The following is a 54,032-nucleotide window of genomic DNA, read 5'->3' on the forward strand; positions in this document are numbered from 1 at the left end:
GCCAGATGTGGAGTGATCATGCCATCTGGCGTATAGCCTCTGCCTGCTGCAATGTAGATGCTTCCGTCACGATGCTGGTAGGCAGTTGCCGTAATGCTGTTCCTGGCGTCTCCCGGCGCTGTCACCGTGGTATAGGGGGATGGTTCCAGAAAATAGGTATCCTGGGAGATCAGCCCTTCCACAGGAAGCCATATATGGAACTGTACGTTCTGTTGATTTCTTGCCTGGGTAAAAATTTTCCAGATACCGGACGCCGGATGGAAAAATCGGATATACACCAGGGAATATCCGGTCTGACGCTCGATCAAGATATAATTCACATACACCTTTGTTTCCACAAAAACAAATGACAGCTCCTGGGTTCTGGAACCTATGGAACTGCTGACTTCCAGTATCTCACCGGTTGGTGACTGGATGGAAAGCTCATAGATTTCCGGCGGTTCTCCCCAGAATTCTATGGTAAAGCCCTGCTCTCTTTCCGCTACACGGAGTTCTGTCACGATCTGTTCCCTTCCCTGAGAAAAAATCCCCGTACTGTGGTTTCTTGTATTTCCTTCGTTTCCTGCTGCCACAGATACGGATACCTGAGAAAAATTTGCCACATAGTCCACATACTGGCTTAACGCATTGGTCCCCAGATGCGCGCCCTGGCTGCTTCCGATCCCCAGGCAGATAGAAAGTGGCATCTTCAGCTTTTTGGCCTGGGAAATCGCAAAAGCAATGGCCATCATCACATCATTTTCCTGAAAAGCTTCTGCCTCCGGAGGATAAAGATAAAAATTCCGGAGATATTGCTTTGCCGGCTTTACCTTGATGATGATCAGGGTTGCCTCCGGCGCTGCTCCGGTAAAATTTTCTCCGGGTACCATATTTCCGGCAGCAATACCCGCCAGTGCCGTGCCATGGCCGTTGGTATCTCTGGATGGCACGATGGCAAACGGCTCCTCGGAAGCCAGTGCCCGGTCGATATCCTTTTTCCGAAATAATTTGCCATATGGAACTTCTGTATCTGCTATATCATCCCCCGGCAAATTATCTGCATCTCCATTTTCAGCTTCCAACTCCCGTCCAGACTGATTTTGTTCTTCCTCTTCTATGGACTGATCCCATAAATAAGCGATTCTGGAGCCGCCTGCATTTCGAAACACTTCATTCTGATAATCAATCCCCGAATCGATCACCGCCACCGCAGTACCTTTTCCACGCAGCTTCAGATAAGGGTGATCGTGCAACCTGTTGATCCCTGATTCCCCTGCTGCCTCCATATCCATGTAGGTATAGCATTTCGGGATCGAATTATAGGAGGTTCCCGTGACCTCAATTTCTCCCATACTTTCCAGCGGAACATAAAGAACCCCGAAAATTTCATTGATCGCCCTAAAAGATGCCCCCGGAAAAAGTTCCATAGTATCCTGGACATTCTGCATATATTTCACGATAAAATCCCCGAAGCGCTGACTCTGTGCCGGATTTTCCGTCTGCGCTCCGGGGATCTTATCCTCTGTTTTCATATTTGGTTCAAAATCTTCTTTTCTGAGCATGACAGGCCTGCTTTCGCCTTTTTCATAGATGTATGCAGCGAAAACCTGTCCTTATACCACTATTGTCCAACTTTTTCCTGATACATGGGACTTCCCTGATCCATTTAAACACTGCTCTTGCTATCTCTTTTTTTCCTGATCCGTATCAGCAGCACGATCCCCGCAATCCCTGTAAAAATACTGATAAACTGGGAAGTCGACAAAATTCCCACACTTCCACGGATAATATCCCCACGGAAAAACTCGATCACAAACCGTCCAATGCTATAAAAGATCAGATAACAGGCAGTAACCTGACCATCTTCTTTTTTGTTCCGTGCGATCAGCAACAACAAAAGAAAATGCAGAAAATCCAGTCCGCTGGAATACAACTGCGTCGGGATCAGCGCCACGTGATTGGGCGCATATTCGGAATTCTGAAATATCACAGAAAAAACACTCTCTGTCTCTTTTCCATAACAGCAGCCCGCCAGGAAACATCCGATCCGTCCAAATCCCTGGGCCAGTGCCACAGATGGCAGGATCACATCCGCGTATTTAAAAAATACAAGCTTTCTGATCCTGCAATACAGAAGCCCCGTCAGTATCCCGCCGATGATACCGCCAAACACCACAAAACCGGAGCTTAAAGTTTCCATTATAAATCCCGGATCCTGAACAATTGATTTCCACTCTGTGATCCAGAAGAGAAGCTTTGCACAGAAAAATCCACCCACCAGGCACCACAGGATCATTGGAAAGATCTGTTCACTGTCAAGCTTCTGTTTTCCGGCTCTGTATTCTGCAGTCAGGCAGCCTGCCACAATTCCAATGGCGATCATCAGACCATAACCGTATACCGTAAATGGCCCGATGGTAAGAAGTTCATTTTTCATCGGTTTCCTCCTGTTATCTCATTCTTATTTCCGTCATGATCTTCGCTCCCGTATGCGGACAGAAAACACTCCAGCAATGTAGCATTGGCCCGGTCATTCAAGGCGCTGTTTCCAGATTCTGCTACATCACATTCACCACAGATATCCACGCCCAGGATTCCCTCTGCACATATTTCTCTGACTCTCTTCAGACATTCCAGCATCGTATCCAGGCGCATATCCCCCTGGCTCCAGTTCGTGTCCGCATCATCCTTGCAGAGAACATCTTTATCCACAGAAATGTACAGCGGCAGCTTTCCCACATGCTTGCTTACAAACGCACACACCTGCGCCTCTTCCATTTCCAGAAGCTTCTCTCTGCTCAAGAATTCCACCTTTTCCTGAATCTCCGATTCCACTCTGGAAAAAGCTTCCTCATCCGGGCCGATCAGGATCACCCTTTTAAGCAATGGAAGTTCCATAACAGAATCGTAGATCCATCCTCCGCAGGAAAGCAGACCTCCGAATGCCGGCGGCTGCATATCCGTGTGATTGTCAAATACAAGAAGCGAGAAAGGCTCCGATATCTTTTCCAGCCAGATCCTTGTCATATAGTGATAGTTTCCGGAATCAATAAAATGGATCCCTCCGGAAGAATAAGGGGCAATACGGCTGCGAATGGCATTCATCGCATCCTCATCACAGTAGCAGTTGGTTCCGGGAATGTCCCTGGCCTCCACCCGGGATACTTCTTTTCCCCTCCAGAACTGCTGATCCTCATATATTCCGGAAAAATCCATCATCAGTATCTTTATATTTTTATCTGTATTTTTCATGTGCACATCTTACCACGGAATGGCAGATGATGCAAGAGAAGGGTCAGTCCTTCCACTCTTCCAGTTCTTCATCGGAACCGTCCAGAAGATCCTTCAGGCTGCCGGTTTCCGCCTGGTCTTTGCCTACAGCCCAGAGCTTCATTTCCACATTCTCCGGTTCTTTTTCCCAGCGGGAATTCTTCTGCTTTTGCTCTTCTTCCGGTTCTGTGGATTCTTCTGTCTCTTTTCTGTCCGCAGAATATCCGTCTGCATCCTGCGCCGGCATAGCCGCTGTAGTCTCTGCTGTAGTTTCTGTTGGATATTCTGTTTCCTTCCCACTCTGCTGCTCACTCGGCGCGTTTTCATCCTGGGTTCTTGTATCATTTGGCACATCCATATCTGCCGTTTCATTTACAGCATCTGAACTGTCTGCACCAGAATCTTCCTTCTCTGTCTCCGCTTTTTTTGCGATCTTTCGAAGCCCCAGCTTCATAATAATATAGAATACGATATCCGCAGCTCCGTCACACACCAGCACCCAGCCGGAAAAGATCAGCAGAGTCATGATCTTCGGAAATCTTCCAAACAGCATCACGATTCCAAGTGCAATGAAAACAAGACTTCCGATCAGAAGCACGCTCCATGCGCCGTTTCCTCCTTTTTTCAGAAGGAAGGCTCCTTTAAACTTCCACAGACTGTCAACCAGTACAAATGCGCTGAGCATCCATGGAAGCAGTTTGATCACAATGGACGGTGTCATAAAAAGAAACACCCCCAGCACAAAAACAACCACACCACTTAGAAGATCCATGATCGTAGCTTTCGCTTTTCCACGTATGTAAATATAGATATGATAAATGCCAGCTCCGATGAGGATCAGCCCGAATACTACTTTGCAGATCACGTCCACCGTCTGCGTGGGGATCAGGATCAGGCAAAGTCCCAGCAGTATATAAAATACTGAGGAGATGATCTCACCCTTTAGAATGTTGTTGATTTTTTCACCCATGTTCCTTCATACCTCCTCTGTTATTTCAACAGTATAGCTCTTTTCCACTGGTCAGTCCACCCTGAACCGTCAAAAAAATTTCTTTTTTCCAGAAAAATATTCTTATAATTCAATACAGCCCGAAGGACTTTTCCGGCGTCATTTCGCCTTGTTCCTTCAGGCTGTATTTTACTTTTTATGTTTCTTCTTTTTTGTCATAAGACCACCGATCCGTCCGGTTTCTTTTGCAGAAAGGCTTTTCCACCCGTCTTTGATCACTTTATCCAGAACTCCCATCTCATCGGCAATCTCGTATTTCAATTTTTCCGCCTGGGAAAGCTTTCCCTCAAGATATGCTTTTACTTCTTTCTCCCTGTTCATCTTCCACACTCCTCATCTTTTTTATGGAGTATGGACAATTTCCGGATAAATTATGCATTCTGAAAAATATGTCCGTCCTTTATGGGTACTGTCATTTTTAATCCGGGATAATGATCGCCGCAATGATATACGCCAGGATTCCAGCTCCGCCCATCAGCGTGATGATTACCCATACCAGCCGGACAAGAGTCGGATCGATATTAAAGTATTCCGCAATTCCGCCGCAGACACCACATAACATACGGTTTACTGATGATTTGTATAGTTTTTTGTTACTCATAATGCTTCCTCCTTTAGTCTTCTTCAAATTCAACCTGAACGTTTCCCATTCCGCAATCCAGTTTTATATTTTTCGTGGCACCTTCATTTGTGATCTGTTTATTTCCGGAAGTAATGGATGTTTCCAGAGAATCATCCACCTCCAGATTTCCAAGACCACATTTCAGCTCATAATTATACTCAGCAGCTTTTCCTGTAAGTGTAAGCTCCATATCTCCCATACCACAGCTTCCTTTTAAATTCTCCACCTGAAGTTCACTGATGTCAGCAGTTCCCACTCCGACTGTAAAATCTGCTTCCTTTATATCCAGGCTGCCGGAATTTTCAATGGTTCCGGCCCCCACATTTACTTCCATCTGCTCCGCTTTAAAATCACCATCCAGTTCGATGGTTCCGGCTCCCATCTGAAGTTTTATCTTATGAAAGCTTAAGTTTTCCGGGCAAAAAATTTCTATGGAACGGTTTCTCACTTTTTGATTGCTTGCAATTCTCAGACTACCGTTGTCATTGCTGATCTGAATGCGATTGTGATCCTTCCCTGAAACTTTCACCTGAACTTTATCCTCATTCCATGTTTTCAAAACCAGTTCTTCGTATCTCAGATCACAGAAAAGATCTGACACAGCCGAGGCCTCATATACTTTCGTATATGCGGAACTGTCTGCACTGTCTGCCAGAACGCCCTTCTCAGTTACCGCGCTCTCTGCAGCTGCCTGAAAATCGTCCTCCTGCTCATCCATATCTTCCTCGGAATCTTCCACTTCCCAGCTGTCTTCATGATCCAGAACACGAAGCACCTGCGTGATTCCATGATCCAGAACACTCACATCTCCCATAGTCGCTCCCATGGCAGCTCCGCCGGCAGTAAGTCCCAGGCCTGCTACACCGAATACTGCTGCAAGGATCAGAATTACCTTCAGAAAACGTTTCATACTTTTTCCGCCTTTCTTCCATTCAGGAGATTGCTGCAGAATCCCGTAAATTTCCGCAGGATCGCAGGCAATATCTTACCTGTAAACCACACCGTCAGTAACAGTAACAAAAGTCCAAGTGCCATCATCAGGCATCCGATACCGATAGTCAGGATTCCGGCCGGCGGAAGAGACACCGTCATGGCAATCCCAACAACAATGCACGCAACTGCACCGATCACAAGGATGATCGATCCCGCTCCTGCAAAAAATGTCAGCAGGAAAGGCAGCAATGCCAGTGTCACCAAAATCCCCAGTACTCCGCCAAATAATCCTTTTATCAGAGGAGCCGCAAAAACAAGAACGATCAGCGCAAGAATGATTCCTGCCTTATTCTGCTTTTTCTCTGCGTGATAGCCGCGCTGGGCACGTCTTTTCCTGCGGTCTTCGAAATTTTCTGTATTTCCCGTATCACGATGGGCCTCTCCCTGTCCATTTCCGTATACGGTTACTTCTGTATAATGGTCCGGCATTTCCCCGTTCTCTTTCACACGGGTATCCTGATATCCGTTCTCTGTGTATTCCCCGTAATCTTCACTGTTCTCCTGAAGATCTGCCTTAATGATCGCAGCAACCTTCCCCGGATTTCCCAGTTCCCGGATCACTTCTCCTTCATTCTCAGGACCTGCATCATCAAAATATCCTTCATAATATTCCAGTGCTTCCTGTCTCTCTGCCTCTGAAATATCGGAAAGCAGCCGTTCAAGCTGTTCCATAAACTGCTTTCTGTTCATAATCAAACTCCCTCCTCAAACATCCTGGTGATCTTGGATGAATAGATCTCCCATTCACTTCTGTAAAGATTCAGCTGCGCTGCGCCCTTATCTGTCAGCTTATAATATTTCCGGTTTCTGCCTGCATATTCCATATTGTAGGCTTCCAGACATTCATCCTTCTGAAGCCTGCGAAGGACCGGATACAGCGTAGATTCTGAAACCTCCAGAACACTTCGCACATCCTGGGTGATCTTGTACCCGTAGGTACCGTCCTTCTCTCTGGAAATAACAGCCAGGACGATCGCATCCAGGAGGGCTGCTCCTGTATTAAATACCATCTGCTCACCTCTCTATGACCTGTAAAACGGACATTCACATTCCGTCTTACTACATGCTGATGAACGCGATCACTTCACGATCCAACGCTCACATGATAAGTCATGTAATATTGTTCTGTGAATAATACTATATATCGTATAATATAGTTTTGTCAATAGTATTTAGAAAAATCCCTCTATACTTTATAATATTTTTCGGAAACCACTCTTTTCACACAATATCCGAGAGAGTCAAGTTTATATTATGGAGGAAATTATGACAGATTCAGATAAAATACAGACATTACCGCTTCCTTTTCTGGAGCGTATGAAAGAAATGCTGGGAGATGATTATGATGCTTTCCTGAAAAGCTACAAAAATCCCCGCACCTACGGTCTACGTGTAAACACCGCCAAGCTCTCCTGCCAGGATTTTCAGGCGCTTTCCCCTTTCCCTATCCGGCCGATCCCGTGGATCAATACCGGATACTTCTACGAGGAGGAAAGCCGCCCTGCACGATGTCCTTACTACCAGGCGGGCCTTTATTATCTTCAGGAACCAAGTGCCATGACACCAGCTTCCAGGCTTCCTATCGAACCTGGAGATTTTGTCCTGGATCTCTGTGCAGCTCCCGGAGGAAAAGCCACTGCCCTGGGTGCAGCCTTAAATGACACCGGATTTCTCCTTGCCAACGATATCAGTACTTCCAGAGCCAGAGCCCTTCTTAGGAATCTGGAGCTTTTTGGCATGAAAAATATGCTCGTCACCGACGAAAAGCCCGCCAAACTTGCCCAGCGTTTTCCTGCTTTCTTCAATAAGATCCTTCTGGACGCTCCATGCTCCGGGGAAGGCATGTTCCGAAAAGAGGAAGCCCTTGCCCGCGACTGGACACCGGAAAAATCTGCTGAGCTTTCTGATATCCAGAAAGACCTGGTCTTAAAAGCTGCCGATATGCTCCGTCCGGGCGGAATGCTGCTTTATTCCACCTGCACTTTTTCCCCATGTGAAGACGAAGAAGTGGTAGCCTATCTTCTCAGACAACGCCCGGATATGGAACTTATGGAAATGCCAGGATATGAAGGCTTCTCCAGCGGCCGCCCGGAATATGCCGGCACAGCAGACACTTCCGATTCCGAAATCGCGTTAAGCTTAAATGCATTTAATCCGGAAGAACTTCAAAAATGCGTCCGAATCTTTCCACACAAAATGGATGGCGAAGGTCATTTTCTCGCCCTGTTCCGCAAAAAAGGTGACTCTCTTCCACCTGTTTTCCGCTTTTCCGCAAAAGGACCGGACAAAAATACCCGGAAATGGCTGGAGGAATTTTTCTCTGAGATCGGCCTGAAAACCATTGGCGGTCAGGAATTTGACTGGAACCGTGTGGAAGTCCGCAAAGATAAAGTATACTATCAGCTGCCCTTCCCTCTGGATCTCCGCGGAATCTCCTTTCTTCGAAACGGCCTCTACCTGGGTGATCTGAAGAAAAACCGTTTTGAGCCGTCTCAGCCTCTGGCGCTGGCGCTTCACAAAGGAGATGTGGAAGCAGTTATCTCCCTGCCGGTTTCTGATGAACGGCTTACCCGTTATCTGAAAGGCGAAACTCTTATGATCGAGCCGGAAGAGGCCGCTCACAAAAAAGGCTGGCACCTTCTCTGTGTGGACGGTTATCCTCTCGGCTTCGGAAAGCTTGTAAACGGAATCCTGAAAAACAAATATCCTGCTGGCTGGAGAGTGTAATCTCTCCGCCGCAGGATATCTGCCCACATTAACATATCATTTCATTTTCAGATCAGAGACTGAACGCTTCTCCAAGAGTAAACGAATAAATATACCGTTCCTTCACCTTCCGGCCTGTCATCCGTTCCAGCGCCTGGGCGTAATCCTCCAGCTGTACATGATAACGGTCGATCAGCTTCTGTTCTTCTCCACGTCTCACAAAGTCCGTTTTATAATCCACCAGAACGATTTCTTCATCCTCTATAAAATACGCATCAATGATTCCCTGTACCAGAACATTTTCCTCACACTGCCACTGCGGATCGAGCTCCGAAGCTTTTCTTGCGATCACAAAAGGCTGCTCCCGGAACAGAAGTCTCTTCTCTGAAGCTGCTTTCATCCGCTGTCCGAGAGGTGCTTCCACAAAATTCCAGATATCCTTTACCCGGACCGACTCAGCCTCTTTTCTTTCCATCTTCCTGGCGTCAACCCATTCTCTCAGCTGTCTGCGAATCTCATCCCTGTTTGCTGTCTTCTGATAGTCCAGGCATTCCATTACACGATGATAAGCCGTTCCACGAAGTGCTCCTGTATATCCTTCCTCTTTCTTCTCCTCGATAAATCGGGGAACCAGCGGCTGGATCTCTTCTTCCGTCTCATAATCCACCGTTTCTTCCAGATCCTGCTCACTGTGGTAGCTTCGCTTTTTCAGTTCTGATACACTCACCTTCACAGGAAGATCTTCCAGATATTGATAGGGATATACAAAGGAAAAACGTCTCTGGATCTCCTCCCGAATCTCACTGTCAAAAACTCTGCCCGGATTCCAGTTCTCCAGTGTTTCCTTCTTCATTTCCCGCTCTGCCTGTTCCATAACCTCACTTTCTGTCAGTTCCTGTGCTGTGACCCGTGTAACTTTGAATTCTGCCGGATCTTTGTACAGAGGATTTGCGGTATTCATAAAGATGCCATATTCATGAAATAATGGTGCCATGCAGCGATGCCTTGCCAGTGCCGGAAGCACATAATCCCAGTAAGTCTTCCCGCCAAGCCTCCTGCCCAGAGAAAGCAATGGTTCCTCACTGTCCCTTAATGCGGACAATTCCCCCAATTCCGGATGCAGGGCTCCAATAGTTCCACTGAGGATCAGTTTTTCCTTTGCACGTGTAAGCGCTACATAAAGTACCCTCAGCTCCTCTCCGAGGCTTTCCATCAGGAGCGCTCTCCGTATGATCTGCCTGCAAAGGGATGGAGCGATGATCCTCTTCTCCGGCAGGATCGCATCCGCACCGATCCCCAGCTCCGGATGGATCAGGATACTTGCGTTCATATCCCGGAAATTAAAGCGTTTTCCCATTCCTGCTGCAAACACTACCGGAAACTCCAGTCCCTTGCTCTTATGGATCGTCATGATCTGTACTGCACTTTCCCCGGTTCCGGAAAGATTTACCTCCCCGTAATCCACCTGATACTGCTGAAGCTTCTGGATATATCTTACAAAATTAAAAAGGCCTCGATAGCTTGTCTTCTCATATTCCATTGCCTTTTCCACAAGCATGTTCAGGTTTGCATTCCTCTGTTCACCATTTGGCATTGCCTTTGCATGGTCTCCATATCCGGTGCGTGCAAGTACCTCCAGGATCAGCTGATGGACCGGCGTGTAAGCCGCCTTATCACGAAGTGTATTCATGGTGTCCATAAAACAGGACAGCTTCTCTCCGAGGATTTTTTTGTTTTCCTCAGAGCTCCCATGCTTTCTGTAGTCCTCCACAAACCTGCACACACATTCATAGATCATTCCTTCCGGATATGCGATCCGAAGCTCAGCCAGCTCTTCTGTGGTACATCCAACGATCGGTGAACGCAGTACGCCGGTCATGGGAATATCCTGCAGCGGATTATCCAGGATCCGGAGATAATTCAGCAGTGTCACAACCTCTGTTGCAGAAAAATATCCGGTTCTGGAGGCCGTATATACCGGTATCCCTCTTGCACTCAAAACCTCCCCGAAGGTTTCAGCCCAGCCTGAAGCAGATCGGAGCAGGATCACGATATCTCCATATTGAAGAGGTCGATACTCTCCCGTTTCCTTATCCAGCACCCGTTCATGCCCTACCATAGATCGGATCCTTCCTGCAATGGCAAGGGCCTCCAGCTCTCTCTCATTCTCCGTTACTTCTTCATCCTCCTCTTCCAGCAGCGGACTGTATTTATCCACAAGAAGGATCTCTGTTTTTACAAATTCCGGATCCTGGCCTTCCGGAAAAGAAGCTCCGGGATACAGAGCTGCCGCCTCGTCGTAAGCAATTCCTCCCAGATCTTCCCCCATGATTTGCCGGAAAATAAAGTTGACACTTTCAAGGACTTCCGGTCTGCTTCGGAAATTTTTGTGCAGGTCGATCCGCTGTTCCGGACTGTCTTCCAGTGAATAGCTCTTATATTTTTCCATGAACAGTTCCGGACGGGCCAGACGAAAACGGTAGATGCTCTGCTTTACATCTCCTACCATAAAGATATTTTTGCGTTCATTGACCCAGCCGGAAACTGTCTGCATCAGGATTTCCTGAACCAGATTACTGTCCTGATACTCATCCAGCAGGACCTCATCATATTTTTCAGAAAGCTCTCTTGCCGCCTGGCTGGGCACATAGGTTTCTCCTTCCTTTTTCAGAAGGATGTCCAGGGCAAAATGTTCCATATCTGAAAAATCCAGAACATTTTTTTCACGCTTCTTTGCCTGGAAACGTTCTGCAAAATCCTTTGTCAGCTTTACCAGCATCTCCAGCGGTGGTGCAGATGCTTCTGTCAGTTCCGTCAGCTCAGCCAGATTTCCGTAAAAATATCGGATCCCCAGTTCCTTCAGATTATCTTTTGCATCTTCGCGAAGAGTTTTTACCAGATTTTTCAGCTGCTCCGATACTCCCTCCATTTTTTTTGAGGAAAGTCTTGCAAACTTCAGATTCCGGAGATTCTGCGCTATCTCATCATAATCCCTTTTAACGGACAGTTGTTTTAACTGCCGGATCAGTATCATATCCTTTTCCAGAGCCTCCAGATAAAGCTCCGGTCCATCCTGGAGCTGACAGGTCTTCATTGCGGTTTCTGTAAGCTCTTCCGCTTCTTTCAGTGCGCAGTCTGCAGCCTCCCACAGATATCGGAACCATCGCGTTCCCTCAAGACCTTTTTCCGGATCCAGATGATAATTCTCCACACAGCTGTCCAGCCATTTTTCGGGCCATGGATTACTCATCGCAGCATTATAAAGCTCCAGCACATGTTCCTTCAGTCCTTCATCCGTTTTTCCTGGCGCATAGCATTCCACAAATGCAGTAAAATCTGCCTTTCTTTCTGCATAATGATCTTCAAAAAGCTCCTTCAGCACATCTTCCTGCAAAAGCTTCAGTTCACCCTCATCTGCAGTCCGGTAACCCGGATCCAGTCCGATCAGATGAAAATAATTTCGGATCACATAGGCGCAAAAGCCGTCAATGGTAGTGATCTGTGCCGTATGGATCAACGTCATCTGTCTCTGCAGATGCTCATTATCCGGATCTTCAGCCAGTGCCTGATCCAGTCCTCGTTCGATACGTTCCCGCATCTCTCCCGCTGCCGCCCTTGTAAATGTCATGATCAGAAGACGGTCAATGTCCACCGGTTTCAAAGGATCCATGATCTTACTTAAGATCCTCTGCACCAGCACTGCAGTTTTACCGGAACCGGCTGCTGCGCTGACCAGAATATTCCGGTCCCGGAGCGTGATGACCTTTTTCTGCTCTTCAGTCCATTTCACTGCCATTCTCTTCCTCTCCCTTCATGATCTTTTTCCACAGTGCATCTTCTTCTATGGACGACAGCCTGTGAAACTCATATCCCGGTATCTTCCTGTCGAAGCCGCACACAGTAAGATACGGACAATATGTGCAGGCATTCTTTTTTCCAAGTTCATAGGGTTCCACTGCCGCATTTCCATCCAGGATCGATTCCCTGATGTCACAGATCTTTCTCCGCACATACGCTCCCAGAGCATCAAACTGCTTCCTTGAGGCAACAGAAGATCTTTTGCTGAAGCTTCCGTCCCGGTTCAGGGATACCGGTATGGAGGCCATAGTGCTGTCGATTTTGGTACTCATATTATCATCTGCCTGCACAAGCCCGTTCATTTTCATTTTCTTCAGCATCTGCTCATTGATGCTTTCCATATCCGCATGGATCTTCTCCTGTATCATAGGATCCTTCACATTATAATAAAACACACCGGCCGGAACGATCTCGCGATCCGGATACTTCCGTTTTTCCACCTGTAATGCTCCATCCAGATAGACCATCAGCTGAAGCTGAAGGCCATGATACAACGCCAGCAGATCAAACGAAGTATTTCCGGTTTTATAATCGATCACCTTCACATAGACCCGGTTGTTCTCCGGTTCTTCCATGATATCCACACGGTCGATCCTTCCGCCCTGAAACCTCACCTCAAATCCTTCCGGCCGGAATGCTCCATGCTTCAGCTGTTCCTGCAAAGCCCACACGGTACGCCGCAAAATACGTCTGGTCCGTTCGATCATATATTCATTTCTCGCACTGCTTTTAAGGATCGTATTTCCGTAATCTGCGGAAACCTGATCCAGACAGCTGTCTATGATACGGTTTCGCTCTTCCTCCGTAAGCTCTGCCCAGTCCAGTCCCTCTTTTCGGACTTCCGCCGCAAATTTTTCCAGTGCCATATGCATGACATTTCCCATATCCATAGCCCGGAACTCATACTCTGCACGTTCTGTAACCTTCAGTCCATACTGCAGAAAATGTGCAAATGCACAGGCCGCAAAACGCTCCAGCCGGGTAGCACTGTACGGGGAAATTTCTCCATAGAGGATCTTTGCCACTGTTTTTCCGATCTTGTCTGACGGTCGTTCTGAAAAAGATGCCTCTGTAAGTTTTTTTACAAGGATCCTGTATTCCGGGCTCTGAAGATACCAGCTGTACAGTTCCTGGAAGACCGCATTATCCTGGTAAGCCTCTCCTGCAAGCCCTCTCAGGAAATAATCCAGGCTGATTCCCGGAAGCTCCAGTAATTCCATAGGTTCCTGCATATCTCCGCACTGCCGGATCTCCATTTCCGGAAACATCTCCCGGATATTACTGACAAGAAAGGCCGGACTCAGGGCTTTTCCCTGGCTGTCGGACTGACAGAAGGACAGACAGAGCAGTTCTCTTGGCTTGGTCATGTTCAGATACAGATAAAATCGCTGCATGTTCATCAGTTCCTTTGGCCCCGGTGCAAGCTGGATCCCCTGATCTTTAAAAAATTCTCTGTCAATCTCCGTAAGCATTCCTCCACCGGATGTATTCTTCGGAATATTCCCTTCATTTACTCCCACAAAAAACAGTGCACGGATATCCTTCAGCCTGGTTCTCTCCATATCTCCCACAAGTACCTGGTCCATACTTGGCGGGATCAGAGCCACCTTGGCCTGGTTCAGTCCTGTTTCCAGAAGCTGACGGAAATCCTGGCGGTTCACGGTTTCCTCTCCAAGGATCTCCACCATATTATCCAGAAGTTCCATAACAATTCCGTAGATCTGGGCATATTCCTTTTCCATGGCCTTGTCGCCCTGTTCCTTGAATTTCAGTTCCTGATGCTTCAGTTTCTGCTGCACCTGGCTCCGCACTGCAAACTCGTAGAGAAAAGTACAGTATTCCCGCACCGTCTTTTTCCCACCTTTAAAGCTTAGCGCAAGCTCTCTGGTCTCATCTGCGAACCGCTGCCGGATCTCATTAAGCCTCTGAATGCTTTCCGGCGGCATTCCCCGGTAAATACGCACCCACACTTCATCCCATTTCTTAAATCCACGGATACCAAGAGCCAGCACATAATTCTCCAGAAGGTCTGCTTCCTCCCTGGTCACACAGGACATTCCGCAGCGGAGATACCGGAATACACTCTCATAGGAAAAATCCTGTACTGCCATCTCAAGTGCTGCCCGGAAATATTCTACAAACGGATTCATCAGGACCGTATGCTTCTCATCAATGAAATATGGGATCCCTGCTGCTGTAAATACCTGCTTTGCAAGATTGCCATACTCCTCCAGGTTACCTGTGATCACGGCGATCTCACCGTAACGGCAGTCCTTTTCCCTTACAAGTCTGGCGATCCGGCGGGCAGCTTCTTCCATTTCCTTCTGCGGGTTCACTGCCGAAAACATGCAGATCTCATCCTGCGCTTTTTTATATATATTTTTTCGGTAACGGAAGATATTTTTTTCAAGGAAATGAAGGGCAGGTGCCTGGGAAAAGCGGGATTTTCCCACATCCTTCAAAAGAACCGGTGTCTCGATCTCCCTGGTCAGCTCCGAAAGCCCGTGGATCATCTGACGGCTCATATAAAAAAGCTGATAAGGTTTTCCTCTCATGCTCAGATTCTCATCCGCATCCATGGTCACCGTTACCATCACCTTCTCACAGACAGCAAGAAGTTCTCCCACAACACGCATCTGAATAGGCGTAAAACCGGTGTAACCATCCAGAAGGAGTACACTGTTTTTCATTTTTTTAGAAAACGGAAGAGCTTTTTCCAGCGCATCCATTACTTCTTCTCCTGTCATATAATGATTCTTCAGATATCCGGTAAATGCCTGGTAAAGAACAGCTACGTCTTTCAGCTTCATCTGAAGTAACGCTCTGTCACCGGAATCCTCGATCATCTCCTGGATCTCACTGTCCCGGATATCGTACTGCATAAACTCCGACAGGATAGACTTCACTTCATCCAGATATCCCGCTTTACGCATCTGACCTCCCAGATAGGAAAGCTCCTTTCCATGCTGCTGTACCATCTTCTGCAGCACCATACTCTTACCGGTTTCTTCCAGAAGGATGCGGCTGTCTCCTCCAACTTCCTCCAGAACACGGTATGCAAGACGCTCAAAGCTCAGGATATCAATATTCAGGATTCCCCTGCCCGGACTCATCTCCACCAGTGTCTTCTGGGTCTGCATGGTAAACTGCTCCGGCACGATCACATAAAAAAGCTTCTCAGGATGCAGCCCTGCCTGTTTTATGATATTCTGATAAGCATAACAGGATTTTCCGCTTCCGGAACTTCCTATGATAAACTGTAATGACATCTTCATCCTCCCGATCACTTGCAGATTTTCAGTCATTCCGACGCCATCCTGCGCCTGAAGTATTCCTATCATACCACAAATTCTGCTCCTATAGAACGGTCGTTCTCTATATTCTGAAATATCTGCCTGCTCTTTTCCTTATTTTTCCAGGCACAGTATCGAATAACCTGCGCACAGCTGTGGCATAAATCCTCCCTCCCGATAATAAACTATATAAAAAGCTTTGGGAGGCGTGCGCCATGAGTTCCAAAACCAGGATCATCGTCCTACATATGAAAGAGATCATTTACACAGCTGTCTTTCTGGCTCTGGCTGTCGTTCTGGCTGTCGTTCTTTTCTTCATGTTCGGTCCCGGAAAAAATGCCAGTCATACAGCCAGCGAAAAATCCCGCTACAAGCCGGGCGTCTATACCTCTTCCATCACCCTGAACGAGAATACCTTCGATGTGGAAGTTACTGTAAATGCTGACAGGATCAAGGCCATCCGTCTGGTGAATTTAAATGAAACCACAAAAGCTTCCTATCCTCTTATGGAACCGGTTCTGGATTCTTTGGCAAGTCAGATCTATTCCAGTCAGTCCCTGGAAGACATTCAGTATGCAGGAGACCGGAAATATACCTCCCAGGTACTCCTTTCAGCTATCACGGATGCAGTAAAAAAAGCGGAGAACACTTAAGCTCTCCGCTTTGCGATCTACGTTCAGATTTTAATCTTCTCCAGCACATCCTGCCAGATCCTTGCACTTGCATCACTTGGCATTCTGAGATCTCCTCTGGGAGAAAGTGCCACACTACCTACCTTCGGGCCATCCGGCAGACAGGAACGCTTGAACTGCTGGGCAAAAAATCTCCGATAGAAGATTTTCAGCCATTTCAGGATCGTCTCTTTATCATAAATCCCCTCAAAGGTCAGGCAGGCAAGCCTGTAGATCTTATCCGGTGTAAATCCTGCACGCAGCATGTAATACAGATAAAAATCATGAAGCTCATAAGGTCCTACCAGATCCTCCGTCTTCTGGGCGATCTTGCCATCCTTAGGAGGAAGAAGCTCCGGGCTTACCGGAGTATCCAGGATATCCAGAAGAACCTCCTTCAGTTCCTCATCTCCGCAGGTATCCGCATAATAACGTACCAGATGACGTACCAGTGTCTTCGGGACAGAAGCATTTACACCATACATGGACATGTGATCGCCATTATAGGTTGCCCAGCCAAGAGCCAGCTCGGAAAGGTCTCCGGTTCCCACAAGAACACCGCCTTCCTTGTTTGCCGTATCCATCAGAATCTGAGTACGCTCACGTGCCTGGCTGTTCTCATACGTCACATCGTGGATCTCCGGATCATGTCCGATATCCCGGAAATGGATATTTACCGCCTCTTTGATATTTACCTCGGTAAGCCTTGCACCAAGGCAACGGCTTAACTTGCAGGCATTCTGATAGGTTCTGTCTGTGGTTCCAAAGCATGGCATAGTCACACAGTGGATCTGTTCTCTCGGCATTTCCATCCGGTCAAAGGCACGTGCCATTACAAGAAGCGCCAGGGTAGAATCCAGTCCTCCGGAAAGTCCTACTACCGCACTCCTGCTGTGGATATGCTCCATACGTTTCTTAAGTCCCATAGCCTGGATGTTCAGGATCTCCTCGCAGCGCTCATCACGCTCTTCCTTCACAGACGGAACGAAGGGATACTGTGGATATTTTCTGGTAAGTCTTGTTTCCTCCTCTGCTACGGAAAAATCAACTCTTGTATGACTGCAGGTAGAAACTGCCGGATACGTGGACATTCTTCTTCTCTCATCAGCCAGTCTCTGCACATCGATCTCACTGTAAATGATGCCGTTCTCAAAGCGTCTGCTTTCCGCAAGCATGGAACCGTTCTCTGCGATCATATTCTGTCCGCCAAACACGAGATCCTGGGTAGACTCCCCTTCCCCTGCACTGGCATAAATATATCCGCAGATCAGTCGTGCTGACTGCCCGCTTATCAGAGTTCTCCGGTAGGAATCCTTACCTACCATCTCATCACTGGCAGAAAGATTAACGATGATATGCGCACCGTTGACGGCATGACGGATACTTGGCGGCGCAGGGACCCAGAGATCCTCACAAAGCTCTGCTGCAACGGTGAATTCCGGAAATTCCTTACATTCAAAGATCAGCTCTGTTCCAAAAGGAATTTCATCCCAGAACTCATCCTCCTCATTTTTCTCGCACTTCAGGAAGTCCACAAATTCCACATCTTCTTCCTCTGCACCTGCAAACTGTCTCTGCTCATAAAACTCATTATAATTCGGAATATGCGTCTTCGGCACAAATCCCACGATACGGCCATGATTCAAAGCTGCTGCCACATTATAGAGCTTGCCTCTGTGACGCAGCGGGAGTCCCACAAAGATCAGGGCGTCCGTCTCCCTTGTCTCCTCTGCAATATGCAGAAGCTCATCCCACGCACTGTCCAGAAGACATCTCTGGAGAAAAAGATCGTGACAGGTATATCCTGTGATACAAAATTCCGGAAATACCATCAGCTTGACATGTTCCTTTTCCATTTCATGAATGGCCTTCAGGATTTCCTCTCCGTTTGCCTTGCAGTCTGCAACGGTAACTCTCGGCGTTGCCGCTGCCACCTTGATAAAACCATGCTTCATTTTTTCTTCCTCCCGAGTTTTATCGCTTGCACTCTCTTATGATCCTCTTAAGATCTTCCACGGTAAAATTATAATTCTTATTGCAGAAATGGCAGTTCATCTCAATGTCCTTGCCTTCCTGGATCATCTCGTTAAGTTCTTTTCTTCCGATGCTGATCAGCGCTTTTTCCACACGCTCTCTGCAGCAGTTGCAATGAAACTGTGTGGGCAGTGTATCATTGATCTCTATGTCAAAGCCTTCCAGTACTTTTTCAAGAAGACTTTCCGGTGTGTGTCCCTGCTCCAGAAGATTGGTAACAGAATCGATCTTTGATACGTTTTCCTCAAGCTTTGCGATCACCTCTTCCTCTGCAAAAGGCATCAGCTGTACAATAAAGCCTCCCGCCTGACGGACTGTATTATCCTTATTCATCAGCACACCCAGTCCTACCGCAGACGGAACCTGCTCGCTGGTTGCAAAATAATAAGTGAGATCTTCTGCGATCTCGCTGGTCTGAAGAGCAACCTGTCCCACATATGGCTCTTTCAGTCCCATATCCTTGATCACATCCATAAAGCCTACGCCGACAGCTCCCGCAACATCCAGCTTGCCTTTGCTGTTTGCCGGGATACATACATCCGGATTCCCCACATAGCCCTTTACATTTCCGTGAGAATCTGCAGTTACTGTGATTCCCTGCAGTGGTCCTCCTGCATGGATCCGAAGTGTAAGGAGATCCTTTTCTCCTTTCATCATAGCTCCCATCATGGCACCGCCAGTAAGGAGACGTCCCAGTGCCGCTGTTGCCACCGGACTGGTGTTATGATTCTTTCTCGCTGTCTCCACCATATCGGTTGTAACAGCCGCAAATGCACGGATCTGGCTGTTTGCCGCTGTTGCTCTTACAATATAATCACTCATATAAAAAATTTCCTCCTTTATTTCTCGTCTGACGGAATTTCCTTTCCATGTTCTCTGGCCACAAAAGTCAGTCTTCCGCTGTCCGGCTTCGGTGCATCCTTGGTGTATGCGTCATAAACCGCCAGCGGGATCAGGCCTGCCTTTTCAAGAAGTTCCCTTACTTTCTCCGAATCATAAGCCTTCTGGTAATGAATTTCCTCGTCTCTCTCATAAAGACCATCTTCTCTCGGAAGAAACAGAGTCAGATCATACACATTGATCCCGGTCTCCTCATCAAATTCATTTTCCCAGATAAAGCTTCCCTCTTCCCGATTCTCTGCAATAGTCGTATTTCCAATCATTTTCCGGTATTTATACGGGGTGTTCATATCAAATATGAAAATTCCATCCGGATCAAGATAATTGTTCACCAGTTTAAATACAGTAAGCAGATCATCCTCCTCTGTGATGTAATTCATACAGTCACAGACGCTGACGACAGCACGTACTGTTCCATAAAGTTCAAACTCCCGCATATCCTGTTCCAGATAAAGGATCTCATGACCGGATTCTGCACGTTTTTCCATGGCTTCGCCAAGCATTTCCTCAGAGTTATCCACACCGATCATATCATAACCGGACTCAGCCAGAAGCTCTGTCATCACTCCGGTCCCACAGCCAAGTTCCAGCACGATCCCGTCTTCAATTCCGTATTCTTTAAGACTTCCTATAAGATATTCCGCCCATTTTTCATATTCCACATTGTCCATGAAAATGTCATAAACTCTGGCGAAATCACTGTATGCTTCCATAAAAACCTCCAAATATTTTCCGGGCGTTCCATCGCCCGCAGCGTTCACATTATACCATGTCTTCCTGTATAAGTATACGCCTCTGACATAATATGACACAAAAAATCCGGGACCGCAGCCACAAAAGCTGTGATCCCGGAATTCTTATCTAACCGAATCTCCTGCTACTCCAGGCTTTACTGTACAGGCATATAGTATACGTCTGCAGCCTCACCGTGCCAGTAGAAGCTTGTTCCATCCTCTTCATATACATCACAGTCATACTGAGAAGAGAAGGTGAAACGGTTTCCTTCGTTATCCATCCATGCACCGTTTCCGTCCGGAACGATAACACGTGGTTTACCATCGGAGTTTCTGTAAATAGTTCTTGTCTCATCTGTGTTGCCAAGCTGCTCATCTGTAAATCCGCCATTTACGATAGCACCGGAGGAGCTGCTGTCAGTGGATGCAGTTCCATTGGAAGAACCATCAGATGTACTGCTTCCGTCTGTAGATGTTCCGTCAGATGCTGCACTTCCGTCTGTAGATGTGCTTCCGTCGGCAGCTGTAGTTCCATCTGCTGCTCCGTCAGAAGAAGCTGCTGCATTACCATCTGCAGATGCACTTCCGTCAGAGGAAGCTGCTGCATTACCTTTACCGGCAGTCTTGGCTGCGGAACCATTTGCCGCACTCTTCAGAGTGGAATCACCAAGGATCGCAAAGCTGTCGACAGACTCCTGAACCTTTTTCAGAGCATCCTCTTTTTTAACAGATGCCACAAGGCTGTAATACTCACTGTCATTTACAAAGTATTTATTGATAGCATATACATAACCGTCACTCTTGGTCGTATCCTTATATTTCACAGTATAGGAATAAATGTTGATTCCGTCTTTCTGATCTGCCTTGTAATCCTGGATCTCAAAATCGGTTCCATTTACCATGTTCTCTGCCTGTGTCATGGAAACTGCCATATCCTGGGAGTTCGGGATCACTGCGGATTCCAGATCTGCGCCGGATCCGTGAAGGATCAGGATCCTGCCCTGGTCCGGAGACTCGAAGCTTACCATATCTGTCTCGTCGGACTTGTTGGCCCAGGTTGCATCCGGAAGCTTGATCGCTACGGATTTATCCTTGGATGTATAGGTTGTATTCTGTGCGTCTGCTGCAACAGTCGGTGTAACCTTCGCTTTTTTCGCCGGTGTCGGAGTAGGAGTAGACTCCACAACCACGCTGTCCTCTTTTCCTCCTCCGAAACTACATGCCGTCATGACACCAGAAAGAGCAACAGTCATAGCTAAAAGTGCAATAAATTTTTTATTCTTCATAGTATCCTCCTCATAATCATCATCAGTCACAAAGTGTGTCCGGAACATTCACTCCTGAACACACTCTTTGCTATAGTTTACGATTTTATTACAGCTTTGTCAATTGATTTCTCCCTGTACTTTATGAATATCCTGTAAGCAGATATCCTGCTCCGTACAGGATTTTTCTAACATTATAATTTTCCCAGATATACCTATCTTATTCTCTTCTTATGCTGATCCTGTATTTCCCGTTTTACGCCTTCATTACGAAAGTTCTGATTTATTCCCCACCAAGTAAGCCTCCTGTTTTAATGACAAATATCTCCTTGAATCTGTCCCCTCTTTTTTTTCTATAATTGTGTCTTTATTCATGTACACTCATGTTGTAAAGTATACCCAACCAAAAATATATGAAAAGAGGACATCCATACATCGATGTTTTCGGGAAAGGATCTATCACTATGGAAAAAGCAGTTCAGACATCTCAGAGAACTGACCAGGAGCTTTCATCTGTTCAGTTTCTCACCATTACAGCCGCATTTGTTGCACTGACTTATATCTTCACCGCATTTATTAATGTTAAGCTTCCGATCGCAGCCAACGGCGGACTGATCCACCTTGGAAATGTACCGTTATTCATCGGTGCCATTTTATTCGGAAAGAAAACCGGAGCCATTGCCGGTGGGATCGGAATGGGGCTCTTTGACCTTCTCTCCGGCTGGACCCTGTGGGCACCATTTACTCTTATTATTGTAGGGATCATGGGCTTCACAGTAGGTAAGCTCACAGAGGATCCCCGGCACCAGAACATGAAATGGTATGTGATCGCCATTGCCGCAGCCTGCGTGATCAAGGTTGCAGGATACTACATTGCAGAGGTTATCATCTACGGAAATCCACTGGCACCGGTATCTTCCATCCCAGGAAACCTGGTCCAGATCGGTGTTGCAGCTGTCATCGTTCTCGTAGTGATCACACCATTAAACCTTGCAGCAAGAAAAACCGGATTAAAAAAATAGCTGTAACAGCTGCCGTAATTTGCGGAAATAATATAAAGATCAAGAGGTGAGCTTATGTATAAGATCATGACACCGGGACCTACACAGGTCGCAGAAAATGTCCGTCTGGCAAGAAGCATGGAATGCACAAATCCGGATCTGGACGAAAATTTTGTCGAATTTTATAAAGAAACCTGCGAGAAGATCAGCACTCTTCTCCATACCTCCAACGAAACTCTCATCTTAAGCGGTGAGGGTATCCTTGGACTGGAGGCTGCCATTGCTTCCATGACTGAGCCCGGAGATAAGGTTCTTGTTCTGGACAATGGTATCTACGGAAAAGGCTTTGCCGATTTTGTTTCCATGTACGGAGGCAGACCGGAGCTTTATACCAGAGATTATCAGAACACTCTCAATGTAAAGGAACTGGAAGCCTTCCTTGCGGATAACCATAACTACAAATATGCAACCGTAGTACACGGCGATACTCCAAGCGGCATGCTCAACGATGTATCTGCCATCTGCCCGCTTCTTAAAAAATACGGGATCCTTACCGTTGTAGATTCTGTTTCCGCTTCCTTCGGCGAGCCTCTGAACATTGATGCATGCCAGATCGATATCATGTGCGGCGGATCACAGAAGGTGGTATCTGCACCTCCTGGACTTACCTTTGTTGTAGTCAGCAGCGATGCAAAGAAGGCAATGACTGAAAGAAAGACACCCATTGCTTCTTTCTACGCAAATCTCACAACCTTTGCACATTATTATGAAGAAAAATGGTTTCCATATACCATGCCGATCAGCGATATCTATGGTCTGCGGGCTGCTATTGACAACATTGCCGATGATCCCGGGATCCTTACACGCCACGCCAAAATCGCCGCAGCCTCCCGAAAGGCCATTACAGGAGCCGGCCTGAACCTTTACCTGCACAGCGGATATTCCAGTACAGTTACTGTTTTTGAAGTACCGGAGGGCACAACAGCCGAAGCGATCCTTGAGGGAGTAAAAAAAGACTACAACATTATGCTGGCAGGTTCCTTCGATGTCCTAGCTGGCAAAGTGATCCGCATCGGACATATGGGAAACAACGCTACATTCTATAATGTAAGAGAAGTTTTCGCAGCCCTGGACGGGACTTTACGCAGGCTTGGCGTTCCGCTTAAGGCTTCCATGGAGGATATCTTCTGCAAAAACATGCAGTAATTTCTGAGATTTCAATAGTAAAAAGCACTGTAAGATGAATCCAACTTTTCATCTCGCAGTGCTTTTTTATAATTCTTATAATATTTTTCTTTATTCTTTTACCGCACCGGATGTCATACCACCTACGATGTATTTCTGGCCGATCATGTAAACAATAATAACCGGGATACAGGTAAGTACGATATCAGCAAAAATATAGTTCCAGTAACTCTTGTTCTTTCCGAAGAACTGATATACAGCCATTGTCATCGGGAAGAGACGGCTCTTGCTTGACAGATACAAAGGTGTGAGGAAATCACTCCATACTGTCATGAACTGAAGGATAAAACATGTTACCATAGTTGGTTTCAGAAGCGGCATGATGATCTTGAAGAACAGGCTTAACGGGCCTGCGCCGTCGATAACAGCAGCCTCGTCCAGCTCAACCGGGACAGAGATTACGAAGTTACGGATGGTAAATACACAGAACGGAATCATTGCACTGGTAAATACCATGATAATGCCAACTCTTGTATCGTTCAGGTGCAGTGTACTGAGTACACGTACCAATGTTACATAGTTGACCGGGAAGAACAGTCCGCAAAGTACAAAGTAATACAGGAATACATTCAATTTTGTTCTCTTACGGCACATAACAAATGCAGCCATGGAGCAAAGTACAACACCAAGTGTTGTAGCGATCAGCGCATATGCAAAACTGTTCAGGAATCCCTGGATCAGGCTTCCTTTTTCAATAACCTCAGAGTAGTTGGAAAATACCCACTCTGTAGGAAGTGCCAGACTCATTCTGGCTGCCTCTGCTTTTGTCTTAAAAGAGTTGATCAATACCATATAAAATGGAAGCACGACACATAAGCAAAGCAGGATACATACAACATGTTTTAATAAATTCTGAATTCTTTTTTTTGCCATTACTGCTGTACCTCCTGTTTACTCAATGTCTTAACAATAAATACACCTATGATCGCTGTAATTACAAGAAGAACAGTATTCAATGCAGAAGACATTCCATACTGGCCTCTGGAATAGAGCTGGAATGCATAAGTTGTAAGAACCTCTGTTGCATGTCCAGGGCCACCGTTTGTAAGTACATAAACAATATCGAATACTTTCAGACCATATGTAATACCAAATACAAGGTTGATCATGATAGCACCACTCAGCATCGGAAGTGTTACATACCGAAGTCTCTGCCAGAAGTTTGCACCATCGATCTGCGCAGCCTCATAATAAGATTTCGGAATCGTATTCAGACCTGCAAGAAAGATAGTCATAACATAACCAATACCTCGCCATGCATCTACACCATAGATGGATTTCCATACAATAGCCAGATCAGACAGCCATTTCTGTTTGAAAATTCCAAGATGGAATGCATCAAGAAGTGTGTTTAAAAGTCCGTTATTATAATTCAGGATGGATTTAAATACAAGACCAATGATTACAAAAGGCAGAATAGACGGCAGGTAGAGCAATGTTCTGTAAAGCCCTTTGCCTTTAAGTCCCTCCTGAAGCATAATCGCGATCAGAAGAGCCGGGATCAGCTTAACGATGTTGGAAATGATAGTAAACTTCAATGTATTGCCAATACCGCTCAGATAAGACTTATCTGATGTAAAAATCTCAGCAAAATTCTGCAGTCCCACAAAATGAGTACCATTAAGAACACTTCTGGAGTTCCAGTCTGTAAAGGAGTAACCAACACCCATTACACTGGGAAGCAGGAAAAAAATGATATATAATGCCAACGGCAGTATCAGAAACCACTGTGGATAGATTCTCTTCTTATTCACAGAAAGCACCTCCTGTTTTAAGTTAAAACAGAGCCGGCAAATACCGGCTCTGCCTTCGGGTCAACTAGTTTTAAGTTCTGTTATTTATTTCCAGTTCTCGTCGCCTACAGTTTTTGCTGCCTCAGCACGGTTGGTATCCATGTTCTTAAGAACATCGTTTGCTTCCATCTCGCCCTGGCAGAATGCAACCATATCCTGACCAAACTGTGTCCAGTAATCGTTTGTATATTTTGTACCTGTCTGAAGTGTTACAACAGCCTTCTTGTCATCCGGAACTGTTTTAAGGAACTCCTGCTCCTCCGGCAGCCAGTGCTGCTCAAGCTTGTCATCGTTAACGTCAAGGTTTGTGTATGCCGGAGAGTTGTCAAGAATTTCCTGAAGGCTCTCTGTTGTTGTAACGAAGTTGAAAAACTCTTTTACAAGATCCTCATGCTCTGTTCCCTTGTAACCAAACATTGTCGGGCCGGAGTTGCTGCTTGGATACCAGGTATTGTCGCCAAGTGGCTCAAGGAACATTCCAAACTCATCAGATGTGCCTGTGTCTTCCTGGATCTGTTTGATGAAACTGGAATTTGCAAGTGCCATTGCACAGTTTCTGTCACCAAATTCGTTGGACATGTTTGTACTGTCTGTTCCGATCCAGTCTTCTCCGAAGTATCCTGCATCAGAGAGTTCTTTGAACTCATTCAGAACTTCAAGCATCTTCTCGTTATCTGCAAATGTTGCTTTGTTTTCATTTAATTCGTCATATAGACCAGGTGTTGCTTCTTCATAAACGCCGCCGATCTGGAAAAATGCCAGCTGATGCTGCCATCCATCTGCACCAGGCATGAACCAAGGTGTGATTCCTGCATCCTGGATCTTACCGCAGAGTTCTTTCAGCTCATCATATGTTGTCGGTACTTCCCAGCCGTTCTCTTCGAACAGTGTCTTGTTGTAAACCATTACATACTCCGGAGATGCGTTCCAGATCTGAAGTCCGTACAGTTTGTCATTGTATACGCAGGACTCTTTTCTTGTCTCCGGCATAACATTCTCCCAGGAAGCTCCTGTAAAGTCGATGCAGTATTTCTCAGGATCAACGATGGTAGATTCAATTGCAAACGGGTTGGACTGGATCCAGAAGATATCTGCACAGGAATCTGTAGCAAGTTTGGACTGAAGAAGATCTGAATACTGATCAGCCGGAATCGTCTGAAGGTCTACGGTAACATCGTAGGTATCCTCAAAACGTTTAATTGTCTCATCGTAACGATTGTCCATCCATCCTGCTGAAACCAGGATGCTGAGCTCCTCGCCTGCGAAATCGCTCTTCTCATCCGCTGCAGATACGTTCACTGCAAGTCCTGTCGTCATGGAAGCGATCATTGCTGCTGCACAGGCTACTGCCAGAAATCTCTTTCTTTTCATTAATGTTTCCTCCTTTTTTTGAACTGATTTTTCGTTCTCTCTTGATGATATTAGTTTATCATCTGATCATTTTAAAAGCCATGGATATTCCTGCCCTGTATTTGTACTTTTTTCACAGTTTATTATACTTTTTTCATATTTTCCGTAACTATACACAAGTTTCTATTGACATTTTCAAGCACTATTTCAGAATTACATTTTTACGGTTTGTACTTTTTTTACAAATGTGCTATACTTTTAGCCAATGTTTTGCACGACCATTTCACACACAGGGGGCTTACCAATATGAAAACACGCAGTCTGCAGTCCAAACTTTTTATCGCCTATCTTGGCATGGCCTGCCTGATCCTTTTTTCTTTTGCCATATTCTTTTATGTTTTTGCATCCGGGCAGCTGAAGAAAAGCCAGATCAGTGCCATGAGCACCTTAAATTCCACATTTCAGTCCCAGGTAGACTCTGCAATCCAGAATCTTGACACTGTATCTGTAAACATCAATTACAGCAACATGTCGAAATCCGTTCTCGACCAGAAATTTGACCTTAATATTTCCGATGAAATGCTTTCTGCCATGTCCGATCTTTTTATCTCCTTAAGCGGCACCGAATTGAAAGCTGATCAGGTAAATCTTTATGATTTCTCCGGATATGTGCTCCAGGCCGGCCTTTCCACCATGGTCAAAAAAAGCGACGACTCTCATAATGAATGGATCCAGAAAGCCCGTGAAGCCAACGGAAAAAAAGTCCTGACAGCTCCTTACAGCACTTACGTCTATTCCAAATCTGCCCGCTATCCCCAGTGGTTCATCTCCCTGTACCGCTCCTTCACCAACCAGTACGGCCGTGGTGTCGGCGTGATTGAAACCGCCAAACAATGTAAATCCATCTTTAAGAGCATCATTTCCTATGAGAAAAAAAATCACGGAAATGCTGCCAGTGTCTATGTTTTCAATGAGTCCGGCGATCTTATCTATCCTTATGATATCACAGCCGACGATACCAATGATATTTCAAAATATTACAAACTTACTGATTCTGACCAGGATACCCTTACCGTACAGAGTCCCGTCACAGATCAGAAAGAATACGTCTCCAGACTGAATTCCGCATATACAGGCTACACTTATCTGACTATCCAGCCGGAATCTGTGATCCTTGCCCCTGTATACAAAATGCTGAAGATCCTTCTGGCTGTTGTTGCTGCTTTTCTTGCCGCAGCAGTAATCGTTTCCTACAGGCTTTCCCGTTCTGTAGTAAAACCGGTGAAACACCTGAAGCACATTATCCAGCGTATGGAACTGGACACTCTCGGCCAGGAAAAAGTCACTTCCTATCCGGTTTCCGTCAATGAACTGGAAGAACTGTATCAGGCATTCCAGCTGATGAGCGATAACCTAAAAGATTCCATGACTCAGCTTAACGAAGCCAAGGAGCAGGAAATGAAAGCACGCAGCATGGCTTTGCAGAGTCAGATTAATCCTCATTTTTATTACAACTCTCTTTCCAGCATTATGGTGCTTGCAGAAAACGGAGATACGGATACCGTGGAAAAAATGTGCCGCAATCTTTCCAGGATCATGCGTTATATTACCAATACTGCTGAAACAACTGTAACACTCCGCGAAGAGCTTGATTATGTCCAGAAATATCTCTACTGCATGAAGGTCCGCTACCAGTCCAGTCTGAATTATTCCATTGATGTGGATGAATCTCTTCTGGATCAGCCGGTTCCGAAGCTGATCATCCAGCCTATTGTGGAAAACGCTATCAAATATGGTTCTGACTGCGAACCGCCATGGACTATCACAATCAGCAGTACAATAAACCAAAACAGCTGGCAGATCGATGTTACAGACACCGGACCGGGATTCACTGAAAAAGCCAAGAAAAAAATAAATTCAGATATCATGAATGCCATTCGAAATCCCGGCATGCCTGCTTTGAAGATCAACGGTCTTGGCACTGTCAATGTATTTCTCCGCTGGAAACTCTTCTGCAAAGATGACATCATTTTCAGGTATGGAAATACAGCGGACGGCCACGGAATTGTTTCTATTGGACGGTATTTTCAGACAGATGCGGAGGAATAATACTATGAACTATACTGTTATTGTGGCAGAAGATGAAGAACTTCTTCTGAATAATCTGGTACATAAGATTGAAAAAGCAGATCCTGATTTTCAGGTGATCGGCACAGCACAGACAGGTGCACAGGCCCTCTCGCTGGTGGAACAGATGAGCCCGGATGTGGTATTTACGGATATCAAGATGCCCGTCATGGACGGAATCACCCTGCTCACCAGGATCCGTGATCAGTTTCCCTTTACGAAATTTGTGATCACCAGCGGATTTTCTGATTTTGAATACGCAAAAAAAGCCATCACGCTGAAGGTTTCTGATTACCTTCTGAAGCCTGTAGATCCGGACGAACTCCAAAATGTTCTCCTTAAGATCAAACAGGAACTTCAGATCAAACGTGATGACTACGAAACCGTATTCGCCCCAGGTGCTTCCTGCATGTCACCGGGACAGATTGCAGAGCTTCTCAAGAACTTCATGGTACAGAATTATGCAGAGGATATCAACCTGAACCTGATTGCAGGAACCATGAACTACAGTCCCAGCTACCTGACCAAAATCTTCTGTCAGGTCTATGACTGCACCCCTACCAAATATCTGATCAATCTCCGGATGAGCCATGCACAGAAGCTGCTGATCCATGAGCCTTCCCTTTCTGTAAAACAGATCGGTGAAATGTGCGGCTATCACGACCAGGGATATTTCAGCAGGATCTTTAAGAAACATACAGGGAAAAGCCCTCTGGAATATAAAGATGAGGGAGAGAGCCAGCAGATCAGTTAATAAATTTTCCAGGTATATATAAACAAAAAAGTCATTTCACGACGTCCGGTTATGCTCTGTTCCCAAAGCATCCGGCTTCTGAAATGACTTTTTATATTTTATTTCACAACTTCATACATATACAATTCATGAAGAGCTCTCGTCGCCGCAATATATCTCGCCCGCTCCACGATCGGACTTCGGTCTTCCCCAGGAAATACAGAAAATACTTGATCAAACTCCAGCCCCTTTGCCATGTAGAATGTTGTGACAGTCAGGCCTTTTTGGAAGTTTGTGCTGTCTCTGTGAAGAAGGGACAAACGCTCCTTGGTATCAAAGCCTTCTGCTTCCAGCTTCTCCTTCAGAATGTAGTAAGTTTCCCTTGCTTCATCTGCAGTTCTTGCGATCACTGCTGCTGTTTCATATGAAATAATATCTTCAACACCTTCATCTGCATTCTCAGCTATGACTGCCTGCTTCTCAAGCCGCAGCTCTCTCACTACGCTCTCCAGTGCCTCCTCAAGCCCCGGAAATTCTTTTTCCACAACAGGTTTTCCATGACGTTCAAAAAGCTCCACTTCCGTAATTCCCGCCAGTTTATTGGCATAAGACGCAATCTCAACAGTATTACGGTAGCTCTTGTTCATCACGATCCTGCGTATATCTTTTCCAAAGATCTTAGGCAGAAATGTCAGCACATCCTGTTGCTCGCCGTCCATAGTCTGTTCTCTGTCCCCAAGAATAGTCATCCTACATTTAAAGAGTCTCTGAATGATCAGATACTGGATCATGGAATAATCCTGCATCTCATCCACGATCAGATGGCGCACACCGGAATCCTCCTGCTGAGTTTCCAGCCGATATTTCAGATACAAAACCGGATACACATCCTCATAGCGCAGCTTTCTTTTTTCATACTGAACCTGTGGAAGAGAAGGAAAACCTTCCTGTCTCAGGAAACGGTTGTACAGCACATAGAGATCTCTTGTCTCATACATCCTGTAGAAACGGCTCTTCACAGCCTCCCTTTCCTCATCCGGAAGATCGAATCCCTTAAGAGTCTCCACCTCATCAATGAAATATTCTGCTACTGCATCCATTCTGGAAAGCAGCGGGATATCCATGAATTTAAAGTAAAAAAGCTCTATGATCTCCTGCTCTTTTTTAACCACGCCTCTGTGTTCCACATCACGGAAGTTCATAAGGCTGTCCTCAAGCTCCACCAGATATCCTTCCATACGATCCAGAAAATCCCGTGACAGTTTCTCTTTCAGAAGCTTTTCATCGCATAATCCTGCAATCTGACGCTCGATCAGATCATATCTGTCTTCACAGTCAGAAACAACATTTTTCAGTCTCTTGTATGCAAAAAGGTCAAAGCTCATCTCCCGGATATTCTCCTCGCCAAGCTCCGGCAGGATATGGGAAATATAGTCCGAGAACACCCCATTCGGTGAAAGCACCAGCACAGAAGAAGATTTCAGATTTTTCCTGTCATGATACAGGAGATAAGCGATCCTGTGCAGGGCAATGGAAGTCTTTCCGCTTCCTGCTGCTCCCTGGATCACCATGATACGATCCGAAGTGTTTCGGATGATCGCATTCTGCTCCTTCTGGATCGTGCGGATAATATTCTTCAGCTGTACATCACCGTTGCTTCCAAGCTCTGCCTTCAGGATCTCATCGTCGATCTTCACATCACTCTCAAACTCATAGATCATTTTTCCACCGCGGATCTTGTACTGCCACTTGGCAGCAATATCCCCGTGGATCTCGCCAAGCGGAGCCTGGTAGGAAGCCGGTCCCTTGTCAAAATCATAGAACAGTCCGGACACAGGTGCTCTCCAGTCATAGATCAGCGGAAGTCCGCCGTTCTCCTCAGCCAGGTTCGCAATTCCGATATAAAATATCTCCGGCTCATCTTCTCCTTCATAGCAGAAATCCACCCTTCCGAAAAACGGTGAATCCATCATCTTCCTGAATCTCCGACGCAGTTCGATCTTCTCATTGCTGGCATTGATCTCATGGAGAAGTGCCTGCTGGTTATCAAAATTCTCATATCCGTACTGGTCCATCTCTGTATAGTTTTCCCAGTAGTACTCATGCATACCTTCGATTTCTTTCTGCCCGACCTCTATGGATTCATCCAGCTGTGCGATCCTGTGCTTCAATGTCTCTGTCACATGTGAAAGGTATTCACGTCCGTTTTTTACCGCTGCCATAAGCCTTAATCCACCACTACAGCAGTTCCACTTGCTGTTACCATCAGCATTCCATTATCTGCACCAAGCACTTCGTAGTCAATATCCACACCGATCACTGCATTAGCTCCCATTGCACCTGCACGCTGCTCCAGCTCTGCCAGGGCTTCTCCTCTGGCTTTCTGAAGTTCTTCCTCATAACCGGCGCTTCTGCCGCCAAAGAAATTCCGAAGACCTGCTCCAAGATCTTTCATGAAATTTACTCCTGTGATCACTTCTCCAAATGCGATTCCTTTATATTCACGGATTGCTCTTCCCTCTACAGATGGCGTTGTTGTTATGATCATGGTAAAATCCTCCCGTTTCTGTTGTTTTTTCTCCGGCATAAAAATGCCTTATTACAGAATTATACCCGAAAGCCGTCACGATGTATAGAGTAAAAAAAGGCTGCCCAAAGAGATGCCAGGCACCTTTTCAGACAGTCTTTCCTTATTATCGCTTATTTATTTTACAACTTCAGTCACATAGGAAACTTCTTCCATTCCCGGATAACTTCCCTGACGCCCGCCAACAGTCAGAGTTCCTGTTTTATCATCCCAGGTAAGCTCTGTTGTTGCATAAGCACCGTTTTCAAAATTGTAGTTATTTCCCTCATCCTCATAAATAGTGAACTTGCAGTCTTCACCTGGATATACCATAAGTTTCACCGACTCCTCAGGTTTCTGGGAAGCATATACAAGTCCCTCTGCAACAGGAAGGATACTTCCTGCTTTTACAAAGATCGGCATTCGGTCGATCGGAGCATCTACGGTTACGTACTGGCCGCCTTCATACTCCTTGTTTGTCCAGTAATCGTACCATTTCGTACCTGCCGGGAGATAGCATTTCCATGTTTTCTCTCTATGGAGCTCAGTACTCTCCGGTCCGTAATACATCGGCTCTGTAACAGCACAGATCAGAAGGGACGGTCCGAACATAAACTCATTCTCAACCTTGCGTGCTTCTTTATCCTCCGGGAAGTCAAAGAGAAGGCTTCTCATAATCGTATAATCATTAAAATGTACAGCACCTGCAAGGGAATAAATATACGGCATCAGATGATAACGGAGCTTGATAAACTTCTCAATGGCATCATAGAACATGGTTCCTTTTTCACCAAAGTTCCAGATTTCTCTTGGTGTATCAGTTCCATGGGAACGGAACATCGGAAGGAAGGTTCCCATCTCCAGCCATCTTGTATACAGCTCACAGTATCCTTTATCCTTCACACCTTCGTTATATTTGCCCTGCCAGAACCATTTCGGCTCCGGATCTGTGTTGCAGCCGCATCCACGGTTCTGCCACTTATCAGCAACTGTAAAGAAAGCGCCGATATCCAGTGTCCAGTATGGATATCCACTCAGTCCCATATTCAGGCCTTCCACGATCTGTGTCTTAAGATTATCCCAGGATGCACAGGTATCGCCTGACCACAGCATTGCAGAATATTTCTGGCCGGAAGCATAGCCGGAACGTGTCAGGTTAAGAACTCGTTTCTCTTCTGTAGTTTTTCTCTGATTCTCATAAATTCCCTTTGCATGCATCAGTGCAAAAGCATTGGCAACAGCAGGATCCAGATATTTCTTGTGCTCACCGCCGACAAGCTCATATCTTTCCCATGGCTCTCTCTTTGCTGCACCACTCCAGTCAGGACCGGAAAACGGTTCTGTGGAATCGCACCACCAGGAATCAAAGCCCTGGTCAAAAAGTCCTTCCTGTGCCTGTTTCCAGTACATTTCTCTCGCTTCTTCATTAAAAGCATCATAAGTCGCATAATCATAAAGAAGATGACCAGTCTTAAAAAACTCTGTATGGTTCTTGCCGCCTGCATTCATATTCGGCCATACGGAAACCATGGTATGGGCATTCAGTTTGTGGATTTCCTCCGCACATTCTTTCATATCTCCGTAACGCTTCTGATCCAGGATCTTCTCGCCCCAGTTTCCAGGATCCCAGGTATTCCAGTCCTGTACCACACAGTCAAGCGGAACCCCGATCTTACGGTAGTGGCGAACAATCTCAAGAAGCTCTTTTGCCGTGTAATACTGCTCTTTGGACTGTACATAGCCATAAGCCCATTTCGGCAGCATCTGCGCCTTGCCTGTAAGATAACGGTAATCATGGATGATCTCATCCATAGTATGACCGCCCATAAAATAATAATCGATCTGATCTACAGTATCCAGAAACAGATAGGAATCTTTCAGATCATCATTAAAAGTCATAAGTGAACAGCAGTCAACAAGAATTCCATATCCTTCTGTGGAAACCAAAACCGGCATCGGGATACGCATGTTATGCTGATATAAGTACTGGCAGTGACCTCTGTAATTGTAAATACCTTCCTCTGCCTGGCCAAGCCCATGGATTTCCTCATCCTCTTTCCATGTGAAGAACAGTTTTCCACGATATGCTGTTCTTACTTTCTCAGCTTTCAGATTCTGGATAAAATTCCTCTCACCGTCAACTGTCTTTACACGGTTGATGATCGGCTCCTCATCGCCTGTATTATAGTGGATCACATCTGTTTCAGTCAGTTCCGGTTTCTTCTGGGAAAGCCACTTGCTTCCGTCTGCATGCTTCCAGATGATATCACCGGATGCAGTGTTGATCTCTGCACAAACTTTCACAGTTTTCACAATGATACTTCCTGCATTTTCCTCTGCTGAAAAATCAACCTCAGGATATTCTTTTTTCTCAATGATCAGGGAGTCCTGTGCCTCTTTGATCTCTTTTCCGGAAACGATCATGCGGATGATCTCCTCTGTCACCGGAACCACCCGGTATGTCAGCTTTCCTGCTTCAAACTGTACATAGCTATCTGTTTTAACCATAATTTCCCTTCTCCTTATCTGTCCGGTAAATCAGACATTAATATTCCGTTTCTGATATCGGAGCCTTTCTAATAAAAAAGCTCCGATATCAGGACAAAATTTCTTACTTTTATCCTAACATCGAAGCCTGATTTCCGTCTATGACTTATCCGCTCATGAATTTTAACTATTTTTACTGTTTCTTCTGCTTCTCATCTTTCGGCGGTTTCCCCACGTGTTTTTTGTAAAGTCTGTAAAAATTGGAAATATTATTAAATCCGCATTCCATGGCGATTTCCGTAACATTTTTATCTGTTTCCCGAAGAAGCTCACGCGCATGGTTGATCCTCATCCTTGTGACATAATCGCTGAAACTGATATTTGTCACCTTACGGAAATAAGAAGAAAAATAGTTGGAACTCATATATACGGAAGAAGCAACTTCTTCCAGAGTGATCTTCTCACAGTAATGATCATCTATGTAATTAAAAGCCTGCTCAAGACGCTTCATTGCATTTTTCTTCTCACGGAGCATTTCCCCTGACTTGCTCTTATCCTGATAAGCCCGGATCAGCATGGTAAGGATGCGAAGTACATTCGCCTTGATCATCAGCGGATAGCCTTCTTTTTTCTGCTGCCATTCGTGATAGATCTCCCAGATACTGGAACGGATCTCTCCGCTTACCTCTTCTTCCCTGCCGATACGGTTCTTAAAATTACTTCCTCTCTCAACAAAAGGCTTCAGATATTCCGTATCAAAAATACTCAGCTTTTCGGCCACGAATTCCGGTGAAAAGATCATCACAAGAAGCTTCATGTCTCCACCGATCAGCTTCCATCCATGAGGCTCCACATTATTGAAGATGATGATGTCATCTTCTTCCATTGTATATTCCTGCCCGTTTACAAAATAATTTCCCTTGCCCCCCAACACACAGGTGATCTCGAAATAGCTGTGCCAGTGATAACTTCCAGGCCGACTGTTCTCCGGTGTCAGTTCCACCTCTGAAATCTGAAAAGGAAATTCTTTGTCAAGGGGTATGTTGTCTCTCTCTAATCGCAAATTCTGCCTCCTGTAAACGCAGACACTGTCATCGCATCAGCTGTTTCCGGCAGGACCGGCAGCCTTTCCAGTGTCTTCTTACGCTCACAATATTATAGCAGATATTATTTTTCCATGCAATCTGTGATAGTTCGTTCTAACTCTTCCAGCTGATCTTCGTGCTTCCCATGGACAGCAATGCGGAAATAATCATTACCCTGAATTCCTTTTATCATATAGTAATCGCTGTCAATCTTAAAAAACGGCTGTTTCAGCATATCAAGATATGTGAATCCCCCCAATGGTCTCAGCTTCAGAATGAATTCCCGCTCTACCGGTTCATCCAGAAGATAATCCCAGGCAAACCAGCCGGATTCTGCACATTTTTCCCTGGAAGGCTGTTTTCCTATTATTTTCATAATCGTGTATTCCCCTTTCCTTTACAGGCAGATTTCCCGTGGATCTGCTGTCTGCTCTATATGACTGATTCCTGTGATCGTTCTTCGTAATACATCCGTATAAATTTGCTCTGTAACTTGCCTGCTAAATATTCCGTGCCACAGATGCTGCTATTTCCTTCGCAGCTCCTAAAAATTCCTTTATATCCTTCTCCTCCGTAAACCACGAAACACTTACTCTCACAGTTCCGCCCTCTTCTGTTCCCATTGCCTTATGGATCAATGGCGAACAGTGAAGCCCTGAACGGACAATGATCCCATATCCGCTTTCCAGAATATACGCGGCATCCGAAGCTTTCAGTCCCTGAAAATTCAGGCTCATCACAGGTCCTCTGCATACGTCATGGTTTCCGTAGCTCCTTACACCCTCTATCTGTTCCAGACCACAATAAAGCATTTCCATCAGACGAGCTTCTTTTTCCATAATTGCCGCAAGTCCTGTCTGCTCAATAAACTCCACCCCAGCCAGAAGTCCTGTGATTCCCGGCATGTTCTGAGTTCCTACCTCATACTCATAATCTTTGTTCTCGTAGGTAAGCTGTGCGCTGTTTCTTCCGGTTCCCCCATATTTCAGAGGCTTCAGCTCAATTCCGCTCCTGACATAAAATCCGCCGGTTCCCTGAATTCCCATCAGACTTTTGTGGCCTGTAAAAATAAGCGCATCTGCTTCCCATTTATCTGCATCAACAGGGATACAGCCAGCACTCTGCGACACATCCACAATCAGGATCAGTCCATGTCTCTTTACAAATTCCCGGATCATCTCCATATCCTGCACACAGCCTGTCACGTTGGAACAGTGGTTCACGATCAGCACACGGCTGTCCGGTCGTACTGCTGTTTCCAGGGCTTCTTCCGTCACTGTCCCGTTTATCGTACACTTCACTACCAGCACCGGATGTTCTCTCAGCTGTTCCAGATTATATACCGGACGTAGCACACTGTTATGCTCTGTCTGCGTTACCAGGATGCTACTGCCTTTTTCACCATAGTCCAGCCCCCCAAGGACTGTATTCATGCTTTCTGTTGCCCCTGATGTAAAAAATATTCTCTCTGTTTCCCTGATTCCAAGGAGCTGTCCCAGTTTTTCCCGGCAAAGTACTTCCACATCTTTTTTCATGATCGAGCTGCCGCCCCGGAACTGCGAAGCAGGCGTGCCGCTAAGGCACGCCTGCACAGCTTCCAAAACAGCAGGGGGCTTCGGCCAGGAAGTTGCCCCGTTGTTCAGATATATCATCCAATCATCCTTCCAGAATATTGAAGTTCATAATTTTTGCAATCTTCTTGATCATCTTTGTGTAATCACCGAAGATCAGCACCTGATGATGTCCGAATCCTGCAAGATTGTGCATGAATTCTCTTGCATCGTCCATCTGGATGTAGTAGAACGGACTGCAGTATGTATCTGCATATTCAGAACGGATAACCTTGCCTTTCTTGATGCACATGGTATCGCCTGCCGGATTGAAACGTCCAAGTGTGATATAATCATCATCGTTCTCTGTGAAGTCAACCTGCAGTTTTCCACCGAATCCCTGGCCTGTGAATGCCCAGAGTTTGTATGCCAGCGGTTTTGTTCCATAACCGTTCATCTGAAGAGCCGGTACTGCATGGTGGATGCGGAGAAGCTCGTCTGTCTCGTGGTTCGGGTTACCCATGAATGCCGGACGTTTTCCGGCATACTGCATGATCAGCATGGCCATCAATGCGTTAAGGTCTTCCTCACATCCGCTTGGAATTCCCTCGTCTTTCATGATGGAATGGCACATACATGGTGTGAATTTACGGTTCTGCGGGATTTCTGTTGTACAGAGCTCATGACATGCGGTTGAGAAAGCGTTGCAGTCATAAATATCCATCATCTTTTTGGCAGCCAGATAATATTTCACGTCATTGATAAACCAGTCTGTGTTTACCTGTGTATCGGTAGATCCTGCAATGATCTTATCTGCAATCGGCTTTGCTTCCTCATCTGTGATCTCATCCATATATTTGAAAATGGATGTAAATGGAAGCTTCACCACTTCAACTCCGTAACGCTGACGAAGGATCTCCGGATCGCGGATCAGACTCTGAATTCCGAATGTAGGCTGAGATCCTGCTGTCAGTACAAGCGCCCTTGTATTGCGAACTGCTTTTCTTACCCAGAGAATATGCATGATCTCATTCACATCCTGAAGATCCATACATACATATGCCTCTACTCCGATGGAACGGCAGTATGCTGCAAAATCAATTCCTTCGTTTCCGTTCTGCCAGATAACGACCGGCTTTCCGAAACGCTCAAGCTTAGGAATTCTCCATCCCATGCAGAGGAAGCAATCGATCTCATCAACATCCTCTCCGATTTTTGCAAAAAGGTCTTTATCTACAACAAAAGACTCATTATAGCGGACATCCACAGGCTCCGTGAATTCTACCTCATCAATAACCCCTTGTAATCCCTTAACTGAATTTTTGAACGCCTCATCAGCTGCTTTTGTCTCAGCTTCAACAGTCATATCCTCTTTATGTCCGGCACGACATGGTCCCTCCCAGAAATGTGTATGTGTCAGACATCCAACCAACGGTTTTACTACAAGTTTCATATCCATTGCTTTCTGTTTCATAATAAAAATACCTCTCTTCTCTTTAACATTCCGCATTTTCCAGTTTGTAGTTTTTCCACACACTCGATATATCCTATTATACTGTATGAATCATGGAATTCCTCTTTATTCTTCCGAACAGACTGTACTTTCTTACGATTTTGTGCTATTTTCATATAATTTATATTATTATTCCCATCATTTTTATATGAATTATACAATATTTATTCACCACATTAACCTGAAAAAAATCCGCAAAAAAAAGCACCGGAAACGTGGCCGATCCGTTTTTCGGATGGAAGTACATTTCCGGTGCTGTAATCCTGCCCAATACTCAGGTTATCTTATGCCTGTGCCTCTTTCAGCAAAGCAGACATTCGGAATCCGCTTCGCTACTTCCTCATGAACAAAAACAGGATTATGCCTGTTTTTGTTCAAACTGACTGTTATACAGATCCGCATAGAAGCCCTTCCGTGCCAGCAGCTCTTCATGATCTCCCTGCTCAATGATATCTCCGTCCTTCATCACCAGGATCAGATCTGCATCCTTAATGGTAGAAAGTCTGTGGGCGATAACAAAGCTGGTTCTGCCCTTCATCAGGTTATCCATAGCCTTCTGGATCTGCATTTCTGTTCTTGTATCAACGGAAGATGTGGCCTCATCCAGAATCAGGATCTTATTGTCTGCCAGGATCGCTCTTGCAATGGTAAGCAACTGCTTCTGCCCCTGAGAAACATTACTGGTCTCCTCATCCAGGACCATCTGATAGCCGCCGGGCTGCTGCATGATAAAGTTGTGGATATGGGCCGCTTTTGCTGCTGCGATCACCTCTTCATCCGTTGCGTCCAGTCTTCCGTAGCGGATATTTTCCATAATGGTTCCGGAAAACAGCCAAGTGTCCTGCAACACCATTCCGAACATCTCACGGAGATTGCTGCGGTTGAAGTTCCGGATATCATGTCCGTCAACCTTGATGCTTCCGCCATTTACATCATAAAAACGCATCAGCAGCTTTACGATCGTCGTTTTTCCTGCACCTGTAGGTCCTACAATGGCGATCTTCTGACCGTCATGCACATCTGCGGAGAAATCATTTACAATGATCTTATCCGGATTATAACCGAATTTCACATGCTCAAACTGTACATTTCCTTCCAGTCCCTCAATGGAATCCGGGTTCTCCGGCTGAAGTTCTTCCTCCGGCTCCTCAAGAAATTCAAATACCCGCTCAGAAGCTGCCGCCGAGGACTGCAGAAGGTTTGTAACCTGGGCGATCTGCTGGATCGGCTGTGTAAAGTTACGGATATACTGGAAGAAGGACTGGATATCTCCAACCTCGATAGTTCCTTTGATGGCAAAAATCCCTCCGAGAAGTGCCACCATCACATATCCCAGATTTCCCACAAACTGCATGATCGGCATCATCATTCCGGAAAAGAACTGTGACTTCCATGCAGACTCATAAAGCTTCTGGTTGTCATGCTCAAATTCCTTCAGCGCATCCTGCTCTTTGTTGAATACTCTTACCACATCATGGCCGCCGAAATTTTCCTCAACCTGACCATTTACTTTTCCCAGATACTCCTGCTGTGCCTGGAAATATTTCTGGGAGTGTTTCATTACTTTATTAATGATAAGCATGGAAACCGGCAGTATCAGCACTGCTGCCAGTGTCATCCACACGTTGATAGAAAGCATCATGATAAATACACCGATCAGTGTTGTTACGGATGTGATCAGCTGTGTCATGCTCTGGTTGATGCTCATCTGCAGGGTATCCACATCATTTGTCACCCTGGAAAGGATCTCACCGTTTGTTCTGCTCTCGAAATAATTCATTGGCAGACGGTTGATCTTCTTTGAAATATCCTTTCGGAGATTGTATGTAACATCATTGGAGATCCCCGTCATGACAAATCCCTGGATCAGGGAAAAGCATGCACTTGCCACATACAGTCCCAAAGTCCACAGAAGGATCATTCCGATCTTACCGAAATCAATACCGCCTGTACCGTTTACCTTAGCAACCAGACCATTGAACAGCTCTGTGGTAGCTTTTCCAAGTATCTTCGGGCCTGCAATATTAAACGCTGTACCTGCCACTGCAAAGATAAACATCAGGATAAAACGAAATTTATATCTGCCCATATAGCCAAAGAGCTTTTTCATGGAGTCTTTGAAGTCCTTGGCCTTCTCTGTTGGCTGCATTCCGTGTCCGCCCATCGGACCTCTTCTTCTCTGCTGACTCATGCCAATTCCTCCTCTGATAACTGACTCATGGCAATCTGGCGATATACCTCGCAGGACTTCATCAGCTCCTTATGGCTTCCGATCCCTGCCATATGTCCATCGTCCAGTACAAGGATCTTATCTGCATTTAAGATCGTACTGATACGCTGTGCCACGATAATGGTTGTTGCTTCTTTTGTATGTTCTTTCAGCGCTTTTCGAAGTGTGCTGTCTGTTTTGAAATCCAGTGCGGAAAAGCTGTCATCAAAGATAAAGATCTCCGGATCTTTTGCGATAGCTCTGGCAATGGAAAGCCTCTGCTTCTGTCCACCGGAAACATTGCTTCCTCCCTGTGCGATCGGAGTCTTATATCGCTCCGGCTTGGTGTCGATAAACTCCGTAGCCTGTGCAACCCCTGCTGCTTTTTTCACTGCATCCTCCGAAATCTCTGTCTTTCCGTAACGGATATTGGAATCAATGGTTCCTGAGAAAAGTACACCCTTCTGCGGAACATAACCGATCCTGTCACGGACATCCTTCTGTGTCATTTTCCGGACATCCACGCCATCCACTTTCACAGATCCTTCTGTTGCATCATAGAAACGCGGGATCAGATTGATCAGTGTACTCTTACCGCTTCCTGTACTTCCGATGATCGCTACTGTCTCACCTTTTTCTGCCTTAAAGGAAATATCTGTGATAACATTCTCTCCTGCCTCCGGATATGCGAAGCTTACATGATCAAATTCTACAGTACCCTTCACATCCTGGGAAGGCTGTACCGGATCCTCCGGATCCTGGACACTGACTTCTGTCTCAAGCACCTCGTTGATACGGCGTGCAGATACATTTGCTCTCGGCAGCATGATAGACATTGCTGTGATCATCAAAAATGACATGATGATCTGCATTGCATACTGGATAAATGCCATAACATCACCAACCTGCATGCTTCCGCTGTCTACCGCATAAGAACCGCTGTAGATGGTCAGTACGGAAACTGCGTTCATGATCAGCATCATCACCGGCATCATAAATGTCATACAACGGTTTACAAAGAGGTTTGTCTTCATCAGAGTGATATTTGCATCCTCAAAACGCTCCTCCTCATGTTTTTCACGGCTGAATGCACGGATAACCGGAATACCGGTAAGGATTTCTCTTGTTACCAGGTTCAGCTTATCTACCATGGTCTGCAAAGCTGTAAATTTCGGCATTGCAATCCTGAACAGCATTGCCATAAATGCCATGATCAGTACAATGGCCACCCCAAGGATCCATGTCATGGAGGAATCTCTCTGAAGCACGCGGATCACACCACCGATTCCAAGGATTGGCGCGTAAAGCACGATACGGAACATCATAGCCATTACCTGCTGGATCTGCTGGATATCGTTCGTGCATCGTGTGATCAGGGATGCTGTTGAAAACTTATGGTACTCTCTGCTGGAAAAACCTATGACTTTGTTATAAACCAGTCCACGGAGATCATGTCCCATAGATGCAGCAACTCTGGATGAAAGAAATACCACACATACTGCAGCCATCATGGTGACCAGTGCCATCAGCACCATGCGGATACCTGTTGCTTTCATGTAATCCATCTGTATGGCATCCACATCTTCACCCATGGCTTCATATTCTGCACGAACATAGGAAACACCTGCCTGTGTGATGATGGATTCCTGCATCTTGTCGATCTTTTCTCCGACCTGGTCCTTCATAGCAGCCAAAGCCTCTGCCGGCATCTGAGAAAGAGCCGCCAGTGGATCCGTCCCTTCCGGGATTCCCATTTTTGCAAGAGCTGCCTTTGATTCTTCACTGTCGGACATCAGAGTAGAAACGATCACCATCGGTTTGCCGAAGATATCGTTGAGTTCTTCTCTGTCTTCTTTGGAGATTTTATCCTTTAATACCAGATCATCTCCCTCTTCCTCATAAAATCCATCCACAGTTTTCGCATCATCCTCTTCCATAAACAGCTTCAGACTGTCCATGGACGTCTTTCTGATCTTCTCAGGAACACTGTCTTCAATACCGTTCTGCTGAATTCCCACATTAATGATATTTGATGTGTAATTCGGCAGAGACAGATCACAGTATGCCTGAAGAAAAAGAAGCGCAATGATGAGTACGATGTAACCTGCAGATCGTTTCAGATATTTCATCAGTTTAATCACGTTTCTGTTCCTTCCTTTCTGTCATTTCATCCGGATGAAGCTTTTCTATGGCTTCCTCCGGCTGGATCTTTTCGATATTTACAAGGATCTGCTCCAGAAATCTCCGAAGCAGGCACTGTTCCGCCTCACTGAAGCCTTCCATCATCACAGCCTCATTTTTATGGATCCGTTCCAGTGCTTTTGCCTTGATTTCCTTTCCCTTTTCTGTCATATAGATCCTGGTCACACGCTGGTCCTTTTCATCCGGTTTCTTATAAAGAAAGCCTGCTTTCTCCAGTCTCTGTATCGATACATTTACCGTAGGCGGCTTAATATGCAGGATCTTTGCAATTTCCCGCTGACTCAGGCCATCCCTTCCAGACACAAGCCCCAGAACCGGTATCTGTCCCGGATAAATCCCAAGCTCCTGCATCTGACCAAAGCATTTCGTCATAAAATGACGGTCTACCTTCATAAACAGAGATAAAAAGCTGCTCTGCCTTTCTTTCTCATCTTCCTCCTTACAAAACACGCTGTCACTCCTCTCTCATCCGATCAGACACCTGCTCTTTGTTAATGATATACGAAGCAGTGATCTTCTTTTTTAATTAGTCGGCTAACTATATATAATATACATCTGCACAAAAAATGCAACTGGTTTTTGTGAATTTTACACTTTTTTAAGATTTACAGCTTCTTTAATTTCCACCTGAAATCTATTAATTAATTTGTTAAACTAATTTATTTTCTGCTGTTTTTCCTATTTTTTCACAAAAAAATACCCGCTTCGTTTTTTTATTCGAAACGGGTACTTCTTTCTGTTCCTGATTTTCTTATACAAACTGATTCACAGCCGGATCATAAGCATAATCGATCATGTCAAGCTTATCCTCCAGTTCTTTCCTGTCAAGTCCTCTGTCCTCGCAGAAAGCATTCAGGGAACTGTAAAAATCCCTCAGCTGCGTGTTCACATAGCTTAAAAGCATTACCGGGTCCTTTGGTATCATAATCTGTTTCCATCCTTTTATCTGATATTTATCCAATATCCCAGATGCTGCTGGATAGCTGTCTGATCTGAAATATCAGATTTACTATCTTACCAATTTTATTTTTTGTCAAGAGCCAGTAAAAAAATTTTTCAGGATTTTTTATTTCTTCAGTATCTGATAAAAATATTCCATTCCTTGTCCCAAAAAAAGAACTGCCTGGTTCCGATTTTCATCCTGAAATGGATTTCTATCAGAACCGACAGTTCTTTTCCTTGTCAATCTATCATAACTTTATGGAGTTATTTTTTACTTCGTGCTGACGGTAAACGCTCCATCCTTCACATCCAGCACAATGGTATCTCCGGCATGCACATCACCGGAAAGGATCTTCTTGGCTGTCAGTGTCTCCACATAATTCTGGAGATAACGCTTCAGAGGACGTGCGCCGTAAACCGGATCATAACCATTATCCACTACCATCTGTTTGGCAGCATCTGTAAGCTCCAGAGAAAGCTCCTGGTCAGCCAGACGGTCGCTGAGCTCTTTGACCATAAGATCTACGATCTTACCTACATTATCCTTGGTCAGCGGCTTGAACATGATAATCTCATCCAGACGGTTCAGGAACTCCGGACGGAAGTGACCACGAAGATCATTCATAACCTGTTCCTGTGCCTCCGGTTTGATATCTCCCTTCTCGTCGATACCGTCAAGAAGGTACGGAGAACCAATGTTGGAAGTCATGATCAGGATCGTATTCTTAAAATCAACCGTACGTCCCTGTGAATCCGTGATACGTCCATCGTCCAGTACCTGCAGAAGTACATTGAATACATCCGGGTGAGCCTTCTCGATCTCATCAAAAAGAACAACACTGTACGGTTTTCTTCGAACGGCCTCTGTCAGCTGTCCGCCTTCCTCATATCCGACATATCCTGGAGGCGCTCCGATCAGACGGGACACGGAATATTTCTCCATGTATTCACTCATATCGATACGGACCATATTCTGTTCATCGTCAAACAGTGTGGCAGCCAGAGTCTTGGCAAGCTCTGTTTTACCAACACCGGTTGGTCCGAGGAACAGGAAGGAACCGATCGGCTTTGTGGGGTCCTTGATTCCGGCTTTGGAACGAAGGATCGCATCTGTTACAAGACGAACACCCTCATCCTGTCCTACTACACGTTTGTGCAGCTCATCCTCAAGGCCCAGCAGCTTGGTTCTCTCACCTTCTGTCAGCTTGGTTACCGGAATACCGGTCCATCTGGAAATGATACGTGCGATCTCATCATCTGTGACAGCCTCATGTACCAGGCTTCTGTCACTCTCCTTAACCTGCTTCTCCTCAATTTCCAGCTGCTGCTGAAGCTTCGGCAGCTCGCCGTACTGCAACTCTGCTGCTTTCTCCAGATCGTAATTCTGTTTTGCTTTCTGAATCTGTTTATTGATATCCTCGATCTGCTCACGTAATTTCTGAAGCTTCTCTACGGAATGCTTCTCATTATCCCACTGAGCTTTCTGGGTATTAAAAGTATCTCTCAGCTCTGCAAGTTCTTTCTGCAGATCAGCCAGACGCTCTTTACTTAAGTTATCAGTTTCTTTTTTCAGGGCAGACTCTTCAATCTCCAGCTGCATGATCTTACGTCTCTGCTCATCCAGCTCTGTCGGCATGGAATCCAGCTCCGTCTTGATCAGCGCACAGGCTTCATCAACAAGGTCGATGGCCTTATCCGGGAGAAAACGGTCTGTAATGTATCTGTGTGAAAGTGTGGCAGCTGCAACCAGGGCACTGTCTGTGATCTTAACACCGTGGAATACCTCATATCTTTCCTTCAGGCCACGGAGAATGGAAATGGTATCTTCCACTGTCGGCTCATTTACCATAACCGGCTGGAAACGACGGGCAAGTGCAGCATCCTTCTCAATGTACTGTCGGTACTCATCCAGAGTTGTTGCACCGATACAGTGCAGCTCACCTCTGGCAAGCATAGGCTTCAGCATGTTTCCTGCATCCATGGCGCCATCTGTCTTACCTGCACCCACGATCAGATGAAGCTCATCGATAAACAGAATGATCTGTCCTTCGCTCTTCTTCACTTCCTCAAGTACCGCTTTCAGACGTTCCTCAAACTCACCACGATACTTGGCACCTGCAACCAGCGCACCCATATCCAGGGCAAAAATCTTCTTATTCTTAAGACCTTCCGGTACATCTCCTGCCACAATACGCTGTGCCAGTCCCTCGATGGCTGCTGTTTTACCAACGCCAGGCTCACCGATGAGAACCGGGTTGTTCTTGGTCTTACGAGAAAGGATACGGATAATATTCCGGATCTCCATATCACGGCCGATCACCGGATCAAGCTTCTGGTTCTTCGCCTTCTCCACAAGATCCTCACCGTATTTATTCAGGGTATCATAGGTTGCCTCCGGGTTGTCACTGACAACTCTCTGGTTTCCCCTGACTGTAGATAATGCCTGAAGAAAACGCTCTCTGGTGATTCCGAATTCATTGAATAGCTTCTTCATGCTCGGGCTTGGATTCTTCAGCATGGAAAGAAACAGATGCTCAACCGATACATACTCATCTCCCATAGCCTTCGCTTCGTCCTCTGCACTGACCAGTGCCTTGTTCAGATACTGACCAAATCGAAGCTCTCCACCGGAAACCTTAACTCTGGCATCCAGTGCCTTCTTAACTGTGTCAATAAAATATTCCTTCTGGATTTCCATCTTCTCGATCAGCTTGAGAATCAGGCTGTCCTCCTGTGTCAACAAGGCATACAGAAGGTGTTCCTCTTCGATCTCCTGATTGCCATATTCATAAGCAACCTTCTCAAGATCCTGGACAGCCTGTACGGATTTCTGTGTAAACTTACTGATGTTCATAGGCTTCCCTCCTATTCTATGAAAAACATTTCCAATATTCTCATACCGGAAATGCTGTGCTTTTTTCTTGTTCTAGGAGAACTATAACACTATTTGTTAGCACTGTCAAGAGGTGAGTGCTAATTTTTGTGTTATTTTTTTGCAACCGTAAAATGAAAAACTAATTTCCGCCTTTAGCCCTTTATGCTCTTTTATTGGAAGGTGTTTCTTTACGAGCTCAAGTTTCAACTCCTTACTATACTGTTTCCTAGACATAAAAATATGCTCCTCATATGATAGATTTTTGGATATTTCCATTGTCTACCATATGGGGAGCATATCAATCCAACGGTTTTCAGTGCTTTTTTCATATTACTTTATTGAATATCCCTCATTCTGCCTATATAAGTGAAACTTAGCGAAACTTAAATTAAATCTCTTTCAGACAATTCAATTTGGATATTCACCAACTGTGGATTATTTCTCAGTGCACCAGTTTCCAACTTACCGCCTGCTGCCTTGCATCCACAAATCTCTTATAAATACCTTCCTGTTTCATTAATTGCTCATGTGTTCCCTGCTGTGCAATTCTTCCTTTTTCAACAACCGCAATCTGGTCTGCATGTCTGACTGTTTTTAATCTGTGGGCAATCATAATAATCGTTTTTTCCTTTGTAAGTGCATCTACTGCATCCATAGAATTCTGCAGAATCGCCTCGTTTTCCGGATCCGTGTAAGCAGTAGCTTCGTTCCGATTAGCACAACCAGCGCAAACCCGCATAAAACCGGGACTTTTCAAAAATCTAAAGACAATTAAACCTCTCTATAATCACACCTGAAATGCCTTTTTCGTAAGTCTGCGACGAAAAAGGCATTTCTTTTTGCCCAAGGAAAGGAGGTGACGGGGTATATGCCATGATTAACAAAGATGAGCGCCGTGATGTGAGTATTCGCAAGCCCCGGCCATCTATCCGCAAGCAGCTTGCCGACAGCAAACAGGCCACCAGCCCGAAAAAGGCGACGGCCAGAACCAAGAAAAATGAATTGGAGGTATGAGGAATGATGCACTTTACCGTGGAAGAAGAAAATTTGATCTGTATGTACCACAACGCAGACCGACGCAGGACGATAGGCAAGATCACCGCAGCCATGCCGGGTATGGACGGGGATAGGATAAAGTATTCGCCCACCTCTGCAAACATGCGGGAGAAGCTTTGAAACTGGCGGTTATCAGCCCCGAAAGGCGTAGGTTACAGTCATTATTAGCCCCCGAAACAGGTACAGACGCGCAGCGGGTGTATCTGTTTCGGGGGTGTGCAGGTGATAGCCGCAAAGCGGCGTAAGAGGGTGCAGCCCTCTTGATCGTTATTCTTGTTCCAGCGGGAAGCTCGGCAACGCTTCCAGCAGCTTTAAGGAAATGTGCTGCCGCATATCCTCGTCAATGACTTTTTTCACTTTGCCGCCCGGCTGCCTGATCTCCACCGTGGAAAGCTCGTCGATGTAGTCCGCATAGTGGGCCAGCACCTTTTCTGTGGCCCACTTCTCACCGGCAACGGCGGCTTTGATTGTTTCATAGTCCAGCAGCTTTTCTTGTCCGTCCATCCTGATACCCCCGTCAGATTGATTTTTTCCATGATACCATATCTGGGAGTATGGAGCCAGAGAAACCGGCGATTTTCTGCTGGTAAATTCTACGCATTTAGAGCGGCACTATGGCGGGGATAGGATAAAACACTCACATACCCCGCCGACTATGCGGGAAAAACCTTGAAATATAGGGCTTTTTAAGGCCCTAAATGCGTAGGTTGGTGCTTTGTTGCGATATGCTCCACGGTTACGGTGTATTGTTCATATTCTGTTTTCGGGAATCTTTATGAAATCTTCAAAATTGCCCGGTATGCTATCCGTAGAATCAAAGAAAGGACTTGATTATATGGATATGATTTTGAAAACGACTGACCTCTGCAAAAATTTCAAGGGGCAAATGGCGGTAAACAATGTGTCACTGAACATCCGGCGCAACTCGGTTTATGGTCTGCTGGGGCCGAATGGGGCTGGCAAATCCACGATCTTAAAAATGCTCACCGGCATTTTGCGCCCCACATCGGGAAGCATCGAGTTTGACGGCCACCCGTGGAAGCGGAATGATCTGGAGCATATCGGTGCTTTGATTGAGATGCCCCCGCTTTACGAAAATCTGACTGCATACGAAAATCTCAAAGTCAGAACTACATTGCTCGGCCTGGACGATGCACGAATTAACGAGGTATTGCAAATTGTCCAGCTCACGAATACCGGCAAGAAACGGGCCGGGCAGTTTTCTCTTGGTATGAAGCAGCGGCTTGGTATTGCTATTGCATTGCTGAACAGTCCCCAGCTTTTGATTCTGGATGAACCGACTAACGGCCTTGACCCTTTAGGGATTGAGGAACTTCGAGAGTTAATTCGCTCCTTTCCCTGCAAAGGGATTACAGTTATTTTGTCCAGCCATATTCTGTCAGAAGTCCAGCAGATTGTAGATCATGTGGGTATCATTGCTGGCGGCGTCCTTGGATATGAGGGAGAGCTTCGCGCCGGTGAAGATTTGGAACAACTCTTTATGGATGTTATTCGCAGAAATGGTAAGGAGGGATATTAAATGGAGATGGCATATATTCAGGCAGAGAACCTAAAGCATAAGAGAACTTTCACAAAAACGCTTATCGTTCTGGCCCCGTTTGTAACTGCGCTTATGAACTTTTTTGCCCCTCTTTGGTTCCAGCTCAATTCTTATAATTGGTGGTATATCCTGCTTTATCCTGGATTCCTTACGCTCACCTGTGCCTTGATTGAACAGCGGGATAATGGCAAACTAAAATATCGTGCCGTTGCTTCATTGCCTGTTTCGCAGAACAAAGTCTGGAAAGCAAAAATTGGAGTGGCCGGTATTTACTCCTGTGTGGGGAATTTCATTTTCCTGGCGCTAAATCTGTTGGGCGGTTTTGCAATATTAGTTATCAACGAAATTCCCCTGACAATCGGAATTTGGCAGGCTGCGGCCGGAACAGCTTGTATTGTCATTGCAAGCCTATGGGAAGTTCCGCTGTGCTTATGGTTATCAAAAAAAGTTGGTATCTTTGTCACGGTTATTCTTAATGCCGGACTTGGAAGCGTTTTAGGGATTTTCACGGCTACAACCTCTTTGTGGATGATCTGCCCGTATAGCTGGGTGCCGCATCTTATGATTTCCGTGTTAGGTATTTTGCCTAATGGTGAGCCGGTTGCAGATCAGAGTACGGCAATGGCATTTTGGATGATTATACTTGTATTGGTCATTTCGCTGGCCTGGTTTGCGGCGCTGTCATTTTTAACTGCAAGATGGTTTGAGAAAAAGGAGGTGGGGTAACTATGGTATCTGTGGTTCGCTGTTGGAAAGCAGAATATCAGAAGTGTAAACATAGCATTTTGCTCTATATGCACAGCATGATTCCGATTATATGTGCGGCGATTTTTGCGGGTTACTATCATATATCCAGATGGGAACTGGCAACCAAAATCAGTGCCTATCTGGAAGTGCTGGCCGTTGCGTTCCCGTTTCTGATCGGCATTATTGTGGGCCTGGTTGTTCAGATCGAAAATCAGGCCGGGCATTATCAGCTTTTGTTGGGAACAATCCCATCTCGCATGGCAACGTATATTGGTAAACTTGGTTTTCTGATGATCTGTGCTTTTGGCGCAACACTTTTAGCGTTAGGAACATTCGCTGCACTATATAGGGATGCTCCGGCAAGCCTTTACCTGAAAGCAGGGATTCTATTGTTGATTACCATGCTTCCCATTTACCTGATTCATTTGTTTGTGGGAATGAGCTTCGGAAAAGGTGCATCTATGGGATTGGGAATTGCAGGGAGTTTAATAGCTGCCCTTATGATAACAGGGCTTGGTGACGCTACATGGAAATATATTCCCTGGGCCTGGGGCGTTCGTGCTATGGATTACACTGTGCTTGCATGGGATAGCCCCCAACTGTATGCACAGGTAAAAACCGATTTTTTCAGCGGTATGATTATTTCTGTATGCTGCACTGTTTGTCTGCTGATTGCCAGTTTGGTTTGGTTTCATGGTTGGGAGGGAGGTAAAAACAGTGAATAAAAAGTGCCTGTTTGCCGTGGTAATTGTGCTTGTAAGTCTTATATGCTTATCGGCCTGCGGTGCGCTCCGCGATACCGCCGATAAAAATAAGGCGTTAAATGAATCTCTGCCGTATTATGAGCTGAACGCCGCAAACTATGATGAAATTTCATATAACGGCCTGACATATACCATAACGGATGAATGTCTTGAAATGTCAGAACTGCAAGAAGAAATCGGGCAGGTATCGAAACGCTTCAAAAATGTGGCGGGGGAAGATTTCAGTTTCGGCTACGTTTACAGTATTGTGGATGTGGATATAAGCAATGCCGTAGCTGTAAATATCAACAATGAATATCGGAAAGCTGACATTAAAAATAATGATGAGTAACCTCGACAATGTAGTATAATGGGGCGGGAGGTGATTTTTTGACCCACTTACTTGTAGTTGACGATGAAGTTTCTATCTTGGAATTGATTAAGAACAGTTTGGGGAAAGATGGATATTTGATAACAGTCTGTCAAAATGCGGATGATGTAGACATCAAAAAGCTGCATTTCTATGACCTCATTCTTTTGGATGTGATGATGCCTGGCACAGACGGGTTTGAGTTTTGCAAACAGATCAGGAATATGGTAGACTGCCCGATTCTCTTTCTGACCGCAAAGACATTAGAGGAAGATATATTGTTTGGATTAGGCATCGGTGCGGATGATTATATTACGAAACCTTTTCGTATTCAGGAGCTTCGCGCCCGTGTCGCGGCACATTTACGCAGAGAAAAAAGGGAGCATCACAGCACACTTTCATTTGAGCCTGATATAAGATTTGACCTTTCCGCAAAGGTACTGTATGTTTCAGAACAGCCGGTTCCCCTTACTAAAAGCGAGTATTCAATCTGTGAATACCTTGCGAAAAACCGGGGACAGGTTTTTACAAAAGAACAAATCTATGAAGCCGTTTTCGGGTTTGATGGAATAGGCGATAACTCTACGATCTCAACGCATATAAAAAATATTCGTGCGAAATTGGAGCATTTCAAAATAAGTCCGATCAGCACCGTATGGGGGATAGGATATAAATGGGAGTGAAAAAGAAACCTACATTGAAAATATTGTTTCGCCAGTTTGCTATCTCCCTCATTGTCATGCTGGTAGCGGCAATTATTGTCCCTTTTGGTTTGGAGGGACTTGCTGTAAATGCTGGATTAGCTACAAGAGCAAATCTAAGTGAATTGCAGGTAAAAGAGATCATTCCAACGCTGACGATTGCCCCGGATATTACAAAGGTTGTGATTCCACAGGGATGCGGCTACTTAATTCTGGACAAGAACTTTAATGAGCTTTACAGCAATATGGACGATGATGAAAAAGAAATTGCCCTGCTGTACGCAAAGGGAGAATATATTGAATATGCTACGGGGAGGCAGTTTGCACTTGTTGTCCGGGAAAACGAATTTTGCGTTTTAAGGTATTATATTGGTTCTCAATTTACAGTGTCATGGCTACCGGAATATTTTCCATCTCCTGACACGCTTGTGTTTATCCTGATGGCTGTAAATTCGCTGCTGGTCATTATCATACTGACCGCCAGATTTGCTAAGAACCTGCGTACACAACTGACCCCGCTTTTTGAAGCAACTGCGGAGGTTTCAAAGCAAAACCTTGATTTTGAAGTAGGACACGCCAAAATCAAAGAGTTTGAAGATGTCCTTGCATCTTTTTCAGATATGAAAGATAATCTGAAAATTTCGTTAGAACGGCAATGGAAAACCGAACAGACACAGAAAGAGCAAATCGCCGCGCTTGCCCATGATTTGAAAACGCCTCTGACGGTTATTCAAGGAAATGCTGATTTACTCACAGAAACAAATCTTGATGATGAGCAACGATTATACGCTGGTTACGTCGTGGAAAGCTCCGGCCAGATGCAGTCATATATTCAAACCCTGATTGATATATCACGGGCGGCGGTTGGTTATCAGCTCCATATTGAAAGTATAGACTTGCCAGCGTTCATGCAGCACTTGTTCGGTTATATGGAATCACTATGCCGGACAAAAGAAATCCGGCTGCAAATGAATACTGTTTCACTCCCTCAAATGCTGAAATTTGATAGGGTGCTGATAGAACGTGCTATTATGAATGTTATCAGTAATGGGCTGGACTACTCCCCGCAAGGCGGAACGCTTTATGTGGATGTTCAGAGTAACAACGGTTTCGTGGAAATTTCAGTCACAGACGAGGGAACGGGGTTTTCTAAAGAGGCATTATGCCACGCACAGGAACGGTTCTATATGGACGATCAAAGCCGCAATTCAAAGTTACACTTTGGTATGGGTCTATATATTACAAATTCGATTATGGAACAACATAATGGTCAGCTTATTTTAGAAAATTCAAAAGAAACCGGCGGCGCAAAGGTTACTATGAAACTTCCTTGCTGATTTTCCGATAGTGTAATGGACGTCTTTTATGTCCGTCCATTTTTCAAATCTTTATGGAATCTTCAAAAATTCCTCTTATCATATATCTAAAGAAAAAACATCTGCCCAGCGGCAGAAAAGAAAAAAACCGCTGCTGGGCAGACCCATTTTCACGCTTAATTTACCTTTGCAGCTTTTTTACTGTCTCCCTGTCCAAGTGTCCTTGCAAGAAGTGCATTGGTTCCTACACCGGTTCCAATCCCCACTGCCACCATAAGCATCTGCACTGGAAATACCAGTGTCAAAGCATTTAGTGCTGTCTCACTGCCTGCTTTCATATTTCCCACAAATGCACTGTCTACAATGTTATAGACTGCCTGCAATGCCATAGATAGGATCATCGGGATTCCCATCTGGATCATCAGCTTATTTACCGGCATATCCTTCATCTTGTTGCTTTCCGCCATTTTGTTTTAACAAATGTAGCAAGAATTCTCCCACCTCTTCAGGTGGTGAGATGAATTGC

The 54,032-nt window shown here is 45.5% G+C and carries 46 protein-coding genes and 2 pseudogenes (1 of these 48 only partly in view); 14 read left to right on the forward strand and 34 right to left on the reverse strand.

What is annotated here, in order from left to right; all coding sequences use genetic code 11:
- The 9 genes from NE671_RS07960 to NE671_RS08000 form a co-directional block, all read right to left on the reverse strand.
- On the reverse strand, positions 1 to 1,541 hold the 5' portion of the coding sequence (locus tag NE671_RS07960) for a S8 family peptidase (RefSeq protein ID WP_015527201.1). Its footprint begins 271 nt before the window's first position; only the first 1,541 of its 1,812 coding nucleotides appear in the window; its start codon is at positions 1,539 to 1,541; the stop codon falls past the left edge of the window.
- A 104-nt stretch (positions 1,542 to 1,645) separates the two neighbouring features.
- A complete protein-coding gene (locus NE671_RS07965; RefSeq protein ID WP_129974660.1) occupies positions 1,646 to 2,416 on the reverse strand; it encodes a prolipoprotein diacylglyceryl transferase in 771 nt (256 codons plus the stop codon).
- The gene (locus NE671_RS07970; protein WP_015527203.1) at positions 2,413 to 3,231 is read right to left on the reverse strand and encodes an arginase family protein; all 819 of its coding nucleotides are present in this window, start codon (positions 3,229 to 3,231) and stop codon (positions 2,413 to 2,415) included. The genes NE671_RS07965 and NE671_RS07970 overlap by 4 nt, the downstream gene beginning before the upstream one ends.
- A gap of 43 nt (positions 3,232 to 3,274) precedes the next feature.
- On the reverse strand, positions 3,275 to 4,219 hold the full coding sequence (locus NE671_RS07975) for a DUF308 domain-containing protein (RefSeq protein ID WP_129974661.1): 945 nt from the start codon (positions 4,217 to 4,219) through the stop codon (positions 3,275 to 3,277).
- Between the two features lie 168 nt (positions 4,220 to 4,387).
- Entirely contained in the window at positions 4,388 to 4,579 is a 192-nt protein-coding gene (locus NE671_RS07980; protein ID WP_015527205.1) for a small, acid-soluble spore protein, alpha/beta type, read from the reverse strand.
- 97 nt (positions 4,580 to 4,676) lie between these two features.
- Positions 4,677 to 4,859 (reverse strand): PspC domain-containing protein, encoded by a 183-nt coding sequence (locus tag NE671_RS07985; protein ID WP_015527206.1) that lies wholly within the window; start codon positions 4,857 to 4,859, stop codon positions 4,677 to 4,679.
- Between the two features lie 13 nt (positions 4,860 to 4,872).
- On the reverse strand, positions 4,873 to 5,790 hold the full coding sequence (locus NE671_RS07990) for a DUF4097 family beta strand repeat-containing protein (protein ID WP_129974662.1): 918 nt from the start codon (positions 5,788 to 5,790) through the stop codon (positions 4,873 to 4,875).
- Positions 5,787 to 6,563, reverse strand: a complete 777-nt coding sequence (locus tag NE671_RS07995) for a DUF1700 domain-containing protein (protein WP_129974663.1) — start codon at positions 6,561 to 6,563, stop codon at positions 5,787 to 5,789. Before NE671_RS07995 ends, NE671_RS07990 begins: the two co-directional genes overlap by 4 nt.
- Before the next feature lie 2 nt (positions 6,564 to 6,565).
- The gene (locus tag NE671_RS08000; protein WP_015527209.1) at positions 6,566 to 6,883 is read right to left on the reverse strand and encodes a PadR family transcriptional regulator; all 318 of its coding nucleotides are present in this window, start codon (positions 6,881 to 6,883) and stop codon (positions 6,566 to 6,568) included.
- Positions 6,884 to 7,139: 256 nt separating this feature from the next.
- Here NE671_RS08000 and NE671_RS08005 point away from each other — a divergent pair, with 256 nt between their 5' ends.
- Entirely contained in the window at positions 7,140 to 8,600 is a 1,461-nt protein-coding gene (locus NE671_RS08005; protein ID WP_173722851.1) for an RsmF rRNA methyltransferase first C-terminal domain-containing protein, read from the forward strand.
- A 52-nt stretch (positions 8,601 to 8,652) separates the two neighbouring features.
- Here the strand turns inward: NE671_RS08005 and addA are convergent, their stop codons facing one another.
- Complete coding sequence (addA, locus tag NE671_RS08010) at positions 8,653 to 12,375, reverse strand: helicase-exonuclease AddAB subunit AddA (RefSeq protein ID WP_256163846.1); 3,723 nt, start codon at positions 12,373 to 12,375, stop codon at positions 8,653 to 8,655.
- Complete coding sequence (gene addB, locus NE671_RS08015) at positions 12,356 to 15,706, reverse strand: helicase-exonuclease AddAB subunit AddB (RefSeq protein ID WP_256163847.1); 3,351 nt, start codon at positions 15,704 to 15,706, stop codon at positions 12,356 to 12,358. The genes addA and addB overlap by 20 nt, the downstream gene beginning before the upstream one ends.
- Before the next feature lie 239 nt (positions 15,707 to 15,945).
- On the opposite strand from addB, the gene NE671_RS08020 reads away from it, so the two are divergent.
- Positions 15,946 to 16,383 (forward strand): FMN-binding protein, encoded by a 438-nt coding sequence (locus tag NE671_RS08020; protein WP_015527216.1) that lies wholly within the window; start codon positions 15,946 to 15,948, stop codon positions 16,381 to 16,383.
- Positions 16,384 to 16,406: 23 nt separating this feature from the next.
- Here the strand turns inward: NE671_RS08020 and NE671_RS08025 are convergent, their stop codons facing one another.
- From NE671_RS08025 to NE671_RS08040, 4 genes are all read right to left on the reverse strand, one after another.
- Positions 16,407 to 18,356, reverse strand: coding sequence for an NAD(+) synthase (locus tag NE671_RS08025; protein ID WP_173740767.1), 1,950 nt, complete (start codon positions 18,354 to 18,356; stop codon positions 16,407 to 16,409).
- A gap of 19 nt (positions 18,357 to 18,375) precedes the next feature.
- Complete coding sequence (gene hslO, locus NE671_RS08030; RefSeq protein ID WP_015527218.1) at positions 18,376 to 19,257, reverse strand: Hsp33 family molecular chaperone HslO; 882 nt, start codon at positions 19,255 to 19,257, stop codon at positions 18,376 to 18,378.
- Between the two features lie 17 nt (positions 19,258 to 19,274).
- Positions 19,275 to 20,048 carry a class I SAM-dependent DNA methyltransferase gene (locus NE671_RS08035; RefSeq protein WP_256163848.1) on the reverse strand — a complete coding sequence of 258 codons (774 nt, stop codon included), beginning with the start codon at positions 20,046 to 20,048 and terminating at the stop codon, positions 19,275 to 19,277.
- Positions 20,049 to 20,224: 176 nt separating this feature from the next.
- Positions 20,225 to 21,355 carry a hypothetical protein gene (locus tag NE671_RS08040; protein ID WP_059086908.1) on the reverse strand — a complete coding sequence of 377 codons (1,131 nt, stop codon included), beginning with the start codon at positions 21,353 to 21,355 and terminating at the stop codon, positions 20,225 to 20,227.
- Positions 21,356 to 21,798: 443 nt separating this feature from the next.
- On the opposite strand from NE671_RS08040, the gene NE671_RS08045 reads away from it, so the two are divergent.
- Together NE671_RS08045 and NE671_RS08050 are read left to right on the forward strand one after the other, a co-directional pair.
- Complete coding sequence (locus NE671_RS08045) at positions 21,799 to 22,356, forward strand: ECF transporter S component (protein WP_059086010.1); 558 nt, start codon at positions 21,799 to 21,801, stop codon at positions 22,354 to 22,356.
- A gap of 54 nt (positions 22,357 to 22,410) precedes the next feature.
- Complete coding sequence (locus NE671_RS08050; protein ID WP_256163849.1) at positions 22,411 to 23,541, forward strand: pyridoxal-phosphate-dependent aminotransferase family protein; 1,131 nt, start codon at positions 22,411 to 22,413, stop codon at positions 23,539 to 23,541.
- A 90-nt stretch (positions 23,542 to 23,631) separates the two neighbouring features.
- On the opposite strand, the gene NE671_RS08055 is transcribed toward NE671_RS08050, so the two are convergent.
- From NE671_RS08055 to NE671_RS08065, 3 genes are all read right to left on the reverse strand, one after another.
- Complete coding sequence (locus NE671_RS08055) at positions 23,632 to 24,453, reverse strand: carbohydrate ABC transporter permease (RefSeq protein WP_092068387.1); 822 nt, start codon at positions 24,451 to 24,453, stop codon at positions 23,632 to 23,634.
- Positions 24,453 to 25,334 carry a carbohydrate ABC transporter permease gene (locus NE671_RS08060; protein ID WP_226843038.1) on the reverse strand — a complete coding sequence of 294 codons (882 nt, stop codon included), beginning with the start codon at positions 25,332 to 25,334 and terminating at the stop codon, positions 24,453 to 24,455. Before NE671_RS08060 ends, NE671_RS08055 begins: the two co-directional genes overlap by 1 nt.
- Before the next feature lie 84 nt (positions 25,335 to 25,418).
- The gene (locus NE671_RS08065; RefSeq protein ID WP_015527223.1) at positions 25,419 to 26,744 is read right to left on the reverse strand and encodes an ABC transporter substrate-binding protein; all 1,326 of its coding nucleotides are present in this window, start codon (positions 26,742 to 26,744) and stop codon (positions 25,419 to 25,421) included.
- A gap of 285 nt (positions 26,745 to 27,029) precedes the next feature.
- Here NE671_RS08065 and NE671_RS08070 point away from each other — a divergent pair, with 285 nt between their 5' ends.
- The gene (locus tag NE671_RS08070) at positions 27,030 to 28,832 is read left to right on the forward strand and encodes a sensor histidine kinase (RefSeq protein ID WP_118753005.1); all 1,803 of its coding nucleotides are present in this window, start codon (positions 27,030 to 27,032) and stop codon (positions 28,830 to 28,832) included.
- A 4-nt stretch (positions 28,833 to 28,836) separates the two neighbouring features.
- A complete protein-coding gene (locus NE671_RS08075) occupies positions 28,837 to 29,604 on the forward strand; it encodes a response regulator transcription factor (protein ID WP_256163851.1) in 768 nt (255 codons plus the stop codon).
- A gap of 98 nt (positions 29,605 to 29,702) precedes the next feature.
- Here the strand turns inward: NE671_RS08075 and NE671_RS08080 are convergent, their stop codons facing one another.
- The 14 genes and pseudogenes from NE671_RS08080 to NE671_RS08145 form a co-directional block, all read right to left on the reverse strand.
- The gene (locus tag NE671_RS08080; protein ID WP_173739299.1) at positions 29,703 to 31,805 is read right to left on the reverse strand and encodes a HelD family protein; all 2,103 of its coding nucleotides are present in this window, start codon (positions 31,803 to 31,805) and stop codon (positions 29,703 to 29,705) included.
- A 5-nt stretch (positions 31,806 to 31,810) separates the two neighbouring features.
- Positions 31,811 to 32,131 carry a putative heavy metal-binding protein gene (locus NE671_RS08085; RefSeq protein ID WP_015527228.1) on the reverse strand — a complete coding sequence of 107 codons (321 nt, stop codon included), beginning with the start codon at positions 32,129 to 32,131 and terminating at the stop codon, positions 31,811 to 31,813.
- 156 nt (positions 32,132 to 32,287) lie between these two features.
- The gene (locus NE671_RS08090) at positions 32,288 to 34,657 is read right to left on the reverse strand and encodes a glycoside hydrolase family 31 protein (protein ID WP_110103237.1); all 2,370 of its coding nucleotides are present in this window, start codon (positions 34,655 to 34,657) and stop codon (positions 32,288 to 32,290) included.
- A gap of 172 nt (positions 34,658 to 34,829) precedes the next feature.
- Positions 34,830 to 35,699, reverse strand: a complete 870-nt coding sequence (locus tag NE671_RS08095; protein WP_110103238.1) for an AraC family transcriptional regulator — start codon at positions 35,697 to 35,699, stop codon at positions 34,830 to 34,832.
- Positions 35,700 to 35,803: 104 nt separating this feature from the next.
- Positions 35,804 to 36,097: a hypothetical protein gene (locus NE671_RS08100; RefSeq protein ID WP_110103239.1), complete on the reverse strand. Its 294-nt coding sequence runs from the start codon at positions 36,095 to 36,097 to the stop codon at positions 35,804 to 35,806.
- Positions 36,098 to 36,221: 124 nt separating this feature from the next.
- Positions 36,222 to 37,373, reverse strand: a complete 1,152-nt coding sequence (locus tag NE671_RS08105; RefSeq protein ID WP_173740771.1) for an aminotransferase class V-fold PLP-dependent enzyme — start codon at positions 37,371 to 37,373, stop codon at positions 36,222 to 36,224.
- 4 nt (positions 37,374 to 37,377) lie between these two features.
- A complete protein-coding gene (locus NE671_RS08110; RefSeq protein WP_092068733.1) occupies positions 37,378 to 38,745 on the reverse strand; it encodes a hypothetical protein in 1,368 nt (455 codons plus the stop codon).
- A gap of 397 nt (positions 38,746 to 39,142) precedes the next feature.
- On the reverse strand, positions 39,143 to 40,975 hold the full coding sequence (locus NE671_RS08115; protein ID WP_015527233.1) for an ABC transporter ATP-binding protein: 1,833 nt from the start codon (positions 40,973 to 40,975) through the stop codon (positions 39,143 to 39,145).
- Positions 40,972 to 43,134, reverse strand: a complete 2,163-nt coding sequence (locus tag NE671_RS08120) for an ABC transporter ATP-binding protein (protein ID WP_173740772.1) — start codon at positions 43,132 to 43,134, stop codon at positions 40,972 to 40,974. Before NE671_RS08120 ends, NE671_RS08115 begins: the two co-directional genes overlap by 4 nt.
- Positions 43,127 to 43,645: a MarR family winged helix-turn-helix transcriptional regulator gene (locus NE671_RS08125; protein ID WP_227588606.1), complete on the reverse strand. Its 519-nt coding sequence runs from the start codon at positions 43,643 to 43,645 to the stop codon at positions 43,127 to 43,129. The genes NE671_RS08120 and NE671_RS08125 overlap by 8 nt, the downstream gene beginning before the upstream one ends.
- Positions 43,646 to 43,946: 301 nt before the next feature.
- The gene (locus NE671_RS08130; RefSeq protein ID WP_110925881.1) at positions 43,947 to 44,120 is read right to left on the reverse strand and encodes a DUF4250 domain-containing protein; all 174 of its coding nucleotides are present in this window, start codon (positions 44,118 to 44,120) and stop codon (positions 43,947 to 43,949) included.
- 288 nt (positions 44,121 to 44,408) lie between these two features.
- Positions 44,409 to 46,991 (reverse strand): ATP-dependent chaperone ClpB, encoded by a 2,583-nt coding sequence (gene clpB, locus NE671_RS08135; protein WP_173740773.1) that lies wholly within the window; start codon positions 46,989 to 46,991, stop codon positions 44,409 to 44,411.
- A gap of 105 nt (positions 46,992 to 47,096) precedes the next feature.
- Positions 47,097 to 47,246, reverse strand: coding sequence for a hypothetical protein (locus NE671_RS08140; protein WP_156906918.1), 150 nt, complete (start codon positions 47,244 to 47,246; stop codon positions 47,097 to 47,099).
- Positions 47,247 to 47,454: 208 nt separating this feature from the next.
- Positions 47,455 to 47,721 (reverse strand): annotated as a pseudogene (locus NE671_RS08145) (ABC transporter ATP-binding protein); the annotation flags it as partial.
- A 164-nt stretch (positions 47,722 to 47,885) separates the two neighbouring features.
- Here NE671_RS08145 and NE671_RS08150 point away from each other — a divergent pair.
- Both NE671_RS08150 and NE671_RS08155 read left to right on the forward strand, forming a co-directional pair.
- Complete coding sequence (locus NE671_RS08150) at positions 47,886 to 48,026, forward strand: hypothetical protein (RefSeq protein WP_237971917.1); 141 nt, start codon at positions 47,886 to 47,888, stop codon at positions 48,024 to 48,026.
- A gap of 3 nt (positions 48,027 to 48,029) precedes the next feature.
- The gene (locus NE671_RS08155) at positions 48,030 to 48,188 is read left to right on the forward strand and encodes a transposon-transfer assisting family protein (RefSeq protein ID WP_021651319.1); all 159 of its coding nucleotides are present in this window, start codon (positions 48,030 to 48,032) and stop codon (positions 48,186 to 48,188) included.
- Positions 48,189 to 48,335: 147 nt separating this feature from the next.
- Here the strand turns inward: NE671_RS08155 and NE671_RS08160 are convergent, their stop codons facing one another.
- Positions 48,336 to 48,572 (reverse strand): helix-turn-helix domain-containing protein, encoded by a 237-nt coding sequence (locus NE671_RS08160; RefSeq protein ID WP_118064609.1) that lies wholly within the window; start codon positions 48,570 to 48,572, stop codon positions 48,336 to 48,338.
- Positions 48,573 to 48,903: 331 nt separating this feature from the next.
- Between NE671_RS08160 and NE671_RS08165 the strand changes: the two genes are divergently transcribed.
- From NE671_RS08165 to NE671_RS08190, 6 genes are read left to right on the forward strand one after another with little or no spacing between them, the layout of a single operon-like run.
- Entirely contained in the window at positions 48,904 to 49,608 is a 705-nt protein-coding gene (locus NE671_RS08165; RefSeq protein WP_173722862.1) for a lantibiotic protection ABC transporter ATP-binding protein, read from the forward strand.
- Positions 49,609 to 50,355: a lantibiotic immunity ABC transporter MutE/EpiE family permease subunit gene (locus NE671_RS08170; RefSeq protein ID WP_008705323.1), complete on the forward strand. Its 747-nt coding sequence runs from the start codon at positions 49,609 to 49,611 to the stop codon at positions 50,353 to 50,355. It begins immediately after the preceding gene.
- A 2-nt stretch (positions 50,356 to 50,357) separates the two neighbouring features.
- A complete protein-coding gene (locus NE671_RS08175) occupies positions 50,358 to 51,101 on the forward strand; it encodes a lantibiotic immunity ABC transporter MutG family permease subunit (RefSeq protein ID WP_256163853.1) in 744 nt (247 codons plus the stop codon).
- Complete coding sequence (locus tag NE671_RS08180) at positions 51,094 to 51,471, forward strand: NisI/SpaI family lantibiotic immunity lipoprotein (RefSeq protein ID WP_025580194.1); 378 nt, start codon at positions 51,094 to 51,096, stop codon at positions 51,469 to 51,471. The genes NE671_RS08175 and NE671_RS08180 overlap by 8 nt, the downstream gene beginning before the upstream one ends.
- A 38-nt stretch (positions 51,472 to 51,509) precedes the next feature.
- Positions 51,510 to 52,172: a response regulator transcription factor gene (locus NE671_RS08185; RefSeq protein ID WP_055056575.1), complete on the forward strand. Its 663-nt coding sequence runs from the start codon at positions 51,510 to 51,512 to the stop codon at positions 52,170 to 52,172.
- On the forward strand, positions 52,163 to 53,527 hold the full coding sequence (locus tag NE671_RS08190; RefSeq protein ID WP_256163854.1) for a sensor histidine kinase: 1,365 nt from the start codon (positions 52,163 to 52,165) through the stop codon (positions 53,525 to 53,527). Before NE671_RS08185 ends, NE671_RS08190 begins: the two co-directional genes overlap by 10 nt.
- Positions 53,528 to 53,688: 161 nt before the next feature.
- On the opposite strand, the pseudogene NE671_RS08195 reads toward NE671_RS08190, so the two are convergent.
- Positions 53,689 to 53,973 (reverse strand): annotated as a pseudogene (locus NE671_RS08195) (MATE family efflux transporter); the annotation flags it as partial.
- Between the last annotated feature and the right edge of the window lie 59 nt (positions 53,974 to 54,032).

The sequence above is a fragment of the Blautia sp. DFI.9.10 genome, assembly GCF_024461705.1.
GTDB classification, from domain to species: Bacteria; Bacillota; Clostridia; order Lachnospirales; family Lachnospiraceae; genus Blautia_A; species Blautia_A fusiformis.

What these genes read in the sequence shown, in the direction of transcription:
- NE671_RS07990 (WP_129974662.1), bottom strand. Translation starts at nt 5,790, where the DNA reads ATGAAACGTTTTCTGAAGGTAATTCTGATCCTTGCAGCAGTATTCGGT.
- NE671_RS08080 (WP_173739299.1), bottom strand. Translation starts at nt 31,805, where the DNA reads ATGGCAGCGGTAAAAAACGGACGTGAATACCTTTCACATGTGACAGAG.
- clpB (WP_173740773.1), bottom strand. Translation starts at nt 46,991, where the DNA reads ATGAACATCAGTAAGTTTACACAGAAATCCGTACAGGCTGTCCAGGAT.
- NE671_RS08170 (WP_008705323.1), top strand. Translation starts at nt 49,609, where the DNA reads ATGGAGATGGCATATATTCAGGCAGAGAACCTAAAGCATAAGAGAACT.
- NE671_RS08025 (WP_173740767.1), bottom strand. Translation starts at nt 18,356, where the DNA reads ATGAAGCATGGTTTTATCAAGGTGGCAGCGGCAACGCCGAGAGTTACC.
- NE671_RS08190 (WP_256163854.1), top strand. Translation starts at nt 52,163, where the DNA reads ATGGGAGTGAAAAAGAAACCTACATTGAAAATATTGTTTCGCCAGTTT.
- NE671_RS08165 (WP_173722862.1), top strand. Translation starts at nt 48,904, where the DNA reads ATGGATATGATTTTGAAAACGACTGACCTCTGCAAAAATTTCAAGGGG.
- NE671_RS08065 (WP_015527223.1), bottom strand. Translation starts at nt 26,744, where the DNA reads ATGAAAAGAAAGAGATTTCTGGCAGTAGCCTGTGCAGCAGCAATGATC.
- NE671_RS08150 (WP_237971917.1), top strand. Translation starts at nt 47,886, where the DNA reads ATGATTAACAAAGATGAGCGCCGTGATGTGAGTATTCGCAAGCCCCGG.
- NE671_RS08130 (WP_110925881.1), bottom strand. Translation starts at nt 44,120, where the DNA reads ATGATACCAAAGGACCCGGTAATGCTTTTAAGCTATGTGAACACGCAG.
- NE671_RS08040 (WP_059086908.1), bottom strand. Translation starts at nt 21,355, where the DNA reads ATGAAGAATAAAAAATTTATTGCACTTTTAGCTATGACTGTTGCTCTT.
- NE671_RS08140 (WP_156906918.1), bottom strand. Translation starts at nt 47,246, where the DNA reads ATGTCTAGGAAACAGTATAGTAAGGAGTTGAAACTTGAGCTCGTAAAG.
- NE671_RS07970 (WP_015527203.1), bottom strand. Translation starts at nt 3,231, where the DNA reads ATGAAAAATACAGATAAAAATATAAAGATACTGATGATGGATTTTTCC.
- NE671_RS08070 (WP_118753005.1), top strand. Translation starts at nt 27,030, where the DNA reads ATGAAAACACGCAGTCTGCAGTCCAAACTTTTTATCGCCTATCTTGGC.
- NE671_RS08035 (WP_256163848.1), bottom strand. Translation starts at nt 20,048, where the DNA reads ATGGAAGCATACAGTGATTTCGCCAGAGTTTATGACATTTTCATGGAC.
- NE671_RS08000 (WP_015527209.1), bottom strand. Translation starts at nt 6,883, where the DNA reads ATGGTATTTAATACAGGAGCAGCCCTCCTGGATGCGATCGTCCTGGCT.
- NE671_RS07985 (WP_015527206.1), bottom strand. Translation starts at nt 4,859, where the DNA reads ATGAGTAACAAAAAACTATACAAATCATCAGTAAACCGTATGTTATGT.
- NE671_RS07980 (WP_015527205.1), bottom strand. Translation starts at nt 4,579, where the DNA reads ATGAACAGGGAGAAAGAAGTAAAAGCATATCTTGAGGGAAAGCTTTCC.
- NE671_RS08115 (WP_015527233.1), bottom strand. Translation starts at nt 40,975, where the DNA reads ATGAGTCAGCAGAGAAGAAGAGGTCCGATGGGCGGACACGGAATGCAG.
- NE671_RS08045 (WP_059086010.1), top strand. Translation starts at nt 21,799, where the DNA reads ATGGAAAAAGCAGTTCAGACATCTCAGAGAACTGACCAGGAGCTTTCA.
- NE671_RS08105 (WP_173740771.1), bottom strand. Translation starts at nt 37,373, where the DNA reads ATGATATATCTGAACAACGGGGCAACTTCCTGGCCGAAGCCCCCTGCT.
- NE671_RS08055 (WP_092068387.1), bottom strand. Translation starts at nt 24,453, where the DNA reads ATGGCAAAAAAAAGAATTCAGAATTTATTAAAACATGTTGTATGTATC.
- NE671_RS08175 (WP_256163853.1), top strand. Translation starts at nt 50,358, where the DNA reads ATGGTATCTGTGGTTCGCTGTTGGAAAGCAGAATATCAGAAGTGTAAA.
- addB (WP_256163847.1), bottom strand. Translation starts at nt 15,706, where the DNA reads ATGTCATTACAGTTTATCATAGGAAGTTCCGGAAGCGGAAAATCCTGT.
- NE671_RS08075 (WP_256163851.1), top strand. Translation starts at nt 28,837, where the DNA reads ATGAACTATACTGTTATTGTGGCAGAAGATGAAGAACTTCTTCTGAAT.
- NE671_RS08085 (WP_015527228.1), bottom strand. Translation starts at nt 32,131, where the DNA reads ATGATCATAACAACAACGCCATCTGTAGAGGGAAGAGCAATCCGTGAA.
- NE671_RS08005 (WP_173722851.1), top strand. Translation starts at nt 7,140, where the DNA reads ATGACAGATTCAGATAAAATACAGACATTACCGCTTCCTTTTCTGGAG.
- NE671_RS08160 (WP_118064609.1), bottom strand. Translation starts at nt 48,572, where the DNA reads ATGGACGGACAAGAAAAGCTGCTGGACTATGAAACAATCAAAGCCGCC.
- NE671_RS08110 (WP_092068733.1), bottom strand. Translation starts at nt 38,745, where the DNA reads ATGAAACAGAAAGCAATGGATATGAAACTTGTAGTAAAACCGTTGGTT.
- addA (WP_256163846.1), bottom strand. Translation starts at nt 12,375, where the DNA reads ATGGCAGTGAAATGGACTGAAGAGCAGAAAAAGGTCATCACGCTCCGG.
- NE671_RS07965 (WP_129974660.1), bottom strand. Translation starts at nt 2,416, where the DNA reads ATGAAAAATGAACTTCTTACCATCGGGCCATTTACGGTATACGGTTAT.
- NE671_RS07995 (WP_129974663.1), bottom strand. Translation starts at nt 6,563, where the DNA reads ATGAACAGAAAGCAGTTTATGGAACAGCTTGAACGGCTGCTTTCCGAT.
- hslO (WP_015527218.1), bottom strand. Translation starts at nt 19,257, where the DNA reads ATGAGTGATTATATTGTAAGAGCAACAGCGGCAAACAGCCAGATCCGT.
- NE671_RS08100 (WP_110103239.1), bottom strand. Translation starts at nt 36,097, where the DNA reads ATGAAAATAATAGGAAAACAGCCTTCCAGGGAAAAATGTGCAGAATCC.
- NE671_RS08050 (WP_256163849.1), top strand. Translation starts at nt 22,411, where the DNA reads ATGTATAAGATCATGACACCGGGACCTACACAGGTCGCAGAAAATGTC.
- NE671_RS08155 (WP_021651319.1), top strand. Translation starts at nt 48,030, where the DNA reads ATGATGCACTTTACCGTGGAAGAAGAAAATTTGATCTGTATGTACCAC.
- NE671_RS08020 (WP_015527216.1), top strand. Translation starts at nt 15,946, where the DNA reads ATGAGTTCCAAAACCAGGATCATCGTCCTACATATGAAAGAGATCATT.
- NE671_RS08090 (WP_110103237.1), bottom strand. Translation starts at nt 34,657, where the DNA reads ATGGTTAAAACAGATAGCTATGTACAGTTTGAAGCAGGAAAGCTGACA.
- NE671_RS07975 (WP_129974661.1), bottom strand. Translation starts at nt 4,219, where the DNA reads ATGGGTGAAAAAATCAACAACATTCTAAAGGGTGAGATCATCTCCTCA.